44 protein-coding genes, 1 tRNA gene and 4 pseudogenes (1 of these 49 running past the window's edge) are annotated in these 57,671 nt (G+C 42.9%); 18 read left to right on the top strand and 31 right to left on the bottom strand.

Annotation, left to right across the window (positions count from 1 at the left end; all coding sequences use genetic code 11):
• Window positions 1-534 carry the 3' portion of an N-acetylmuramoyl-L-alanine amidase-like domain-containing protein gene (locus F6K64_RS14095; protein WP_008185013.1) on the top strand. It extends 492 nt beyond the left edge of the window, so the window shows 534 of its 1,026 coding nt (coding positions 493-1,026); the start codon falls outside the window, past its left edge; it ends in the stop codon at window positions 532-534.
• Between the two features lie 186 nt (window positions 535-720).
• Here the strand turns inward: F6K64_RS14095 and glyQ are convergent, their stop codons facing one another.
• Entirely contained in the window at window positions 721-1,599 is an 879-nt protein-coding gene (gene glyQ, locus F6K64_RS14090; protein ID WP_008185010.1) for a glycine--tRNA ligase subunit alpha, read from the bottom strand.
• A gap of 1,430 nt (window positions 1,600-3,029) precedes the next feature.
• On the opposite strand from glyQ, the gene F6K64_RS14085 reads away from it, so the two are divergent.
• Entirely contained in the window at window positions 3,030-4,334 is a 1,305-nt protein-coding gene (locus tag F6K64_RS14085) for an MFS transporter (protein ID WP_008187222.1), read from the top strand.
• A gap of 129 nt (window positions 4,335-4,463) precedes the next feature.
• Here F6K64_RS14085 and F6K64_RS14080 read toward each other — a convergent pair whose 3' ends face one another.
• From F6K64_RS14080 to F6K64_RS14070, 3 genes are all read right to left on the bottom strand, one after another.
• Window positions 4,464-5,969 (bottom strand): MBOAT family O-acyltransferase, encoded by a 1,506-nt coding sequence (locus F6K64_RS14080; RefSeq protein ID WP_008187219.1) that lies wholly within the window; start codon window positions 5,967-5,969, stop codon window positions 4,464-4,466.
• A 9-nt stretch (window positions 5,970-5,978) separates the two neighbouring features.
• Window positions 5,979-7,109 (bottom strand): hypothetical protein, encoded by a 1,131-nt coding sequence (locus F6K64_RS14075; RefSeq protein ID WP_008187217.1) that lies wholly within the window; start codon window positions 7,107-7,109, stop codon window positions 5,979-5,981.
• 807 nt (window positions 7,110-7,916) lie between these two features.
• Window positions 7,917-8,996 carry an LLM class flavin-dependent oxidoreductase gene (locus F6K64_RS14070; protein ID WP_287265649.1) on the bottom strand — a complete coding sequence of 360 codons (1,080 nt, stop codon included), beginning with the start codon at window positions 8,994-8,996 and terminating at the stop codon, window positions 7,917-7,919.
• Window positions 8,997-9,465: 469 nt separating this feature from the next.
• Between F6K64_RS14070 and F6K64_RS14065 the strand changes: the two genes are divergently transcribed.
• The 3 genes from F6K64_RS14065 (at window position 9,466) to F6K64_RS14055 (ending at window position 12,868) form a co-directional block, all read left to right on the top strand.
• On the top strand, window positions 9,466-10,461 hold the full coding sequence (locus F6K64_RS14065; RefSeq protein ID WP_287265648.1) for a glycosyltransferase: 996 nt from the start codon (window positions 9,466-9,468) through the stop codon (window positions 10,459-10,461).
• A gap of 202 nt (window positions 10,462-10,663) precedes the next feature.
• Entirely contained in the window at window positions 10,664-12,661 is a 1,998-nt protein-coding gene (locus F6K64_RS14060) for an ABC transporter ATP-binding protein (RefSeq protein ID WP_287265647.1), read from the top strand.
• A 36-nt stretch (window positions 12,662-12,697) separates the two neighbouring features.
• On the top strand, window positions 12,698-12,868 hold the full coding sequence (locus F6K64_RS14055) for a hypothetical protein (protein WP_287265646.1): 171 nt from the start codon (window positions 12,698-12,700) through the stop codon (window positions 12,866-12,868).
• A gap of 93 nt (window positions 12,869-12,961) precedes the next feature.
• Here F6K64_RS14055 and F6K64_RS14050 read toward each other — a convergent pair whose 3' ends face one another.
• Together F6K64_RS14050 and F6K64_RS14045 are read right to left on the bottom strand one after the other, a co-directional pair.
• Window positions 12,962-13,627 carry a sulfotransferase family 2 domain-containing protein gene (locus tag F6K64_RS14050; protein ID WP_287265645.1) on the bottom strand — a complete coding sequence of 222 codons (666 nt, stop codon included), beginning with the start codon at window positions 13,625-13,627 and terminating at the stop codon, window positions 12,962-12,964.
• A gap of 44 nt (window positions 13,628-13,671) precedes the next feature.
• Window positions 13,672-14,193: a class I SAM-dependent methyltransferase gene (locus F6K64_RS14045; RefSeq protein ID WP_287265644.1), complete on the bottom strand. Its 522-nt coding sequence runs from the start codon at window positions 14,191-14,193 to the stop codon at window positions 13,672-13,674.
• Between the two features lie 34 nt (window positions 14,194-14,227).
• On the opposite strand from F6K64_RS14045, the gene F6K64_RS14040 reads away from it, so the two are divergent.
• On the top strand, window positions 14,228-14,494 hold the full coding sequence (locus F6K64_RS14040) for a hypothetical protein (RefSeq protein ID WP_287265642.1): 267 nt from the start codon (window positions 14,228-14,230) through the stop codon (window positions 14,492-14,494).
• A gap of 82 nt (window positions 14,495-14,576) precedes the next feature.
• Here F6K64_RS14040 and F6K64_RS14035 read toward each other — a convergent pair whose 3' ends face one another.
• The 7 genes from F6K64_RS14035 to F6K64_RS14005 form a co-directional block, all read right to left on the bottom strand.
• Window positions 14,577-15,530, bottom strand: a complete 954-nt coding sequence (locus F6K64_RS14035; RefSeq protein ID WP_287265640.1) for an O-fucosyltransferase family protein — start codon at window positions 15,528-15,530, stop codon at window positions 14,577-14,579.
• Between the two features lie 41 nt (window positions 15,531-15,571).
• Window positions 15,572-16,300, bottom strand: a complete 729-nt coding sequence (locus F6K64_RS14030; RefSeq protein WP_287265639.1) for a hypothetical protein — start codon at window positions 16,298-16,300, stop codon at window positions 15,572-15,574.
• Window positions 16,301-17,048: 748 nt separating this feature from the next.
• Entirely contained in the window at window positions 17,049-19,973 is a 2,925-nt protein-coding gene (locus F6K64_RS14025) for a multicopper oxidase domain-containing protein (RefSeq protein WP_287265637.1), read from the bottom strand.
• A gap of 146 nt (window positions 19,974-20,119) precedes the next feature.
• The gene (locus tag F6K64_RS14020) at window positions 20,120-20,245 is read right to left on the bottom strand and encodes a hypothetical protein (RefSeq protein ID WP_287265635.1); all 126 of its coding nucleotides are present in this window, start codon (window positions 20,243-20,245) and stop codon (window positions 20,120-20,122) included.
• A gap of 132 nt (window positions 20,246-20,377) precedes the next feature.
• On the bottom strand, window positions 20,378-20,971 hold the full coding sequence (locus tag F6K64_RS14015) for an NADPH-dependent FMN reductase (RefSeq protein WP_287265634.1): 594 nt from the start codon (window positions 20,969-20,971) through the stop codon (window positions 20,378-20,380).
• A gap of 37 nt (window positions 20,972-21,008) precedes the next feature.
• Entirely contained in the window at window positions 21,009-21,413 is a 405-nt protein-coding gene (locus tag F6K64_RS14010; RefSeq protein ID WP_287265632.1) for a hypothetical protein, read from the bottom strand.
• Between the two features lie 98 nt (window positions 21,414-21,511).
• Window positions 21,512-21,925: a hypothetical protein gene (locus F6K64_RS14005; RefSeq protein ID WP_287265630.1), complete on the bottom strand. Its 414-nt coding sequence runs from the start codon at window positions 21,923-21,925 to the stop codon at window positions 21,512-21,514.
• 17 nt (window positions 21,926-21,942) lie between these two features.
• Here F6K64_RS14005 and F6K64_RS14000 point away from each other — a divergent pair, with 17 nt between their 5' ends.
• The gene (locus tag F6K64_RS14000) at window positions 21,943-22,158 is read left to right on the top strand and encodes a hypothetical protein (protein WP_287265629.1); all 216 of its coding nucleotides are present in this window, start codon (window positions 21,943-21,945) and stop codon (window positions 22,156-22,158) included.
• 113 nt (window positions 22,159-22,271) lie between these two features.
• Here F6K64_RS14000 and F6K64_RS13995 read toward each other — a convergent pair whose 3' ends face one another.
• The 8 genes from F6K64_RS13995 to F6K64_RS13960 form a co-directional block, all read right to left on the bottom strand.
• Window positions 22,272-23,057: an SDR family oxidoreductase gene (locus tag F6K64_RS13995; protein WP_008187183.1), complete on the bottom strand. Its 786-nt coding sequence runs from the start codon at window positions 23,055-23,057 to the stop codon at window positions 22,272-22,274.
• Between the two features lie 499 nt (window positions 23,058-23,556).
• A complete protein-coding gene (gene iscB / locus F6K64_RS13990; RefSeq protein ID WP_008187181.1) occupies window positions 23,557-24,678 on the bottom strand; it encodes an RNA-guided endonuclease IscB in 1,122 nt (373 codons plus the stop codon).
• Between the two features lie 220 nt (window positions 24,679-24,898).
• On the bottom strand, window positions 24,899-25,579 hold the full coding sequence (locus F6K64_RS13985) for a class I SAM-dependent methyltransferase (RefSeq protein ID WP_008187180.1): 681 nt from the start codon (window positions 25,577-25,579) through the stop codon (window positions 24,899-24,901).
• Between the two features lie 48 nt (window positions 25,580-25,627).
• Complete coding sequence (locus F6K64_RS13980) at window positions 25,628-26,452, bottom strand: phosphate ABC transporter ATP-binding protein (RefSeq protein WP_008187177.1); 825 nt, start codon at window positions 26,450-26,452, stop codon at window positions 25,628-25,630.
• Window positions 26,453-26,474: 22 nt separating this feature from the next.
• Window positions 26,475-27,413 carry a phosphate ABC transporter permease PstA gene (pstA, locus tag F6K64_RS13975; protein ID WP_008187175.1) on the bottom strand — a complete coding sequence of 313 codons (939 nt, stop codon included), beginning with the start codon at window positions 27,411-27,413 and terminating at the stop codon, window positions 26,475-26,477.
• A 59-nt stretch (window positions 27,414-27,472) separates the two neighbouring features.
• A complete protein-coding gene (gene pstC / locus F6K64_RS13970; RefSeq protein ID WP_287265628.1) occupies window positions 27,473-28,351 on the bottom strand; it encodes a phosphate ABC transporter permease subunit PstC in 879 nt (292 codons plus the stop codon).
• On the bottom strand, window positions 28,308-29,138 hold the full coding sequence (locus F6K64_RS13965) for a phosphate ABC transporter substrate-binding protein (protein WP_287265627.1): 831 nt from the start codon (window positions 29,136-29,138) through the stop codon (window positions 28,308-28,310). The genes pstC and F6K64_RS13965 overlap by 44 nt, the downstream gene beginning before the upstream one ends.
• Before the next feature lie 262 nt (window positions 29,139-29,400).
• Window positions 29,401-29,550, bottom strand: a complete 150-nt coding sequence (locus tag F6K64_RS13960; RefSeq protein WP_287265625.1) for a hypothetical protein — start codon at window positions 29,548-29,550, stop codon at window positions 29,401-29,403.
• A 199-nt stretch (window positions 29,551-29,749) separates the two neighbouring features.
• On the opposite strand from F6K64_RS13960, the gene F6K64_RS13955 reads away from it, so the two are divergent.
• Complete coding sequence (locus F6K64_RS13955) at window positions 29,750-29,926, top strand: hypothetical protein (RefSeq protein ID WP_165691889.1); 177 nt, start codon at window positions 29,750-29,752, stop codon at window positions 29,924-29,926.
• A 537-nt stretch (window positions 29,927-30,463) separates the two neighbouring features.
• Window positions 30,464-34,483, top strand: coding sequence for a HEAT repeat domain-containing protein (locus tag F6K64_RS13950; RefSeq protein WP_287265623.1), 4,020 nt, complete (start codon window positions 30,464-30,466; stop codon window positions 34,481-34,483).
• A gap of 131 nt (window positions 34,484-34,614) precedes the next feature.
• On the opposite strand, the gene F6K64_RS13945 is transcribed toward F6K64_RS13950, so the two are convergent.
• The 7 genes and pseudogenes from F6K64_RS13945 to F6K64_RS13915 form a co-directional block, all read right to left on the bottom strand.
• On the bottom strand, window positions 34,615-35,289 hold the full coding sequence (locus tag F6K64_RS13945) for a hypothetical protein (protein ID WP_229414621.1): 675 nt from the start codon (window positions 35,287-35,289) through the stop codon (window positions 34,615-34,617).
• Between the two features lie 319 nt (window positions 35,290-35,608).
• The gene (locus tag F6K64_RS13940) at window positions 35,609-35,749 is read right to left on the bottom strand and encodes a hypothetical protein (protein WP_008187160.1); all 141 of its coding nucleotides are present in this window, start codon (window positions 35,747-35,749) and stop codon (window positions 35,609-35,611) included.
• Between the two features lie 318 nt (window positions 35,750-36,067).
• Complete coding sequence (locus tag F6K64_RS13935; RefSeq protein ID WP_008187159.1) at window positions 36,068-37,972, bottom strand: DUF4114 domain-containing protein; 1,905 nt, start codon at window positions 37,970-37,972, stop codon at window positions 36,068-36,070.
• A gap of 850 nt (window positions 37,973-38,822) precedes the next feature.
• Window positions 38,823-39,058, bottom strand: a pseudogene (locus F6K64_RS38880) (hypothetical protein).
• A 599-nt stretch (window positions 39,059-39,657) separates the two neighbouring features.
• Window positions 39,658-41,268 carry an FG-GAP-like repeat-containing protein gene (locus F6K64_RS13925; protein ID WP_008187157.1) on the bottom strand — a complete coding sequence of 537 codons (1,611 nt, stop codon included), beginning with the start codon at window positions 41,266-41,268 and terminating at the stop codon, window positions 39,658-39,660.
• Window positions 41,269-42,179: 911 nt separating this feature from the next.
• Window positions 42,180-43,418: a DUF3747 domain-containing protein gene (locus F6K64_RS13920; RefSeq protein WP_008187156.1), complete on the bottom strand. Its 1,239-nt coding sequence runs from the start codon at window positions 43,416-43,418 to the stop codon at window positions 42,180-42,182.
• 19 nt (window positions 43,419-43,437) lie between these two features.
• Window positions 43,438-44,520, bottom strand: a complete 1,083-nt coding sequence (locus F6K64_RS13915; protein ID WP_008187154.1) for an RRXRR domain-containing protein — start codon at window positions 44,518-44,520, stop codon at window positions 43,438-43,440.
• Between the two features lie 524 nt (window positions 44,521-45,044).
• On the opposite strand from F6K64_RS13915, the gene F6K64_RS13910 reads away from it, so the two are divergent.
• Entirely contained in the window at window positions 45,045-45,815 is a 771-nt protein-coding gene (locus F6K64_RS13910; RefSeq protein ID WP_008187150.1) for a hypothetical protein, read from the top strand.
• A 59-nt stretch (window positions 45,816-45,874) separates the two neighbouring features.
• Here F6K64_RS13910 and tftA read toward each other — a convergent pair whose 3' ends face one another.
• Window positions 45,875-47,230, bottom strand: coding sequence for a hormogonium tapered terminus morphoprotein TftA (gene tftA, locus F6K64_RS13905; protein ID WP_008187147.1), 1,356 nt, complete (start codon window positions 47,228-47,230; stop codon window positions 45,875-45,877).
• Between the two features lie 356 nt (window positions 47,231-47,586).
• On the opposite strand from tftA, the gene F6K64_RS13900 reads away from it, so the two are divergent.
• On the top strand, window positions 47,587-48,249 hold the full coding sequence (locus F6K64_RS13900) for a class I SAM-dependent methyltransferase (protein WP_008187144.1): 663 nt from the start codon (window positions 47,587-47,589) through the stop codon (window positions 48,247-48,249).
• Between the two features lie 683 nt (window positions 48,250-48,932).
• Here F6K64_RS13900 and trhO read toward each other — a convergent pair.
• Window positions 48,933-49,766, bottom strand: a complete 834-nt coding sequence (gene trhO / locus F6K64_RS13895) for an oxygen-dependent tRNA uridine(34) hydroxylase TrhO (protein ID WP_287247710.1) — start codon at window positions 49,764-49,766, stop codon at window positions 48,933-48,935.
• 455 nt (window positions 49,767-50,221) lie between these two features.
• Between trhO and F6K64_RS13890 the strand changes: the two genes are divergently transcribed.
• A tRNA-Ala gene (locus F6K64_RS13890) sits at window positions 50,222-50,294 on the top strand.
• A 122-nt stretch (window positions 50,295-50,416) separates the two neighbouring features.
• On the opposite strand, the gene F6K64_RS13885 is transcribed toward F6K64_RS13890, so the two are convergent.
• Window positions 50,417-51,802 carry an AAA-like domain-containing protein gene (locus tag F6K64_RS13885; RefSeq protein WP_287265622.1) on the bottom strand — a complete coding sequence of 462 codons (1,386 nt, stop codon included), beginning with the start codon at window positions 51,800-51,802 and terminating at the stop codon, window positions 50,417-50,419.
• Window positions 51,803-52,034: 232 nt separating this feature from the next.
• Between F6K64_RS13885 and F6K64_RS13880 the strand changes: the two genes are divergently transcribed.
• The 6 genes and pseudogenes from F6K64_RS13880 to F6K64_RS13855 form a co-directional block, all read left to right on the top strand.
• On the top strand, window positions 52,035-52,541 hold the full coding sequence (locus F6K64_RS13880) for a hypothetical protein (RefSeq protein WP_287257081.1): 507 nt from the start codon (window positions 52,035-52,037) through the stop codon (window positions 52,539-52,541).
• Between the two features lie 487 nt (window positions 52,542-53,028).
• Window positions 53,029-54,438 (top strand): glycoside hydrolase 100 family protein, encoded by a 1,410-nt coding sequence (locus F6K64_RS13875; protein WP_287265621.1) that lies wholly within the window; start codon window positions 53,029-53,031, stop codon window positions 54,436-54,438.
• A gap of 157 nt (window positions 54,439-54,595) precedes the next feature.
• Complete coding sequence (locus F6K64_RS13870) at window positions 54,596-54,772, top strand: hypothetical protein (protein ID WP_154659862.1); 177 nt, start codon at window positions 54,596-54,598, stop codon at window positions 54,770-54,772.
• 390 nt (window positions 54,773-55,162) lie between these two features.
• Window positions 55,163-55,687 (top strand): annotated as a pseudogene (locus tag F6K64_RS13865) (glycogen debranching enzyme N-terminal domain-containing protein); the annotation flags it as partial.
• Between the two features lie 407 nt (window positions 55,688-56,094).
• Window positions 56,095-56,895: pseudogene (locus tag F6K64_RS13860) on the top strand (MGH1-like glycoside hydrolase domain-containing protein); the annotation flags it as partial.
• 106 nt (window positions 56,896-57,001) lie between these two features.
• A pseudogene (locus F6K64_RS13855) lies at window positions 57,002-57,532 on the top strand (EamA family transporter); the annotation flags it as partial.
• Between the last annotated feature and the right edge of the window lie 139 nt (window positions 57,533-57,671).

Raw genomic sequence — 57,671 nt, 5'->3', positions numbered from 1 at the left:
GACCAGCGTTATGGGGATGGTAATCTAAATGGCTATTGCAGCCGATTACACTATTTCTCTCAATGGATTGATGACAATCAGAGAAGGGGCACAGTTAAAAACATAGCGCTAGATTTAGGAGGAGTATCCCGCCAGAAAACCCTCAACTACATGAGTAAACACAGGGGTAAGTACCCATCTTTAGTAAGTGATGAGTCAAATTACCAGTGTATAGTAGCCATGGAAGCTAATCTGAAGCAGACAACTGTTAATTTCATTCCCCATGATCAGATTAGGAAAGCCTACAATCAACTGCAACCAGGGGATATTATTGGCATTGCTACTACTATTCCTGGTCTAGATGTCACCCACACTGGCTTAGTGTATCGTACTGCTGATGGGAATATCGGTTTTATTCATGCATCACCTGCCGGTAGAGTCACCATTGCCCGTGATTTACAACGGTATGCCAGACATGTTAGACATTCCCTTGGGATTGTAGTCGCTCGACCCGTTGATCCAGCAATTCCAAGCACTAGCAATATCCTCCAGTGACAGGGGTCAAGAGTGCCAGGACTTACCTAGTAAATCTAGATGTGGTGTGAGTTAATAAAGCACCCTACTACCTATAGGTTTCGATGCCCATTTTTGCGTAAGTCCTGGCGAATACACTCTCAGTCGTGATTACTGGTAGGAATGCCTTGCTGCTACCGATTGGGTCAAGCTCTTTGTGTTCTAGATTCAAGCTATGGTCTGTTTATTGAGCGGGAACCCTAACATCTCTCGTTGTTGCAAATAGAGTTGAGCCACTCGCCTTGCTAGATTGCGAATTCTACCGATATAACGAGTTCGCTCAGTCACTGAAATCACACCCCTAGCGTCCAGTAAGTTGAAAGTGTGAGAACACTTCAGAACGTAGTCTAGTGTAGGCATAACAAGTCCTCGCTGGGTTAGTTGTTCTGCCTCTTGCTCGTAAAGACCAAATAGCGTGAACAGTAAATCTGGGTTAGAGGATTCAAAATTATAAGTACATTGTTCAACTTCTCCCTGAAGGTGAACATCTCCATAGCTAATTTGGTCATTCCACTGGATTTTAGTAAAAGCCTCTACTTCCTGGAGATACATAGCTAATCGTTCCAAACCATAGGTGATCTCAATGGGTACAGGACGACAATCAATGCCACCACACTGTTGGAAGTAGGTAAATTGAGTAATTTCCATGCCATCTAACCAGACTTCCCAGCCAACTCCCCAAGCCCCTAGGGTAGGAGATTCCCAATTGTCTTCAACAAAGCGAATGTCATGGTCTTCAGGGCAAATACCTAAAGCTTTGAGGGAATCTAGGTAAATATCTTGAATATTATTCAGTGACGGCTTGATCAGTACTTGGTATTGGTAGTAGTGCTGGTAGCGATTCGGGTTTTCGCCGTAGCGTCCATCGGTAGGTCTTCGGCATGGTTCAACATAAGCAACTGACCAGGGTTCTGGACCAATAGCTCTCAAGAATGTATGAGGACTCATCGTCCCTGCTCCTTTCTCGGTATCGTAGGACTGGGCAATCAAGCAACCATGTTTTGCCCAGAATTGATTCAATGTTGCAATCACTGATTGAAAATTCACTGACACCTCCAGTGTTTGGTAACGGTAACTTATGGCCAAGACATTTCTTGATGCAAAGGGCGAGTGGGGAGGGGCTGTGTGGGTCACGCCGTGATTCTCCTTTCTCCTTTGGAGACGCTGCACGAACAGAGACACTAAGTAAACGCACCTTGTAAGCCCCGTGGAAACCAGGCCAGTTGCTAATGGGTTAAACCCTGTAATAAAGCCATTTTCTCCCCAAGACCACCCTGCATACCTATTTATTCTGGCGCAAATGCCTTGTCAGAGCTAGGTTAGTAAGTTGTTCAACAATGGATTTCATGGTGCCAGTGCAAAGGGCTCTTCACTAATCTTGCCTCTGATGAATCCTGGACAATTACCGTAAATCCAGGTGAATTTCCCATTTCACTCGCGAGCATCGCAGCAGTCCCAATCCGCACTTACAGGCAGGATCGACAGACACGCCCGTCACCAGGTATGTATCTAAGATATACAAGAATTCCCAAAATAATGCTGCCGACTCCCGACTCCCGAACCAAATCTAAAGAAGCTACCCCTGTGACCTGAGAGCTTCCCCCTCTTCCCCTGGTCAGACCTCCGAAATGGATTCAAAAAAAAATTTAAAAATTCTAAAACCCTTGCCATACCTATGCTTCAAGGATTTATCAAGAAAAAAGTTTCGGTTTTAGGTTGACAAACGCTTTTTTACCCTGTAAATTAGTAAATGGCGATGAGGAAAGCCAAGCGCACCGCACCGCCCCGAACCAAGAAAAATCTATAGTTTGAGAGCCAATATACGGTCGCTACTCGTCAAGAAATTTTCAGGTTAATCTGACCTAATTATAGGACAGATTGGCCAAAACTAAAACCTAAAATTCCGAACTGGTTCGAAGTTAACAGTTATTATTACTGTTTACTAAGAGTCAGGGAAAGAAAAAAAACAACTTGAGTACCATGGAGAGTTTGATCCTGGCTCAGGATGAACGCTGGCGGTATGCTTAACACATGCAAGTCGAACGCCCCTTCGGGGGAGTGGCGGACGGGTGAGTAACGCGTGAGAATCTGCCTTCGGGTGGTATGACAGCATGATTGAAAGATCTTGATCGGAAAAGTAGGACAGTTCCATATTGAGCTCACTTTGATAGTTTACGCGAGTTTCTGGCTGCCCTAATTTTCTCTGATCACAATGAATTAGCCCTGGGGCTAGGGCGTGTTTTCAAAGTTTTCCGCAAGATTTAGATCCCCCCCAGCCCCCCTTAAAAAAGGGGGGAGCCATACTCAAAGTCCCCCTTTTTTAAGGGGGATTTAGGGGGATCTCCGAGTTTGAAAACACGCCCTAGGGGGGCTAAACCATACCCAGAATCAGCAACGCCAAATAAGCTGACGGCTGACGGCTGACGGCTGAATGCTTACGTTTTGTTACACAAAAGATGACAATGGTGTATAACTAGATGATAATTTTTCTGATCATCTGGATTGGACAATTTCTCTCCCTAGTAGGTTCTCGCTTAACTCAGTTTGCCTTCAATGTCTGGTTGTTTCAAGAAACCGGCTCAGTTACCCAGTTCGGCTTACTGGTTTTGTGTGGTAGCTTGCCTAGTCTACTCATTTCCCCAATCGCAGGGGGATTTGTAGACCGCTGGAGCCGTCGCTGGACGATGATTATCGCTGATTTTTGTGCTGGTCTTTGCACCTTAAGCATAGCTTGGTTATTCATCACAGGAAACCTAGAAATTTGGCACTTGTACATCATCGAAGCTCTTAGTTCTTGCTTCAGCACTTTTCAGGCTAATGCTTATGCTGCTGCCACTACTCTGCTAGTACCAAAAGAAAACCTACCTCGTGCCAGTGGCTTAACCAGTTTGGGGCGGGGTGTATCTAAACTGATTGCACCAGTTTTAGCAGGTATATTGCTGCCCATTGTTCACATCCCAGGCATCATTGTCATTGACTTTGCGACTTTATTTTGTGCCATTGTTCCCTTGATGGTAGTTACATTTCAGGAATTAAATAATCTAGATGAACAGACAGGGAACAAATCTTTTTGGAAGGAGGTTATCTTTGGCTGGAATTTTCTAACTACCAAACCTGGATTGCTAGCATTATTAATTTTATTTGCTAGCAATAACTTATTTACAGGAATATTTAATGTCCTTACTACTCCCCTAGTTTTATCTCTCACCTCCCCTACTGGTCTTGGGATTGTTTTATCCATTGGCAGTTCTGGAATAGTATTAGGTAGCCTGATGATGAGTATCTGGAAAGCTCAGGAGCATTACATCAAAACTATATTTGGCTTTACCCTCCTAGCAGGTCTTTTCATATTTTTGGCAGGTTTACGCCCTTCCCTGTCTCTATTCACGGTTTCTGACTTTTGTTTGTTAGCTATATATCCGGTTATTAGCGGTTTAGTGCAAGTCATGTTTCAAAAGAAAGTACCTCCAGAGATACAGGGAAGGGTTTTTGGTTTGAAAGATCCCATTGCTACTGTGGGTTTAACCCTTGGTTATGGGATCGCTGGCCCTCTAGACGATCTGATTTTTGAACCTCTGATGGCTCCTGATAGTATTTTAGCAGGAAATCTAGGAAAAATAATTGGCGTTGGCCAAGGTCGTGGAATTGGTCTTCTAGACATTGTTATCGGTTTAGTAGTAGTTGTTGGAACCATTGCGGCTTATCAGTATCCTCGCCTCAGATTACTGGAAGAGGAATTGCCCGATAGCATTCCTGACCAACCTTTGCCGAGCAAAAACTAATCACCAAAGCACAAGTATGATTCCACTCAAAAGAAGAAGTGATTTATCAAAAATGGCAGAATGAAATAGAATCTATCCCGATTTTCGGGGTTGCTGAACCAAAGAATGAATTGTCTGTTACTTTTAAACTTAGAATTGGAAGTAGATGAAAGGTTGATAAGCAACTCTAACCAAAGGTAAAATAGCTGAAACACAAAGTCCATAAATAGCCGCAAAACTCCAATTGGGAATTATACGCCACCAGTTACTAAACCAGTTTTTGTATGCTGCCCAATGTAGTAATACTAAAGGAATAAAGATCCATGCAGCTTGAAGTTCTAAGTTTTCAGTACCAGGAGAATTAAACAAGACAAAAGATTTGACAATAGTTAAGCCACTAAAAAAATCTTCACTGCGAAAAAAGATTCCAGAAGCACAAAACCAGTAAAACGTTAAAGGGACACCTAGAGCATTTCTAACAGGTAGTAATTTCTTGTAGGGAGATAGCCGTGTTGACCATTCTTTATGTACAGCTAAAGCTATACCATGTAATCCTCCCCAAACAACAAAGTGCCAAGCTGCACCATGCCATAGTCCCGTTACCAGCATAGTATAGATAAGATTACTATAAGAGAATATACTGGTTCTATCTTTTTTTTCCCGTCTTCTCATCAAAGGAATATAAAGATAGTCTCGGAACCAAATAGACATAGTAATATGCCAGCGTTTCCACAGTTCTGTGATGTTACTGGCAAAGTAAGGAAAGTTGAAGTTTAAAGGTAATTTATAGCCTAGTAAACCAGCAGATGCGATCGCCATATCTGAATATCCAGAAAAGTCGCAGTAAACTTGGATGCTCAAAGAGATTACACTTATCCAAGCACTCGCTACTGTATAAATCTCTGGATTAGCAAAATACTCATCGACTATAAGAGAAAGATTATCTGCAATACAGGCTTTCTTAAAATATCCTACCAGAAACAGCATCAAACAACTCCTAACCTCAACTTGACTAAATGTTTTCGGTGTCAATAACTGAGGTAAAAAGATGGCAGCACGAACAATAGGCCCAGCAACCAATTGGGGAAAAAAGCTGACAAACAAGGCAAAATCCCAAAAGTTTTTAGTTGGTTTGAGTTTACCTCGGTAAATATCTAAAGAGTAGCTGAGGGTTTGAAAGGTATAAAAGCTAATTCCTACAGGTAGAATAATTTGTAGAATGGGAAAACTTATAGGTAAGCCAAGTAAATTGAGAAAATTAGCCGCTGAATCAGTAAAAAAGTTATAATACTTAAAAAATCCTAAGATACTAAGATTGCCTATTAAACTCAATACTAGCCATAGTTGGCGTTGTCGGAAGTCTATAGGTTTTGACGCAAGGTTGTTCCAATCAAAGTTTTTTGTCCTATCAGTTTCCTTAGTTTCCCAATCTGGATTAGCATCATCAATTATAGGTCTTGATATCATCAAACCAATGATATAATCAATGATTGTGGAAGCCAACATTAAAGATAAGAAGCGCCAATTCCAAGCGGCATAAAAAATATAGCTACAAATGAGTAACCAAATTTTACGATGCTGGTGTTCGCTTAATGTCCAATAGATACAGAAAACTGTAAGGAAAAAAAATAGGAAGCGAAATTCGGTAAAAATCATTTCTAATTTTTATAAAGGATAGATTCCTGATTTTTCTGTTTCAAGATATTTAGTAAATTGTTCTGCCATAGAACGAGTAAATTCCCTTGCACCTCTGTCATTTAAGTGCACAAAATCCCATCTGTTGTCAACTTGATATAAAGTAGGGAAAGCTTCCGGATTGTTTAAAGCAAAAACTACTGATGTATTGCGGCTTTTATACAATTCCATTGCTGTTGTTTCTTCATATCCCACAGTTGGAGATATAAAAACAATGGGCTTAATTCCCTGTTCTTCGATCAGATCGCACATATTTTTGATAACTTTTAAAGTATAAGGTTTAAAGAGATTAATTGATGCAGTGTTCCTTTGCTTAAACTTATATATTTCTTTATCTACATTTTGATAATAATCATCTAAATTATTTAAAAGCTTTCGTCTAACATTGTCCCATTTGCTAGTATATTTAGCTAACCGATCTAAGGAAATATATCCAGATTCTTCTATCAATAATTGTTGTTTTGCAATCTTTAATGGGTTGGAGTGTAATACTTTTTGTTGCCAAAAATTAGAAAATCTACCCATCGATAAAATTCTATATAAGAAACTTTTTAAGTTGCCATAAGCAATAATAAATTTTAATCGGAGGGGATGTTTTTTTTCCAACATTATACGTAAAGCTAAGATGGTTTGCTTAGGAGTATGCCAATATATACTTCTGGCAGAACCTGAATTACGTAGTTTCTCATCCATAGCATCGGGGTATTCTATAAATAACCAGTTTAAATTAGCCGGTTTTAAAGCAATTATATCTCTTAAATAAAAGTCTATCTCTGCTACTGTTGCTCCACCAATTGCCCCATTAAAAGATTTAATTTCTCTGTTTTGCTCTGCCATTAATTTATCGAATAAATTAGGTACTATACCGTGTTCAGTTGTACTAGGACCGATAAAAATAGCATTATATTCATCTTTGTGTTCGGCAAAGTATTTTAGCTTAAGATTAACATTATTAGGAGAATTAAGAATGTTAGGATAAGGAAATATTATATTGGCAAGAACAAAAAATATTGTTAACGTAATTGTGAAAATAATACTGTAAGCAGTTGCTGTAAACAAATTATGATATTTACAATTTTTCCAGATACTAAATTGTGTCATAAATCATCATTTATTCTAAATTTATATGAAGCCATTATTCTGTGGAACGGTTTCAATTTTTGTTCTAATTTCGCTAATTGGTAAACAATTTTGTGATATTTCCTAGATTGAAATTATCGGCTACTTTATCTAATTGATACTCTTCCCTTTTCATTTGCCTCTATTATCTTTTTTCTAACATCTAATGAATATACTCTCATCCTCTCTTTTTCCTTTTATTCTACTCTCCTACTTACTGTACATCAAAAACCAGGAAATTGCTAAGCAGGTGCACAAAATTAATTACACAATTCAAAAATCTCCGTAATCCTTACACTGTAAGGGTTACGGAGATTTGTAGTCTGGTTGACTGACAAAACATTTCAGATCGACTGCTCAATAAGGGTTTCCGCACTCTCCAAGCGAACCCGGCGAAGCCCTTTAGTGGCAAAAGGCTTGAAGGCAAATGATCAAGCTTAAAATCTGAAGCCCAAAACGATCAATCCATAAGTGCATTTGCTGTAAGCCCTAGAACCCTTGTATATAGAGAGTTTCAGGGCTTCGCTCGTAAACTTTTGTCAGTCAACCAGGTTCATCAGCTCTCATGTATTTAGTAAATTGCTTGACACTTTCCATCTTCTTGATTGTAATTTGTGTTTAATTTTAGCAGTTTCCGGTTAATTTCAATACAATTAAAAAAAACTGGTTGTGATAGAAGCATTCAGTTATCAGCTAATGCACTACAGTAACAGCTTTTGAATAAACAGGTAAACTATCCGTTTAGTCTCTGTTACGGCAGGCTGATGGCTGGCATGATGTACTTCACGACTATATCTTTTCCATCTCCCTAACCAGGGGTAAAATTTCCTTACCAAAGTAGGTCATTGTTTCCAGTTCAGGCCAACCAGAAAAAATGAACTGAGAGCAGCCCATCTTTTTATATTCCATGATTGCTTCAGCAATATCAATCGGGCTTCCGACAAGGGCCATAGAAGACGGTCCATGGGCAGGTACAGCACCCTTCCATAACCAAGGGGTAAGCCAATTACCATCAGCTTCTTCTTGATAAGCAAATTTTATCGATTGGAAATCAGAGTTCTTAACAAATACTTCCTCAATCCATTGTTTGTTGCCAGTATTAATCAAAGAGTAAGCAGCTTCTATGGCTTCTTCACGAGTAGGTCTAGCAATTATAGAACCACGTAGACCCACCTCTATTCCTTGGTCAATTATGGTTTTAACACGTGGTCGCAGTTTATCTGGGGTATCGAAAAGAAGTAACCAACAATTACCTTGCTTTACAGCGAGTTCCTGTGCCGCAGGCGAACCGCCACCGATGTAAATTTCTGGGGAATTTCTCTCTGGTGCCACGAAAGGCGTACCGACTTGCCCTTCTTCAATATGGTAGTAGGTGCCTTTAAAAGTAAACCCGCCATTTTTTTGCCAAAACCCTTGACAAATCTCTAAAAACTCCTCGGCTCGCTGATAACGTTGATCGTGTTCGAGAAAATCGCCATAGTAGCCTTGCTCTTTTTGGGAATGACCCATAATTACATTTAAGCTCACTCTGCCATTGCTTAAGGCAGAAAGCGTATTAATTTGTTGCACAAACAAGGTAGGTGAAATTGCTCCAGGTCGATAGGCAACCATGAATTTCATCGTTTCTGTTGCCATTGCTAAAGCAGTGGAAAGTAGAATTGGATCTGGTCTGTAATAGCCGAAGGCAGTCAACAGGGAATCAATACCAATTTCTTCGGCACGGCGGCAGAAGAAAAGATTATTCTCGATATCTGGTAAATTCACTTGTTGCTCAGGTGAATTACTTGCCTGGAGTTTAGCATCTTGTGATACAACTCCTAACCTATTTGCTTGTGCGGCTAATCGCCAGTGGAATCTCAATGAGTTCATCTTAAAAAAAATCGGTAGTTTGGAAACTATTCAGCTTTAGCTACGGTCGGACAAATGTCTCGGCGACTTCAGTTGCAGTTCCTTTACGAGGCAGGGGAGTAACTGTTCCGTAGTTAGCCCTGGACGCTACAACAATGAGTAAACTTTAGAATTATAGGATTGATTGTCTATTATTGTTCCAGTTGACAAGATTTACTGCCACGTTTGATCATAGCGGTTTTTCTTGGCCTGAATAAGTATACATCAGTATACATAATTTTTATGCTATTTATTTGACCAATGTGTGAGAGTTGAACCTCCTACTGGTCACTCTAGGACAGCCCGAACCTGGTTGACAACTTTTCTAGCAGTGCGGTAATATAAATGCTGCGATTGGCTCGACCGTGAATGCCTGTGGATGAGGTGTTGCTGACTAGGGGAGCCGTCGGATTGGCGACTTACTCAGTTGAACCAATAAGTAAACTTCAAAATGTCACAATTAGTGGCGCTTTGTATCAGTTTTATCAAGCAGAAAATGCGTATTTACCTATCGAGTAATCATCAATATCCAGCTAAATTGACTGGAACGGCATCTCAACATACCACGGACCTGCTGGCTAAAGGCTTGGGAGAACTAGGACATGATGTTTTCTACAATCTTGGAGAGAAGGAAATTCTAGAAGCTTTGCCAGAAACCGTTAATCAGGTCAGGGAACGAAGGTTTGATGTTGATATTCTACAGCCTCAAGATGTTTCCCCATATGCTTCCTTTGATTCCTGTGGTAAGCCTTGGGTAAGAACATTCCAGGCTCCTTTTGGGAATCATGATGTTTCAGGTTTGTCAAAAAAGAATTGGATTTTTGTTTCACGCTCCCATGCCCAAAGCTATGGTTGCGATCGCTATGTTCACAATAGCATCGATCCGGCTGAATTCATCTATTCTGAAACCAAATCTGATTATTTCATTTTTTTGGTATGCGGTTTAGAAAGAGCCGTGTTGAAAGGATTTGGTCTCGCCTTGCTCTTAGTCCAAGAACTAGGTATCAAGCTGGTTGTGGCAGGTTCCAGTAAAAATGAGTTTTATCAACGTCAATTTGCTGCCATGTGCCGGGAGCAAGGGGTTGAATTTGTTGGTGAAATACGGGGACAACAGAAAGCCGAATTAATCGCTGGTGCTAAAGCACTCCTTGCCCCAACCCTGATCCACGAACCTTTTGGCTTAGTTGTGCCTGAAGCCTTAATTTCCGGAACTCCAGTAATTTGTAGCGATCGCGGAGCTTTTCGGGAAATAGTTTCACCTGATGTTGGCTTCATTTGTCGCAAACAGAACGAATATATTGCTGCTGTGGAGAAACTTAAAGAGATTTCGCCTCAAGCTTGTCGGGAAAAAGCCATGAAAGACTTTCATTATCTAACAATGGCGGCTAATTACGTTAAGGAATATGAAAAAGAAATATTATTTACTGAAAGTAAAGCTGTCAATTAATTGCCCTAACAACGAGAAACACAATTCAATAAATTGTTGAAGGGGTATGCCAACTTTGGTCAGATGCTTCTTTAGGAGCAAGACTTGCTGATTCTGCCTACGAATTAGTAAAAGCAGAATACTCTTGGCAAGCGGTGGGAGATAAGGTGGAGTCAGCAATTCGGAAATTGTTTTGAAACAAGGTTAATTAGAAGGGAGCCTAATGAGTCAATCCAGCGAACAGATAACAGCTAATGACCAAAAGAATAATCAAGATAATTCTGAGGAAGCGACAACAGCTAGTGAAAACAATAATAATGAGGAAACGACTAATCAAGATAACGATGAAAAATTAATCGCTAAACTCAAGCAATCTATTACAATTTTTATCAAAAGTATTCGTTTTTCTCTAGTTTTATTGTGGGCAACTGCACCAAAAGCAACGGCATTTGTAGTTATCGTTTTGTTGTTGCAAAGTTTAATTCCTGCTATCACAGTAGGAATTCAAAAACAAGTGGTGGACACGGTGGCTTCCCTAGTTCCGGGAGGAGACTATGACTTCAAAATAATTGCCATTCTTGTGTTGCTTTGGGTGGCAGCACTGTTCTTAGATAATCTGATCAGCCCTTGGGTTAACATTGCCTTTATGAAACTCTCAGATCAGCTCATGGCTAGTCTCAACCTGAAATTAATAGAGAAAGCTAATAGCTTTGCTGATATTAATAATTTTGAGAATCCGGAGTTTTACGATGAATTAGAAATGCTTCAAGGACAAGTAGGTCAGGAGCCAATCAGCCTTTTAAGGGTTTTTTCAACCAGTTTAAAAATACTGGTCACCCTCACAACTATGTTTGCTTTATTGTTTACTGTAGACTGGTGGATTCCCCTATTAATTTTACTAACATACCTACCGCAAACTTATGCTTCTTTGAAACTTGAGTCAGGGATTTGGGCAGCAATTTTTCATAAAAGTCCTCAAGCTCGCCGCATGAAGTATTACTCTGGATTGATGCTAACAGATACCTATGCTAAAGAGGTACGTCTTTTCGGACTGAACTCTTTGTTTAGTCAGCGTTATTTAGAAGCTTTTGAAGATAGGCATCAGCTAATTCATAATCTGCAAAGTAAACAAGCTTTGATTTTAAGTGCCCTGGGAATATTAAGTGTTTTGGGCAATGGATTTTGCTTTTGTTGGGTGATTCTGCAAGCTTTAGCTGGTCAATTAACTCCAGGAAGTATCTTGTTGTTAATTCAATCCCTTGGTTATGTTCAAAGTAATATCAACCAATTGCTCATGCTTTCAAGGATGATGCAAAGATCGATGTTGTTTATGGAGCTATTTTTCAAATTTATGGATTCTCAATCTATTATGCCAATCTGTATTCCAGGGAAGCCCACACCTAAACCAATAAGCTCAGGTATTGTCTTTGATGATGTAGAGTTTGCTTATTCAGACGGCAGAATTGCTTTAAGCAACATTTCTTTGAGGTTAAATCCTGGTGAAACTGTCGCTATAGTGGGTGAAAATGGTGCTGGTAAAAGTACCTTAGTTAAGCTTTTAGCTCGCTTGTATGACCCAACTAAAGGAAATATTTTTGTAGATGAGGAAAATCTCAAAGATTTTAATATTGAACAATGGCGGCAGCAAATTGGTGTGGTATTTCAAGATTTTTGTCGCTATGCTCTCACCATTGGCGAAAATATTGCCTTGGGGGATACTTCAGCAATGGATGACTTAGAGAAATTAAAATGTGCCAGTGAAAAATCAGAAATTGCAGCTAAAGTGGAAAAGCTTCCAGAAGGATATGCAACGCTTTTAGGCAAGCAATTTAATGGTACTGAACTGTCTGGAGGAGAATGGCAAAAAATAGCGATCGCCCGCGCTTTTGTGCGGGAAAACGAAGCCCAAATTATGATCTTAGATGAGCCAACAGCAGCTCTAGACCCCCGCAGTGAATACGAAATATATAGTAGTTTTGCTGAATTAGTCAAGGGAAAGACTGCCATTCTAGTAACCCATAGACTAGCTTCTGTACGTCTAGCAGATCGAATTCTAGTGCTGAAAGCTGGCAAGTTAGTTGAGGTGGGTACTCACGAAGAACTGTTACGGCAAAATGGAGAATATGCTACCCTTTGGAACATGCAAGCAAAGCAATATAAAATCGAGATAGAGAGCAACAGAGTTGAAAATTTAAACTCAGCATTACTGCTTAACCAGTAACATGACATAAAGAGAGCTAGTGTAAGTATTCAGCTAATGCGCTACGCGCACGCTACGCGAACAGCTATCAGCTATCAGCTATCAGCTATCAGCTATCAGCTAATGCGCTACCTCCCAGCGTCGTTCGCACAGCGTGGCCATTCGCGTAGCGTGGCCAACGGCCAAGGCCAAAGCCTGTGCCACGCACGCTACTTGAGGTGCTTTTGAATAAAACAAGTAAGCATTGCTTTAATCTCTGTTACGTCAGCTGACGGCTGACGGCACCTCAAGCAGCGTGCGCGTAGCGCATATGCTTACGAGCTAGTCACTGTTAAAGCTGTAGCCTAAGTATTCAATATCTTCAGCATATAGTTCTCGAACAATTTCCACTGTTTCCTCGTCATAATAGTCACTATAGTGTTTTGGATCTTGACTATTGTTAACATGAGGTAGAGTTTTATTTTTTATACCTAGTAACTCACAAACTGCTGCAAAATCCTGCTTTAAATTTTCAAATCTGCCTATAAAATTACAATTATCTTTTGTTTTTCTCGGGATACCAAACAAATATTCCTGATTGTAGTCTAGGATGAACTCTACTTGTTTTTTTGAATGATAGTGGTCAAAACCACTTAGCTGTTTTGGCTCTCCCTCTCTAATTAACTTTGCGTATTCATTAAGGCTGAGATTTCTCTGAGGTCTGTGGAAGTAAGTATTTGGCCTATTATCGGTATGTTTTATTACTCTCTCGCTATGTTTCCATATAGATACAAATCTATCAAATGGATTTCTAATAAATGTCAAGGTAAAGTAATCAGGATATAGGTTGAGTATCTTAGCTAACCCATCCATCCTCATCGTGTATTCTAGTCCTTCTTCTTTTTGCCATCCCAATGCCTTTACTTCTTCTTTGAAGAAAACTTGCATAGACTTACCAGCACATTTTGGTATGTGTATGAAAATAAATTTATTATCGTGTGATATCATTACCTGCAACTTTCTTAGTTTGTTTAATTTATTGTTCTCTCAGATCAAGGAAAAGCTACTAGAACATCATTTTCTATTTTTCCATCTTCATAAATAAGCGAGTAATCACTATTTATTTTTTTAATTTTGTTGATGATGTTATCTTTAACAACTGATTTACCCCAACCATCTTGGGAAAATAGACGTAGATCGTCAATTAATATGCTGTGTGTTTTGATTGGATGATTAGCGATCGCGTCAAGTTCTTCATATAGAGGACAAGACTTTTCTCCCTCATAACCAAGTATAGTATGAGCATCTAGCCAAAAAGTAATATTATAATCTATGTTACTAATCACCTTTGGTAAACAATACAATGAGTCACCTAAAATTATTTCTACAGTTCCTCTATCGATTTCTGTCTTAAATCTTTCCACTGCATTATTATAAAACTCTTCGGCAACTTCAATACTATATATTTTTTGGAAACCTGATGCTAAAGCAAGAGCAATTCCGTCACCTTTATAGGTTCCTGTTTCAACAAATACAGGATTGATATACTTGGCTAAATCAAACTTAATTGGCATAATTTTAATCTCCTATAGGTTTTGTATTTGATTTGTGAACATAGGATTAATGGGAACAGGGAACAGGGAACAGCGGATCTGGGAACAGCGGATCTGGGAACAGCGGATCTGGGAACAGGGAACAGCGGATCTGGGAACAGCGGATCTGGGAACAGGGAACAGGGAACAGGGAACAGCGGATCTGGGAACAGCGGATCTGGGAACAGGGAAGATAGAAGAGGCAAGAGGCATGCATGCTACAGGGGCAATAAATTCTAAGTTTTATTGTCCAATAAAACAAGACCTCCTTTGTTTAATCTGAGTTACATCACAGCGTTGAAGCCTCTGCCACGGCTGAATGCTGACCGCTGACCGCTGACTGCTGACCGCTGACCGCTGAATACTTACGGATAAACTAAAGGAATATTTCCCAGAGCGGCAGCATATTCACTAAAGCTTGAATAATAAGAGCCGATAATTTTTTGGCATTTAGAAAGCAAATATAAATCTATCAGAGAATTTTCTACAGAAGTTTGGCGCTTTTGTGAATCATCGAAAGTTTGACAATAGCTAATTATTTGGTCTGGAAATTGCTCGGAGATTAACGTTTTTGTCCCTTCGTTATCTGTAGCTAAGAAAAAGTTAGAGCATCCATTAGCTATTTCTTTTTCTATAGCTCTGATAAACTTATCATCTGAAGAAAAGTGTGACTCTAATCCTCTAGACTTTAGGTGCTTCCAGAGGTCTGTGCGTCTAATATGTATCCCAATCATGTCGTTTTGCCAATACTTTTCCAGAAATTTTTCTATTTCCTGAAGCAAGTTATCTTTAAGTTTCATTTGCCTGACAAATTTTAAGTAATGTTTTCTAAATGTTTCATGATCTATACTATCCTGAAGATACCTCTGGTGAATTGAATGCCATTTGTGTTCAGTTACATACAAGATGTTGCAGGAATCTTCATTTCTCAACAATTTTAGGATTGACTGAGGAGATATAGTTTCACATACAGTTTCACAAATGTCCTCAAAATAACAGTTACAAGCTTCCTCTGGATGCCAGCACATCAGTAGGGGAATATCCCAAAAGTAGCTCAAACAAAGGTAGGCGCATAAAGCACGCAAGCGGTTGCAAAGACCGCCTATTGCTGCATAGAAAATAATTTTTTTATAGGGCGGTTGATTAATTGTGGCAATAGAGGCAGCTTGATAGACCGCTTCTCTAATATACTTAGCAGCATCTAATGTACTAACATTAGATGTCAAATCAATGCTTTTTTGGTAAGCCTGTAATGCCTCTGCTATTTTACCTTGCTCTTTTAATCGATCGCCTTGTTCAAAATAAAAATTATTTGTCATTTTTTTCGATTCAATTATCATAGCAAAGTAAATTATAGGTATTATAAATAGTCCAAGGCAGAGAGGATATGGCCAAACTTTTGGTTTAGATTATCTATAGTTTCAGGTTTAAGATTATTTTTGAAATCTCCAGAAATCATTTTACGTCTGTGAGTATTGGGGTCTGCATTTTGGGGATTTACTTCATCAGATAATTGCTTAGACAAGCCGCTTATATCTTGTGAGGAAAGTTGAAAAGGTTGAACGAACAAGGTTAACCAACTCTCAAAATTATATACCATATCTTCATACTTGAGTAGGTTAACATTAGGATGACCAATAAAGTGATTTAGATATTTTTCATATCTGTCAAGGTACTCATCACTGAATGAAATAACAAACTTATCTATTCCCCAAGAAAGCCACTCGTCTCGCTTCGATTGATCGAACCCTTTGTGAATTTTTGTCCAAGAAAAAAACATTGAATTCAGACCATCTCTGGGGTCTCGTAGGTGTAGGTTTACAAAACAGCTATCTAAGTCTATCTCTAGGGGATAACGCATAGGGCCAATACACCCTGTATCTATAGAATTAAACTTAGCAAGAGCTTCCTGGCAAAAATTTTCCCTAGGTGGTCGAAAATAGAATAAACTATCACTTAACTGTTTATTATTGGGAGAATAGTAATTAATTTTAGCCAAAGCACTGGCTTCTATAGTTATTTGGTGCAAGAACATTGAAGCGGCTTTATGTACTGTAAAAACAGCTATTTTTGTGATTGGTTTAATCATTTAGACGATAATTTAACTGCTTATGAAAAGTGATAAACCCCTTTAATTTAAATCTTTTAAATTATTGATTAAATCATAATCCAGGCTAGAATTTGTCTTGATTTCTTTTTTTATAAACTCCTCCACACTATCTGAAGCCGATGGCCATTAATTGGGATATGGGTTTGGTAGTCCAGAAGAGGGCGCTGACACTCCACTGGACTGGGCTGGAAACACTTAGCTGCTCCATAAAATTGGTTCCTAAAAAAGATGATACATCAAAATTGGAAAGTTTCAAGTCAAGACTCATCCACAAAAAAATTCCCCGGCTTCTAGGCACCGGGTACATCTCACTGTCCTGGGGGGGCGACAATCTGGCCTGTAGACTAGGTGGGAAGAGGGATTGAGATAAATGACAAAAAAAGATAGGTTGAAGACTGAGGGGGTGACATGAGCCCCAAAAAGCTTACTCTATAAGGCTTTGATGCCAATAGGCTGATGGAAGATACAGTCCCAAATTAACCCTCAAGTCATTTTCTGGAAGCTCAAACCCTTATAACTACGTCCAAAGTCAGCCCAAAACAGAATGTATATTTTAGGTGCGACCCGTGGGGAATTAAATTCCCCACGGGTCGCACCTGAAGTAAATTATGGGCTAAAATTATTATCCAGTAAGGATTTCAGCTTATATCTCACAGCCCCACCTCGGTAGTGGTAAAGATGTAGTGATTTGGCTACAGTGTAGTCAAAGTTTCGGGGGTTAAAATCACTAATTTTTTACCTCCACATGCACATCTATACCAAGAAAGTCTATTATTCCTTTGGAAATACCTTTCAATCGTTTCAGGTTTAATTCGCTAAATGCTTTTGGATTGATCACTTTCAGATTATGCATCATGCCTCGATCTTCATGTGCTAGTATATGGCAGTGATAGACAAATACACCTGTAATGAAGGGATTTACGAAGGGAATACGAACTGTTGTTACGCTGTGTGGAGGTAAGTTAATTACATCTCGATATCCTTGGGGTTTTAGGTTACATTCTTGTCCCTTAGGTACTTCTTTGGTAGAATCACCACCTTGATCGGGATCAAAATCAGGATGATTATTACGATAAGGAAGAGTCACCTCACTATCATCACAAGATCCTTTATCTACCTGGTAATTATTGTATGTCTCGGGAACAGCCTCCGACGAAGGAACAGGAAAAGTAGCCTTAGTCACTACGAAATCAAGCTGGTGTATGTGGAAAACGTGGGGATTATCATCTGTATTGACCAAATGCCACTCTTCTATATCTCCCACGTTAGAAATTTTATCGATCCGATTTCCATCAAATACTTCTTTGATTTTTTCATTATCAATTAGATTGTCTGGATTTTGTACCAAATGTGCTTCTGCTTGCGTTTCAAATCCTTTTAGAAAAAACTTACCATCGCCTGAGCTGAAATAGAAGTAACGTTTCTGGGTACGTGGATCTGTATACGCATTTGATGGAGTTATGCAAGCTTTATAGAGCACCTTTTCCTCCAATTCTTGATCAGGAACTCCCTCAATTTTCAGATATTTTCTCAGATATTCTTTCAATGCCTCCTTCTGAATACCTGTTAGCTCATGTAATTTATCACATGAGGGCAATCCAGCTACTTTATCAGGATCTGGCAGTATCTTGTCTATTTTAGATGGTGCCTGATTTCTGATGAAGTAATCTAAGTCTGTATTTCCTTTTGTAGTTCCGCCGATGCAAGTGTGTTTAAATGGATTTACATTACCGTCACATACAGACACAGTCAATTGATCATTTGTATCTTTTTTATAGGTGTAGGTTTCTATGGGGTCAGTATCTTCTACCTTAACAGTTGCTAGCAAGTAGCTTTTTTGATTTCCTAGGTTAACCCACTGTTGCTGCTTTGTGGTCAAGTCGGTGTCAAGGTCAGAAACTAGATTATATGTGCTACCTTTTGGACCTCCTACTACAAGAAGCTCTACTCGGGCAGCAGGTGGTAATAGAACTGAGTTAGTTGCTACTGGATTTGCAACAACATCACCATCACGGGCCAAGATATAAAAGTTTGAGTTACCCCAGGGTTGAGTAAATTTGGGTATTGCATAATCTTGTATGTCTGAGATGTTAGTTATTTTACCAATAAAACTTCCTTCTTTTAATTGAACATTTTCGGCTGGGGAACCTGATAAAGAAGCTGTTATTTTAGCTTTTTTTATTTTACCGCTTATACTTCCGTCTGCCTTTATTACTATTTCATTCAAATCTGCACTTGTTATTTGAACATCTGTAATATTTGAATTATCAATTACAGTTACATTAGTAGCATTGATACCTTCTAAACTGCCTTGATTCGATGCAGACAAGTTGATCTTATTAAACGAGATAGTACCATTTATATTACCATTTTGCTCATCCACTTCTATGGAAGCATCTGTTATATTCAATTCGGTAGTATTTAGTGTATTACTCCAACCTGGATCTTTGATACTTTCTAGGGCAATATTCATGTACCGATCCGCCCCTATATTGGCAATGCGCCATAACTGAATCTCTCCAGGCTTTATTGTTATTTTTGGGTTGACTTGACTATTGAGAACGAAACAATCCTCCTTCCCTGTGCCTAAAACATCATTAAAGTCCTTAAACGTCATCACCTGTTGAGCTATTTGTGGCTCAAGGCTGTTTGCTTCAAATTCAGCCTCTAGTGGAACATTTATCTGTGCTTGGAGTGCTGCTACAGGTTTGGCAAATTGTTCGTAATATTCATCATTCCCCTTGATAATAATGCCACCTGAGAGACCACCCCGAACCTGATTATCGCTCATTGAGTGGGCGTGGGAATGATACCAAAATAGTCCAGACTGATGGATGTCTGGAATCAGGAACCCCATATTGTAATCAGCTATCGAACCATATGTAGAATTTGAAGGATTATCACCCGGATAATAACCACCAGGAAGGTTTGCGCTTGTGCCAGTGGTTGAATCAGGTGTTGTCTGACCAAGTGGGGTAACAGGTATCAAATCATAAGTTTGAGTATTCCCTGTAGGAGCAAGCGTTACCTGGTTGCTATGATCATTATCTATTATTACTAGAGGGTTTCCCTCTGGTAGCGGGATTTCTTCTGGTTTCGGTGTCACGTTAGAGTGAACTTCCACCAAAACATCATCAGCACCCAGTAAAGGTGATACGTTGAAGCCATGATAATGAAGGTTAGTGTATTGAGATACACTCTCTAAATTTTCTTTTGTTTGTGGTAATTTCCCTGCCAATTGAACATTTACTGGTAAGTCATTGATGAGGTCTACGTTTAAGTTGTTATCAACTATTATATTTTTTCCTCCTACTTCCCTCTCCTGACTAGGAGACACCTCGATCACAGGTGGCGTATAGCTTAGCGGCTGCTCATCATTTAGTACTGTCCCATCCCTCTTAGTGTATTTAGCTCCGTAGAGGTAGCCTTGGTAAGTTTGTTCTCCTTTTCCATTTCCCTCTAACGTGAAATCGGCCTGAGTTGCACGTAAAGTAACTGGACCGTTATCCGCATCTGCAAATGGCGGATTTTTAAAATCTGGCTGATCTTCGCTTGGGTCTGGACGCCTAAGTGTACATACATTGACAAAAGGTCGTACAGTATCACCCTCACCCACAGCGACAGCTTTCCCTGTAAAGGTACTGACAGCCATAAGCGTGCTCACTAAGAACACAATCACTACCCTGCGTAGGAACAGGTATAAATGGTTCATAAATTCATTACCGAAAGAATAGTTCACAAAAGTGAGTATGACAGCCTGTCAGTATTGAAATCAAGTTTTTGTTATAAAAGTTTATATTAGCCTTCGTCGGGACTCGGGAATCGGGAATCGGGAGTCGGGAGTCGGGAGTCGGGAGTCGGGAGTCGGGAATCGGGAGTCGGGAATCGGGAATCGGGATATTTAGCCCAATCGCGCTGATACAACCAAAAAAATGACTGCTGTCAGCTATTATCTTCTTTTATCTTATTTTATCTCTTATTATCTTCTATTATCTCCTATTATCTTCCCACGCCACCCACACTCCCCGCGCCCCCGCCCCACACTCCCCTTCTTTTTTACAAAGAAACGTAGCGCTTTTGATTAACCATCGCCTCGGTATACCAAGCCAGTTCATTCATAAAAGATTCCAGCCTGGCTTTAAATCTCAAGTCATACAAATTACCATTGTCATCAAATAATTCCTTCACATTGGCAACAGGCAATTTATCTGGAATTGGTAACCCACCTAAAGCCAGACAGACTAATCGTAACTGCGCCAAACAATCAAGTCCGCCAAATCTCCCAGAAGACACGGTACATATACCAATAGGTTTATACTTTAAAGCCTGGGGTTCCAGATAATCCAGGGCATTTTTTAATACTCCAGGATAGCCATTTTTGTATTCAGGAGTAACCAGTAATATCCCATCTGATTGACCCAGCTTGGAGCAAAACTGTAGGACATTATCAGGAGGATTTGAGCTATCCTGTAATCGCTCTTCTAACATGGGTAACTTATACTCACCCAGGTCAATCAGTTCAGTGTCTATTCGGTCTTGCTTAACAAGCTCTGTTAAAATAAATTTCGCTACTTTGAGACTTTCCCGACCAATGCGGCAACTCCCTAAAACAATAGGAATTTTTAGCTTGATTTTGCTTAATTCTTCCATTTTAAATTAGGGAGTATACTCCCATTATAAAATTTACCTATTCATCTAAGCTTTTTATACTAAAGTAAAACTCGCGACTGAGAAAATTAGGGCGTTCGCCATTCTTAAACTTGAGAAAAGTAGCAATAATGCACAAACCTTTATTAGTATTAGATGCTAATAATGCTTCCACTCCATCAAGATTATATTGGGCACTGAAGCCTGTTTGACCGAGATTGTCTACATAGGTTGTTACCTCAACTTTGCCCCAATATTCTGGGGAATTACCACCATAAGCATCGATAAACACCTGCTCGCCCTGCTGAGTTATAGTAAATTTTTTAATCCACTCGGTTTGTTGATTAGAATTGATCCATGTACCGAGTATGGTACTTAAGTCAATTTGAGCATTGCTATCAGGTTGAGAATTCTGAGTTTCACCGTAAACTTCCTGGGATTTCATCCTATTCACATCTCCTAAGATTGTTTTTGTCTATTGTTTGTGGCGTTGACACCAGAAGACTATTACATTTTTTAAATCTAAAGACTACTTACGGTAGACTACTTACGGTGGAAAAATTCACGACCAAAGTGCTTAGGACGACCGCTACCATCTAAGTAGCGAGTATAGGATTGAATCACGATTATACCTAGTTTGTGATTGGAGACCAGAAGACTTTCTATTCCGTCGAGACTATAAAGGGCATGGAATCCTGCTGCTATCAGGGGTGATTTACCAGCTCCGTAGGGTATAGCTTCCGCTTCTCCCCAATCAATTAACCCCCCATCACTAGCTCCATAAGCATTGATGATTAAACTACCATTGCGATCGCTCAAGATTACTTTCTTGATATAGTTAGTATCCCGTTTGGTATTAAACCATTCTCCCAACAAAGATGAAAGATCTATAGAGTCATCCACAGATGGCCGTTCATCGGCTTTCATATATTTGGCAAATTGCTTGGTACTTTCCATAGTATTAATTGTGATTTGTGTTTAACAGCGGATCTGGGAAAAGGGAGCAGGGAGCAGGGAGCAGGGAGCAGGGAGCAGGGAGCAGGGAGCAGGGAACAGGGAACAGGGAACAGGGAACAGGGAACAGGGAAGATAGAAGAGGCAAGAGGCAAGAGGCAAGAGGCAAGAGGCAAGAGGCAATAAATCCTAAGTTTTATTGGACAATAAAACCAGACCTCCTTTGTTTAATCTGAGTTACATCACAGCGTTGAAGCCTCTGCCACGGCTGAATGCTGACCGCTGACCGCTGACCGCTGACCGCTGACCGCTGACTGCTGACCGCTGACCGCTGAATGCTTACCCTTATCTAAAACAAACTTTTCACAAATCCCCCATCAACTTGAATACAGGTTCCTGTGATATAACTCGCTTTTTCCGAAGCCAGAAATACTGCTAAATTAGCGACTTCTTCTGCGGAAGCTGGGCGACGGAGGGGAACACTTTTCATCCATTGCTGGATCACTTGTTCCCGAGAACTACCCTGTCTTTTCGCCACTTCATCAGCTACTTCATAGAACTTATCCGTAACCGCAAAGGAAGGGCAGATACTATTAACCAGAATGTTATGCTGCCCCAATTCATTAGCAAGGGTTTTAGCATAAGCGACAACACTTGCTCGTTGGGAATGGGCAATCAGCATCCCTGGCTGTTTGGCTGCTACTGAAGTCACAAAAATTATCCTACCCCAAGACTGTTTTTTCATCAAAGGCAGCAACGCTTCAGCTATAGTCACCTGACTCATAAAGGTCAGATCGAATGATTGCTGCCAATCCTCCTGGTTTAGTTCATAGTGGCGCTTGTAGGGCATCCCACCCACGTTATTGACGACAATATCAATGGTGGAAAATTGATTGGTAATGCCCGTTAGCAATTGGGAGATACTCTCTTTTTGCTCAAGATCCACTGGGATAGGTGTAATGACTTGTCCCGTCTTGGCTTCTATGTCCTGGGCAGCCTTGAGTAAATTATCCTTATCTCTACTGCAAATTATCACTTGACACCCTTCAGCGGCCAAGCCCTCTGCGATCGCTCTACCCATGCCTCGACTCGATGCCGTTACTAAAGCGATTTTGCCTTTTAGTCCTAAATCCATAACTGAACTAATCCAGCATAATTACACCACTACGCAGCCCCCTAAATCCCCCAAGCGAGCAATCCCTCGCTCGGGGGGCTAGGGCGTGTTTTATTGCCTCGGAGATCCCCCGTTTCCCTTAAAAAAGGGGGACTTTGAGTATGGCTCCCCCCTTATTAAGGGGGGCTGGGGGGGATCATAATCTTGCGGAAAACTTTGAAAACACGCCCTAGGGGGGCAAAATTCAGTATCAAAAAACTTGGGAGATATCCTCTTAGTCATAGCTTACTTTTGACTTCTGACTTCTAACTTCTGTATGTAATAGGAGGACTATTTCCAGGTAATTCTTGGTATTTATCGGCAAAACCCATAAGTATAACCATCCTTTCTGTGAACTCTGAGTAAATTCTTGACGTGCAAGCTTATCGCCTTTTTTCCGGGAACCGTGTAATTAAAGGAGTTGCTTTTGCTTCTGGGATTAACCCTCCCAAACTCCCCCGTCAAAAGGTTTTTAGCTATATCACCACGCTTTCCAACCTTTGATGGGTTTCAATGGGTTATGTCTAATGGGGTAGCCATATTTATTGAGCGCAGCTTTTTGCCTGCCTCCCTGTCCTTTGCAGGTAACTAGTAGCGGTTGAGAGGTTCTCAACACCAAAGCTTCAACGTCTCCAACACAAGCTGCATCAATCCAATGCTGCTTGGGTAGTCCCAACTTAGTCCGGTTGTATTTGGTCTGAGCACCCGTGCCAGTAACCACAGGTTTTATTTCCTTGAGTACCTTTACTACTTTGTTCCGAGTTGTATTGACCGCTGCTGCATCTCTCAATGGCGAAAGCGCCTTGTTTTTGATTTTTTGTAGCAAGCCTGGTTTCTTTTTTAGGAATTCTTCAATAGGTCTATTGCCTTTTCGTTGATTACATTTTTCACAAGCTAGACAAAGATTGCTGACCCGTTCGCGTAGCGTCGGCTTTGCCGAATCACTCCCTCCTTTGGATTTTGGGTGAATGTGCTCAATCTGTAGGGGAATATTTGGCTTGCCACAATAGGCGCACTCCCTCCCCCACTTCTCAAGTAAATATTCCCTCACCTCATACCCGGCTAGTTCACCTTGTTGGTATTCCACCCCATTGATTTCAGGATCCTGCATTTTTTGAGTGTCAAACTTGACTATTTCAATCCAAATCTCATTGACTGGACAAAACTTAGTTAGTCGTCTTACCCAGGTTTCAATAGTCAAAACCCTGTGTTCTAGGCTGGGAGCAATCCAACCCTCTGGACGCTTACGATTAAGAAATCTTGGCTTCCTGTAACGGGTATTGCGATTACGCCTCCCACCCCTAACGGCACTTCTAGATTCTAGTTTTTTCTTGATCAATCCTCCTCTGTGTTCTAGCTCCATTCCCCAAATAACTTGGTCGTCCTGGACTAGAGCAAACCCAGTCACCTTACTGCCTGGATCTATTTTGATTTGACAAGGGGAGATAGTCGGATTTGCGATTGCAGCCTTGAGGATAATCGTGAATGGATACATCCTAAAAACCGCAGCTTTTCCTTTATCTAACAATCGACGCGCTTTCTTGGGGGATATGGGGTTTAATGGTTGTTTGTCTGTGTCAATAACTAATACATAATTCTGCATTTTTAGTGCGTCTCAAATCGGTAATGTTTTCCTCGACCATGTTGTAATGGCTTGTCGTGTCAACCACACATTTTGCCTTCACCTTAATGGTTGACGATAGAGCTGGGAGCTGGAGTTCACTCCCAGGTATCATGACCAAAACAACGTAGGAAATTAATCCTTGGTCTGCAACCTAGTTAGGTAAATTTCCGAGTCTTGCCGGAAATTACCAAGGCTTTTACTAGGTGACTTGCGCTTCTAAAATCAACCGTTCTTTGTCTCCTGTCAGGGGACGGTGATAGATAAAACTTTCGTTCTCAACGGCTTCAAAACCAGCGCTAAGTAACTCCGAACGCAAATAATCTGCCGAAAACCAATAAAAGTCTTTGACCCTTGGGTGAGGATGTACAGGAGCGTTGATCACCGCTGCATCATTAGAAATCAGCAGAATACCCTGGTTAGACACTAACCAATCTCGTAAACGACTGAAGAGCTTGGTTAAACCCACTCCTGGTTTATATAAGTGTCCAACTACCCCATCACAGTAAATTAAATCAAAATTTTTGTGTTCCGGTTCCCACTGATTTATATCAGCAAAAACCACGGTCAATCCTTTGTTTCGCGCAATTTCAATGGCATCTTCATTGACATCATTGGCTATGACGTTATACCCTTTTTTATGTAAATCACTTTCCACAAAAGCGTTACCCGTGCCAATACTCAAGATATTGCTTGTGAGTTTGTAGTTAACCAAAGATTCAATTTTTTTGGTAATGAATTCTCGGTAGTTGGTGTCGTAAATTGTTGGTGTGATCGAGTCTTTATAGGCGTTTCCTTCTTCCCAGATAGTGTAAATACTTTTACCTTGCTCCCGGAGCTGGGAATAGTAATTGTCTGTGGATAGCTGTAAATTTTGGTTCATCTTCTTTACAATTAGCCTTTGGGATTCTTAGTGTGTGGCAGGATTCCCTTATCCACGCTGACCATTGATGTATTCTGCTGTAATGGGATGTTGGGGATTCTGGAAGATTTGCTGAGCTGGGCCAAATTCAATTAAGCGTCCACAGCCAGACTGAACCCAAAATAACCCCACATAGTCTGCAATCCGTCGAGCTTGAGCCAGGTTGTGGGTGACAATCACCACAGTGTATTTCCCCCGCAAACTAGCAATCAAGTCTTCGACAACCCCACTAGAAATGGGGTCTAGGGCACTACAAGGCTCATCCATCAAAATAATTTCTGGAGCCAAGGCGAGGGTACGGGCAATGCAAAGACGTTGTTTTTGGCCTCCAGAGAGGCGCAATGCCGAGGCTGTAAGCCTATCCTTGACTTCGTCCCAGAGCTTAACATTTGTGAGCACCCTCTCAACAATTCCATTAATTTTCCGACGCTCTATAATACCATGCTCTTTCAACGGAAAAGCAATATTTTTCCAGATTGAGAATGGGAAAGGATTTGGTTTCTGCAAAACCATACCAATCCGACGGCGGAGAGCGATAGTATCAGTTTTAGGGTGAAGAATATTTGAATCACCCAACCAAACATTACCATAAACTAGGCACTTGGGGATGAGATCGGTTAAGCGATTAAGACAATACAAAAAGCTGGTCTTGCCACAACCAGATGGGCCAATCAAGGCAGTGATAGAACCCTGGGGAATTGACAAAGTGATATCGTCTAGGGCCTGTTTAGAGCCATAGAATAAATTGAGCCGATCCGTGCATAGGGTAGGAAAGCCCCAGTTGTCCATAGGAGGAGAGATGACTGGTTTTGCCTGGGATGAAAACTGACTCATTAATGTTAGTTACGATACATTTTTACTCCTGAAGACTGCGATCATGCCATTGCTTCCCTAGGTAAATCGCTGTGGTATTGATCAACAGGATAACTATAACTAATATCACAGCCGAGGCATAGGCATTATCATCCCCGCCAGGGACATTCATGGATAGCTCATAAATATGCAACGACAAAGCCCTTCCAGAATCAAATAAAGAGGTAGGTGTGCGATCGACATAGCCACTGGTGTAAATCAACGCCGCTGTTTCAGCGATTACCCTCCCAATTCCCAAAATTAAGCCTGCTACTAAACTGGGAACAGCAGCAGGTAACAACAGATTTGTGAGGGTGCTAGTGCGTGAGATTCCCAAGGATGCAGCCCCCAAACGGTATTCTTCAGGAACAGCCCGCAGCCCTTCTTCAATAGAACGAATCAAGATCGGCAGCACCATACAGGCTAAGGTCAATCCTCCAGACAGGATAGAGAAGCCAAGACCAAGGGTAACACAGAAGAAGGCATTGCCAAACAAACCAAAGACAATCGAAGGAACTCCTGCCAACATATCCAAACTGCGTCGCACCAACCGACTAAATAAGTTATTGGTGGCGGTAAATTCAGCTAACAGGATGGCAGTTCCCAACCCCAGGGGCAGGGCTACTGCCAGGCAAACCCCTAAAATCAATGCCGTTGAAACCAATATGGAGGCAATACCTCCTTCGCGACCAGCATTTTCAGGGTCTGTGGTCAGGAATTCCCAAGATAAATGGCTAGATCCATACCAAACCAAATGCCCCAGAATTATCGCTAAACTAGCGGCGACGGACAAAGCAACGAACCAGACAATGATGCTCAACACTCGGTCTCGATAAGCAATCTTGCTCCGATGCCGATGATTGCGAGAGTCACTCAAAAATTTCCGTTTTTTAGAGCCTTTAGAAGGATGTGTTGCATGAGAGTGAGAAGAAAAGAGAGCCATGGAAGCTGACACTGCAATAACTCTGTAGTGGATGGTTACCCAACTCAGGGGCAATTATACTAGTAAATGTGTTTTTCTTCTGCGATCGCTTCTGCCAACAGCGCCAGAAACAGACTAACTGCCAGCAACAACAATCCAGTTACAAACAGGGATGAACGATGATTGCCCAGGGCAAAAGCCATTTCCAAAGCAATGTTAGCGGGTAAGGTGCGAATCGGAGCGAACAGTGTATCTGGAATCTGAGGCACATTACCACAGACCATTAACACCAGCATCGTTTCCCCAAGGGCTCGTCCAATGCCTAGGATAATCCCAGTAAATACCCCCAGTCGCGCAGCGGGTAGCATGATTCCCAAAATCGTGCCCCAACGGGACAATCCTAGGGAAGCGGCTCCCTGCCAATAAACTTGGTTCATCTCTGCTAACGTCGCGTCCACGGTCAGGGCAATAGTAGGAATAATCAGTAGAGCTAACATTAGTACTCCTGCTAGTAAACTGGTTCCTGGTGGATGGAGGCGATTAATCAGTGGCACTAACACGACCAGTCCCCATAGTCCATAAATTACTCCCGGAAATCCCGCCATTAACTCCAGTAAGCGGCGGTAGAAACTAGCGAGGAAAGGAGGAGCGTAATAGTGGCAGAACAAAGCCGACAAAATCCCAACGGGAGCCGCTAGCACTACTGCTCCTGTTACCACCAATAGGGTACCCACCAACATTGGGGTGAGGTTATAGAATCCTTGAGCGGGACTCCAGCTAGCATCGGTCAAAAAGGCTAATATCCCGATTTCATCAAAAATCGGTAAGGATTCAATGATCAAGAACCCTGTAATAATCACAACGAGTATACCTACCACAGAGGCAATTCCTCGTACAGTCCACCCTAAAAACCGATCAATTTTTCGGGGGCACAAATTTTTGTAGCCGAACGATATCATAATTTTCTTCACCCTGAACAAATGTGATGAACTGCTTTGCTAGTCCACTGGGGTTTCCTTTAGTCACCAGAGTTAATTGCCGAAGCAAGGGAAAACTGCCATTAGCAACTGCTTCACTGGTTGCTTCAACCCCATCCAGTGCCAGAAGCTTGATGGATATACCCTCCTGCATACTATATTCCGCAGCACCAATGGAGACGTAACCAATAGCATTGGGATTACCTGCAACAGTTTTTATGCCTTGTTGATTATCCCCAATTACTACATCCGCCTTCACCTCTGAATTATTCACTCCAAAGTATTCCAGAAATTTCTTTAGTGTTGAGTGTCCTTCTGCTCTGTGGACAAAGGTGATCGGGGCATCATTTTTATTTAAGCTTTGCCAATTTTTGATTTGACCAGTGCTGATGGCCTTAACCTGTTTCCTAGTGATTTCTGTTAAGGGGTTATCACCATGAACAATGATGCTAATTCCATCCCGTCCAAGCACAAAAACTTCCATCCCAACGGCTTCATCTTCTGTCAAAGTCCGAGAAACCATACCAATATCAGAAAGTCCTTGTTGCACATCTGCTAGTCCACGAGACGAACCACCCGTTTGTACATCAATACGAATCCCTGGATTTTGCGCTTCAAATCGTTTACCCAACGCTGAAACTAAAGGAGCCACAGTACTTGCTCCCGTTAAGATTAGCTTTTGTTGCCCAGAACCGACTTCAGGAGATTGAGTACAACTCTGCAAATATAGGCACAGAAGCAGGATAAACGAAGCTAGTCTAAATTTCATCAATGTGTTATTGAGTAGCAAGGTCTCAGACCAAGTAAATCATCATAAATTATAAGTTTACATCGGTGGTGGGGTAGCACCCAATATATCCCTGTCGGTGGGCAGTGCCGATTCAACCGATCAAAAGCGTTGGAATTGCTGTTATGCACTGCCCAGCCTAGGATAATTTACGATTAATTTTCTCGATAATATATCCCTGTCGGTGGGCAGTGCCGATTCAACCGATTAAAAGCGTTGGAATTGCTCTTAGGAACTGCCCACCCTACGATAATTTACTGTATTGATTATGCGATCGCGCTTTCCCACAGCGATCGCTAATTTCCCAGCTAAACCCCAACTGGAGATCCCCCCTAACCCCCCTTAACAAGGGGGGGACACTCACCACACTTTCCACACTCCCCACACTCCCCACACTTCCTGCTCCCTGCTCCCTACTCCCTGCTCCCTCAAAAAGAATTTGTTACAAAATTTTTCAAAATATGCTATAATATGCAAATTTTTGTGCTACACTTAAAGTGTGGACAAGAAAATCCACGGGAAGAGCCAGCCTAAGAGTTTTCGCAGGCTGCAGGCTGGCTCTGGGTTCCCCTTACAGGAGATAACTTAATAATATGTCCCATCGACGCTTATACCCATGGGTAATGGTGCGCTTATTGCCACCGATGCCACCAGTGGTTTTCGCTCGGTTCGACAGCCCTGCTGATGCGAAGAGCTATGTGCAGGTGCTGAAACTGCTCATGCCTGGTGCCAAGTTTCTACTTTTTTTGGATTACCGAGTAATTCTGTAGGGTGTGTTAGGGGCGGGCTTGCCATCATGTTCAACCTCATAGCAAGTGTTGGGAAAGCCCGCGCCGTAACGCACCACCCAAGGTTTCACCCTCATTTTCGCGGTAGCCATGGTTGGGACAGCTCGTCCTAAAATAGTGATCACAGGCAAGATGCCTGTTCTACAAAGATCTCAAGTCCACCCATTGGGTCAAAAAGTTGAGGATCCCCCCTAACCCCCCTTAACAAGGGGGGAACTGTTACCACGCTTACCACATTCCCGATTCCCGACTCCCGATTCCCTGTGGTATATAATATTATCCAGGATTGCTATAATAAAAATCGATTAATCATTGGGAAGCATCTAACTGTCAAAGGTTTGCTGGGCTTAGGGTCTAGCACCAACATCAGCATAATTATAGTTACAGCGTTTTTCATAACTATGGGGTACACAGGATTGTTTACCAGATCCGCTGTTCCCTATTCTGTGCTCTTTTCCCCCCTGATTAAGGTTAGGGGGGATCCCTATTAGCTGACTAACTCCTTGGGAAACTACCACCATGCCCCATAGAGGCCATGCCGACTGCCCAAAGCTTTTCCCTACCTTTAAGACCAGTGTTACCCAGTCCCTCTGTTTTCTGTTAGCACTGCTAGTAGCGGTACTTTTGATTGTCAACGGGAGTCACGCTGAAGAAAAGAAGCCTGAGCTAGAATCCTGGCAGCTCAAGGGGATTGTGGCAGCACTGGATGACCATGATCCCTTGGTATGGGTTGAAGCTTTGAACAAATTGTCTACCTATGAATTGGAGCAACTCAAGCACCCCATTGAGATTCCTAAACAGACAATTGACAAGATTGCAGACTTATTGGCCTATAAACATGAGAGTGATGAGACCGAGAATGAGAGAAAGTCGGTTCAGTCCAAAGTCCATGCTAGTGCAGTAAAAGCTCTTGGTGAGATAGAACCAGCGGCCTATAAGTATGCTCCCCAAATTGCTGAACATTTAACCCACTCAGAGAGTTATGTCCGTGCTAGGGCGGCATACGCTTTGGGGAACATGGGAGCAACCGCCTCTGAGTACATTCCCAAAATTGCCAAACTTTTAATCGACTCAGATGGTAATGTCCGTTCTAGTGCGGCATATACTCTTGGGCAGATGGGAGTAGCTAAGGACTACGCTCTCCAAATCGCCAAACTTTTAACCGACTCAGATAGTAATGTCTATTCTAGTGCGGCATTGGCTCTGAGTGAGATGGGAGCAGCGGCCTCTGAGTACGCTCCCCAAATTGCCAAACTTTTAACCGACTCAGATAGTAATGTCTATTCTAGTGATGCCTATTCTAGTCTGGCAAAAGCTCTGAGGAAGATGGGAGCAGCTAAAGACTACGCTCCCCAAATTGCCAAACTTTTAACTGACTCAGATCCCTCGGTCCGTGCTAGTGCGGCAGAAGCTCTGGGTCAGATGGGAGCAGCTAAAGACTACGCTCCCCAAATCTTGACACTTTTAACCGACTCAGATTGGATTGTCCCTTATATAGCGGCATTAGTTCTGGGTCAGATGGGAGCAGCAGCATCTGAGTATGCTCCCCAAATCGTGACACTTTTAACCCACTCAGATCCTGATGTTCGTCGTAATGCAGCATCGGTTCTGGGTGAGATGGGAGCAGCAGCATCTGAGTATGCTCCCCAAATCGTGACACTTTTAACCCACTCAGATCCTGATGTTCGTCGTAATACAGCATCGGTTCTAGGTCAGATGGGAGCAGCAGCATCTGAGTATGCTCTCCAAATCGTGACACTTTTAACCGACTCAGATCGTGATGTCCGTGGTAGGGCGGCATATGCTCTGGGGCAGATGGGAGCAGCAGCATCTGAGTACGCTCCCCAAATTGCCAAACTTTTAACCCACTCAGAGGATTATGTCCGTGCTAGTGCGGCAGAAGCTCTGGGTCAGATGGGAACTGCTGCCTCTGAGTACGCTCCCCAAATCCTACCACTTTTCACCGACTCAGATAGTGATGTCCGTGCTAATGCAGTAGAAGTTCTGGGTGAGATGGGAACTGCTGCCTCTGAGTACGCTCCCCAAATTGCCAAACTTTTAACCGACTCAAATGATTATGTCCGTATTAGTGCGGCAGAAGCTTTGGGGAACATGGGAGCAGCCGCCTATGAGTACGCTCCCCAAATCGCCAAACTTTTAACCGACTCAGATAGCTCGGTCCGTATTAGTGCAGCAAAAGCTCTAGAGCAGATGGGACCATTAGAGGTAAAAGACTTACTTTATGTATTGAATGAAGTTTACCGGTATGAGCCAGAAGAACCAAGGCTCCGTTTTCTGGCCTATTTCCTCAGTGGCGGGGAAAAAGACTCACTCCACTTAATCCACTGGCTGGGCTCACCTGAGAAATATCCCCATGAAATTCGGGACCTCAATTACCAAGAAGGGTTAGAAGTTCTCAAGCTATTTGCCCAAATCTGGGAACCTAGTCAAGCTTTGCCTAAACTGCGCAAAGACTTAGAAAGGCAGATTGCCGAAGTTGTTAATCACGTCAGCTGGGAACAAAAAGATATGAAGCTGCTCAAGCAGCACTACCATAATCTTAAGCAAGCTGAGTCTAGACTTGCTGCGGATGTCAAAGCCAAAATTATCGCCTTAGAACGACAGCACTTAATTCTGATTGTGTTTAAGATTTGGCGAATCCATGTCAGTGGCTGGTTGTTTGTGATCATCATTTATCCCCGTTCTTCCCAAGTCCAAGCTCTAATCTGGGACCGGAAATTCCGCACTATTGTGGGCTTAGGCTATATCAGCGTGGCTCTAACCTGGATTCCCTGGTTGCGCTACCGATTACTGGCTCCCTTCCGTGAAGTGCTGGTGGCCGATGCTAGCTTAGATAGCTTCGATCCCCAGGCTTACTTTCCCAACTCTTACGTTAAAATTAGACGAGCCACCCATACCCAACCGATTCAAACCGCCATTGGCCAACTCCAGTCTCCCATCGTTCTGGAAGGGGAATCGGGATTGGGCAAATCGATGTTTCTGCGGAATTTAGTCAAAACCTCCGGGCGGCTGTCGGTGTACCTGCCAGCCAGCCAATGTGCCGGTGGTGTGGTGGAAGGGATTCAAGCTAAATTGCCCATCGCTGCCCATGACCCATTATTCCTACAAAGCCTGATTAACTACAATACCCTAGATATCTGCATTGACGGACTCAATGAAGTCAGCCCAGACACCAGGGCTACTATTAATACCTTTGTGGAGCATCACGTCCAGGGGCATATTATCCTCACCACCCAACCCTTGGAATGGACACCCCCAGCGACGGCCAAAACCTACGTGCTGCAACCCCTGAAGCGCCAGCAAATAGCCGAGTTCCTCACCTCTCGTCAAGGGATTTTGCCGGAGGATGCCCCGGTATCCGGTGTGGAGTACGAGCAAGCCTGTGACGACTATCTGGCCAGCCAACTCCACCAAAACCAATCCAAACAGGAGTTAACCGCAGTACATCGGTTTCTGTCCAATCCCATGGATTTGACCTTGGTGGCGCAACTGTTGGCCCAGGGCAAACACCCGGATTTGCTCAACTTGCAACAGCAGCAGTATGAGATCATGGCAGAGGACTATCAACAGATTCACCTTTATCCGTTTCCCCTGGCTGAATTTGCTGAAACCGTTTACCAGATGCGCCTCCATGATCAAATTACCATCCCAGAAAACCACTGCTTGGATGAGTTGCAGTGCATGGAACGCTATAAAATGGTATTGACTCGTCAGCAGAAGGATGGGTTTGGTCGTACCCATCGAGAATGGTACTTTCGCCACGATAAAATCCAGGAATACTTTATCGTCCAGACCTTCCTCAAAACCGAGAATCGAGAACGTCAGCACGAGCATCTGAGTGACCCCCGATTTCGCGGTGTTTACCTGCTGCTGGCCACCCTGTTGGAGGTTAACCAAGCTCTGGTATTACGGGAAGTCCTGATTCAATCTGCTGCGGAAACCAAAGACCATGCCGTCAGTGACCAGTTCATCCAGCGGTTTAATTCTCGGCAAGAGCTCACCCAAACCACCAACAAGGATGGCGTGCTTGCCCTTTACCAGAAGCATTACCAAGACCTGATCGAAATTGCTAGACTACAAGCAAGCCGACTTATCACTGTTGAAAACAACGCCATGAGTGAATCAACGTCAGACTCCAATCACTCCAATTATCACTCCAAGTATCAGTTTCAATACGATCAATCTCAGTCTCAAAATAGCTTTGTCGATACCGCTCAAAGTGGCAGTCAACAAGAATTTAAACCGATTCAAAATAATAATTATGCCCCGGAGCAAAAGCAAACTCTAAGTGAAGCCGCAGCCGAAATTCAACAATTATTAAAACAGTTAGAGCAAAGTAATCCCAACGCCACGGATTTAGAAAAGACAGCGTTTGTGAATATTGCGATTCCAGCAACTACTAAACAACGGTTGCTTAGTGCCTTAGAAAGTGGTGGTAAAGAAGCCCTTAGGGAATTATTAGATAATCCCTATGTGAATGTGGGCATGGCGATTGTGGAAGGATGGCAGAATCCATAGTAGGGAGTAGGGAATATGTAAGCATTCAGCAGTGAGCGGTCAGCGGTCAGCTTATTTTATTCAAAAGCTGAATGCTGAATGCTGAATGCTGATAGCTGAATGCTGATAGCTGATAGCTAATAGCTGAATGCTTACAAATAGTCTAATGCCGAGAGGATATGGCCAAACTTTTGATTTAGAGTATCTATAGTTTCAGGTTTAAGATTATTTCTGAAATCTCCAGGAGTGATTTTACGTATGTGAGTATTGGGCTTGGCATTTTTGGGATCTACTTGATCAGATAATTGCTTAGACAAGCCGTTTATATCTTCTGAAGAAAGTTGAAACGGTTGAACAAACGAGGTGAACCAACTATCAAAGTTATCTACCATATCTTCATACTTGAGTAGATTAACACCAGGATGACCAATGAAGTGATTTAGATATTTTTCATATCTCTCAAAGTAATCATCACTGAAGGAAATCACAAACTTGTCTATTCCCCAAGAAAGCCACTCGTCTCGAATCGATTTCTTTATGCCTCCGTGAGTTTTTGTCCAAGAAAAGAACATTGAATTCAGACCATCTCTGGGATCTCGTAGGTGTAGGTTTACAAAACAGCTATCTAAGTCTATCTCTAGGGGACGACGTATAGGGCCAATACACCCTGTATCTATATAATTAAACTCAGCAAGAGCTGACTGGCAACAATTTACTTTAAAGTCTTGAAAATATAATAAACTATCACTTAACTCTTTATTATTGGGAGAATAGTATTTCAGTTGAGCCAAAGCACAAGCTTCTAAAGTTATTCTGTGCAATAACATTGAACCTGCTTTATGTACTGTAAAAACAGCTATTTTGGTGACTGGTTTCATAATATAATTTAAGTATAGCGGTTTTTAATTAGGTGAGGTACATTTTTTTATGGAACAGGGAATCGGGAATCGGGAATCGGGAATCGGGAATCGGGAATCGGGAAGAAGGTAAAAATTTTTTGTACCTCATTAGGCTAAAAACCGCTAGATTAATTAAATCATAATCTCGGCTATATATTGCATAATTCTGGATGTTGTAGACTGCCAACACCATTGTGGGTGCATCTCAATGCATCCACAAACACTCTTCGGCAATAGAAGTATAATATCATGTTATGACATTACCCTTAATATAGCGGTTTTCAATTAGGTGAGGTACAAATTCTTGGGTTTTAGGGAGCAGGTAAGAGGCAAGAGGCAATAGGCAATAGGCAATAGTCCCCATCTCCCCATCTCCCCATCTCCCCATCTCCCCCTCATAAGGGTAGGTTTTTTACAAAGACCTCAGGTGTGGGGTGTGGGGGATAAGACAATGTACTTAATTTGTCGTTCAAAATCATCGCTTCTTCAGGTGCGACCCGTGGCGAATTTAATTCGCCAAGGTCAAGCGCACCTAAGTTGTTTTCCTTTTCCTCTCCCTCTGGGTCGCCCCATGTTTTACCCTAATGTAAAAAACCTACCCCTGTGAGCCACCCTCCCCACCCTCCCCACACTTCCCACACTTCCCACACTTCCCACCCTCCCGACTCCCTACTCCCGATTCCCTACTCCCCACTCCCAATCAAACTCAGAAGATAACCTCCACTACCAAGTCGTCATAGTCTAAGTCACCACCACCAAAGGTATCCTCGAAGCTAAACTGATTGTCCCCTAGTAGGCGGACGTGATCAAATTGATCAGGGTTAGCAGGTAAGAAACTAAAGTAGGCATTGAGACCGGAACCCTGCTGATTCGTGGGATTCTGAGTCAAGAACTCTTCAACAGTACCATTAGCAATTAGGAACGGAGCTAACAGTACCCCACCGGATAACCCACTGGCTAAATCTACCTGGTTGGAAACTGCAAGCTCTGCATAACCGGCATCACCGGGGTTGAGATTACCAATTTTACCACTAGCATCATCAACCTGATAAAAGCCAAAGCTATTCTCAAACACTGCTTGACTACTAACCACAAACTCAGGTGTTACTGTTCCGGTCACATCGGTTAAATCCAACAGCTCCACTTGCCCTTGAATCTGGGGACTCCCTATCCCTACAGTAGGAGTTAAAGCCGAAGCGTCTTGAACCGTTACCACTAAATCATCAAAGTCTTGGTCATCAGCATCTTCAAAGTTTAACGTCAAGACACCGTCGCTATTGGTCTCGGTTTGGATATGGTCTAAACCATCGCTATTGAAAGCAGCATCACCGAAAAATACAGAAACATTTTCTCCTGCTAGCACTGCCTCTCTGGTGCTATTTTGTACTAGGTAAAATCCTAATTGATCCCCTACATCAAAATTATTAATTAGACGACTAGTTTGACCACTATCTTCCGGATTTAGCAGCACAGAGAAAATAGTCTGAGCATTAGATAGAGCCGCTTCCACATAGCCTTCCTGACCAGGAGCAATACCATTAACTGTACCTTGGTCATTATCCGTGACAAACACCCCAATTTCATTGACATTAGTAGCGTTTCGACTAATAAAGGTGAATAGGAGTTGAGCGTTGCCAGTGGTGTCACTAGTGATAGTAAAAGTATTGTTAGGGTTCTGAGTCAGAGTCGAAGGAACAAAGGTAGGGATCGAGTTAACAGTAATATCAACAGTCGCTGTATCAAGGCCGCCGTTGCCATCAGATACCTGATCGATCAAGCTATCATTCCCACTGAAATCTGGATCAGGAGTATCAGTAATAACGTCATCATTAGTATTATCCAAGGTACCGTTATTGTTAACCACAGCAGTACCATCTGGTGCATCATTTACAGGAGTAACAGTAATGTTAACGGTAGCGGTGTCAGCAGGGTTAACCCCATCGTTTAACTGATAAGTAAAACTATCCGGTCCATTGTAGTCGGGATTCGGAGTGTAAGTAATAACGTCATCGGTTAGATCATCAGGAGTACCATTGTCATCTACTACTGCACTACCATTACTGGGATCACTAATAACCGTTAGAGTGCTATCTCCCTCAGTATCGGTGTCATTATCTAAGACGTTAATGTTAACGGTTGTATCTTCAGTAGTCGTGGCCGTATCATCTACAGCTATCGGGAGTTCGTTGGTCAGGTTGAATTCAATATAGTCAAATCGGATGAATTCATCACCATCAGCGGTACCTTTAACCTCGATCAGGTCTCCATTACGGATAAACGTGCTAGAGCTAATCTGCAAAGGGACGAAAGTGGAGGCTTCGGGGATACCGCTAGCAGTAGAGGCAGGATTATTAAGAGTGATTGTGGGAAAGACGGTACTGCCAATCCTGACATCGATTGTGCTTTCTCCATCTATTTCGTCAAAGATGCCAATGATTACTTCATAGCTACCAGTGGGCTGATTAAAGCTTGTGCTAGCAGTACCAGGGGGGAAAGCAGTATTATTAACAGCATCAAATAGACTGATTAGTGCGCCCCCGGAGGCATCAGGATTAGGAGTAGTTACAAAGTTAGTTATACTAGATAAATTTTCGGCTTCAATTCTCGTCATAGTGTTGTAGTCTCCAACCTTTATCTGTGTTTCAAGCTCTGGTAATTTTATTTGGTAATTTTATTTTGGCAGCAAGTAATACCCTAGCAAGTTTATATCCACTCAATCCCCAGGATATGGATACCCTTTACAGAAGACATCTCCAAAAATTAACCTCAAACCCTTGCAATGCCTGGGTCAAAACCGAGTTTCTGGAGATGTCTAGAGTCATGGGAAAGAGTATAATACTATGCTAAACCTTCACAAAAGCACCGATTATTACAGCTAATCAAAAATCTGATAAATCGGCCGCTGTATTAGTTACATGGTTTTGATTTTCCGTGTTTCAAAACCTATCTAAATTCCGTAGATGCTCCACCAAAATTCTTTTGCTGACATAGTCTCATAACTATACTATAGTCTTCCCCCAAGAGCTTGAGTTTTTGCGGTCAAACAATTCCTTTATTCATTCATGACATGAATTGGATATTATGTCACCATGGAATGTAGTAATTTTATCAAAACTTTATCCTATTGTTACGGATATGAGAATTGGTCAATATTTTCGATGACTAGAGAATAATTAATGCGATCGCTCTTAGCGGAAGCTTCGCTTCATCGCGCTGCAGGTAGGGAATAGGAAACAGGGAATAGGGAACTTCTGATCAGGGAAAGAGAGGGAGGTGTGGGAAGTGTGGGGAGATGGGGAGATGGGGAGATGGGGAGATGGGGAGATGGGGATTGATATCAGCAACTGGCTGCCCAAAACGGCGCTGCATTCTTTCGTCCCTTGAATTTGTAAACACCATTACACGCATTTTTAATAATTATACGGGTATAAACAATACCCAAAATCTACTTTATATATACTTTATATAACTATTATGATTTTTTTTATAGCGTTTCTCATAGTCATGATGTACAGAGTTTTTTTCCTATTCCCTATTCCCGATTCCCTATTCCCTATTACCTATTACCTATTCCCGATTCCCTATTCCCTATTCCCGATTCCCTATTACCTATTCCCGATTCCCGATTCCCGATTCCCGATTCCCGATTCCCGATTCCCGATTCCCTATTCCCAGAGCCGCTGTTACCTATTCCCAGAGCCGCTGTTACCTGTTACCGAAAATCCCAAAATTATGTACCTCACCTAATTAAAAAATGCTAGATATCACAACATACATATAACTATCCATAAAATAACTAATATAAAAATATTGAGTTTATCTTTCATCGAAAACTAATCCATTAGGTAATCGAACCATAGGTTTTATTATAAACATGGCTTAGGCAGTAATTATACTGGTAAGGTGCCTTAATAACGTAACCTACTACTTATGGCATTTGGAGTGATAGCCTTTAGAGTGATAGGGTTTCGAGTCCAGTTTTGGGTAAGTCCTAAGCAAAAATGATTATTTTATAAATCTTGAACTTTTATAAATCTTGAAAATTGATAGCTATATAGCCTTTATATTTGAGTTGTGAACATACTCCCAAAGGCCAAGAGGCAAGAGGCAAGAGGCATCCATGCTAGAGGGGAAACAGCTCCGGAGTTTTATTGTCCAATAAAAAAAAGACCATACAGGTTTACATCTCATTTGTAAACGCTATATAACGTCTCTACATGTAAGCAATCAGCTAACGCACCAAGGGCTTTAGCTGATTGCCCTTGGCTAAATACTTAGGTAATTGAAATTACGTATTTAAACATAACTTTGCCAACTGGGATCAGTTACTGGCTCAAGCCTCTCCAGGCGATCGAACCCATTAGCATTCATCAGCCAGACACTATTTTGTCCATCGTCGAGATTGCGCCAGAGGATATCATCGACACCATTATCATCGATGTCGAGGGTACCATGGATTACCTCCTGACCACTACTGATTGGTGAGGAGATCAACACTGATTCAATGTACTGAGTCCCTTCCATCCTCCAATAGTAAATAGTTTGCTCTTGAGTATTGCGCCAGATAATATCCCCATCACCATCTCCATCCAAGTCTCCCGCTGCCCTCATTTCCCAAATACTAGTGACTGGTTCCGATTGAATGAACACCTCCTGAGCCACAGTAGTGCCATTCATGAGCCAGACTTTATTTTCCCCAGTGGAAGTATTGCGCCAGAGAATATCCTCTTGATTATCACTGTTAAAATCTTCGGTGCCACGAATTTCCCAGTCCAGGTCTGGAGTTGGGGTGATGGACACTGCATTCTGAAACACCGATCCTGCCATCAACCAGATGCCAGTTTCACCAGTAGAGGTATTACGCCAGAGAAGATCCTGTTGTTGATCAGCGTTGAAATCCCCTGCACCCTGCATTTGCCAAGGACTGTCCGCTGCTTCTGTTGGTGAATGAATTGTTACGGCTTGAGCTAAGTCGAGACCATCCATCAGCCAAGCACCATTGACTCCGGTCTCGTCATTACGCCAGAAAATAGTCACACTCTCGCTGATAGTGGATTGGTCATTGTCGGTAATGGTGAAAGTGGCACTGGGAGTCTCACCTAATTGATAGTCGGGACTATTCTCAAGGGTAATAATGACAGTTTCTTCCCCTTCTGCTATACCATCGGCAATTGGGGTAAGCTTGAGATCTACTGACTCCTGACCTTCTGGAATAGTAACGGTACCAGTTAGGATGGGCTTGTAATCTGAGGGGCTAGCGGTGCCACTGACCGTGTAAGTTACCTCTAGGCTTTGACTAATGTCTCCGGTACGGGTGATGGTAATACCACCACTTTTTGGCACAGTTTCGGCTAATGTGCCATCAGTAGGGGTAATGGTAAGTTCAGGAAAAGTAATAACTGGGCCAGCTTCCACTGCTGGTGTTATTTCAATAACGTCGATCCGCGCTAGTTCATCGGTTTGATTCCCCAAACTATCCGCCACGGCAGAGATTTCAATCTGATCCCCTGGAGTCAGTGCTACGTCTTCAAAGATGGGATTAGGATTGGATAAACCATCAAATATAGAACCAGTCAACCCGATATAATTACCAGAATTGGGTGTGTCTATGGGTGGATTGCCCTTTTCTCCTGGGTTTTTATTGAAAATATATCTACTAATTGGGATACTGTTGACACGAAGTGTCAGGGTAGCTCTGCCATCTGATTCATCAAAATGGGCAATATTAAAATTATAGTTACCAGCAGGACCGTCAGCTTCTGTCCAGGTTAAACGAATGAATGCTGGTTCACTAGTATTGGTTTTGGGAATCTCGATAGCTTGGCCACCGGAAGCAATGTCACTATCAAAAACTATGTAGTTCTCTAGACTCAGCCTAGTTGTGTCTTCTGCCTCAAATGTTGGCATAATTACTATTATCCTCTCCTTTTTAGGGAATAGGGAACAGGGAATAGGGAATAGTAGGAAAGAGCTCCGAGTAGTTTTTGGTGTTATGATAAATCCCTATTGGAGTACATGAAATATTTTCAAAAGTTATATAATAACGATTGCTAGATTGGATATGAAACTTTTTTAAATCGAAATATTTTTAACTTTTACTTAACTAAATAATGGCTGATTATTGGATAATAGCTAAAAGTATGTATTCCTACTCGCTATAGTATAGCAAGGGAAGTATAGTTTAGGACATCGTCTTTTAGTTGAAAGGGACTTCGGAGCAGGGAGCAGAAGATGTCTTAAGCTTTACTTCGACTGCTATAATGGGAATTTTTTTATCAATTACCATTACTATAGATGACATAATTATGATTCGATGTCACTAAAAAATCACTTACTTCATCAAATCTTTACAGTTTTTTTTCCGGATTAATTTCTAGTCTTCACGTTTATACAGCGGTTTGCAATTCAAGGTACAAACTTCTCGGTTTTTAGGGACTTCGGAGCAGGGAGCAGGGACTGAGGCCGTGGGCCACGCGGGGCGCGTTCGGAAGAGGGAAGAGGGAAGAGGGAAGAGGGAAGAGGGGAAAAAATCCTGTGTACCTGATAGTTATGCAAACCGCCGTATCTCTGGTTTACATCTCTATTTGTTGGTGAGAAGCGACGGAAAACGGCCAACAGACAGAGTTCAGGGAGGGAGGAATAAAATAGAGACTTTGGGGCAGTATTCAATCGGGTTTGTGATCAATCCCAGGGTACCGGAATTGATATCATCAGGTGATGTAAGCTATCAGCTGATACGCGACACGCTGATAGCTGAGGTTGTTTACTTGAGGTCTGATCAACAGACGTTTGTTGTGGGCTTCTTAAAGGATAATGTGCTACTTCTGAGTAATGGGCTGCTGGACACAGTTGAGCATACGCAGAGTAGCAGCAGCGGCATAGTTCCGGCGTGCTTGAGAATCGGGCAAGAAAGCGTTACCCCTTTCGTTGAGGGGAGATGCCACTTGGCAGTAGGCAGACATTTCAGAAATCAGAGCAACAGCCCAGTGACCTTCGGTGTCGGAAAATTGTGTGACTGACTCAGTAGAAACGAGTACCCCTGGCTGCCCTTGCAGGCTTTTGGCAAATTCAGCAGCTTTTTTTTGTACTGCCATCAATTCGGCGCGAGTTACGGACTTATTTGGTCGGAAGGTGCCATCAGGATAGCCACTAACAATGTTGTTGTCCCTCGCCCATTGAATTTTGGCAGCACTCCAGCGCCCAGCCTCAACATCCCGATAGGGCCGTCCTGATGCTTGAGTGGGGACAGTAATAGTAGCACCTGGCAGTTTACCTAAGCCTTCAATCACCATAGACACGAGTTGTTCTCTGGTGAGAAACCCTTGGGGTCTGAAGGTATTGTCCTGAAATCCAGCAATAAATCCCATTGCTACAGCTTTTTCAATTTCTGAGCCATAGACATCATTAGCAATATCCCGAAATTTAGAGGTTTCCCGTGGCGGAAGTGGGGGAAGCTTGGATGGATCAGTACTTCCTGTGTTACCTAGGGGTGTATTAGTAGCAAGGTAGACGTGACCTAGCTCTTTGCCATTGAACATTCTCTTGGCAAATTCCCAACCGGGCTGGAGAAAAATTTTCATAAAGCCCTGGCTAATACCACCAGTTCTGCCGATGATTACTTCAGGAGCTTTACGATCAAGGCGGTGCTTACCCACTAGCAACAGTTCACCATTACGCTCAACAATGCTGAGGATGTAATCGAGTCCTAAGTCTTCACCCGCCATGCGCATGGAATAGCCATTGCTATCAGTACTACGTCCGCAAATGCCAGTAAAGTCAAAGTTCAACAGCAGTGGGTCTACGATCACTGGGTTAGTACCACTCTCGCTCCAACAGGCTCGCTTGTTGGATTTTTGCTCTATGATCAGCAGTTGATGGGAATTTGCACCAAAGGGTTGAGCTACAGCAATAAACTTGCCTTGTTCAACTTGTTTTTGCTCGAAGGTAGCGGCGGAGGTCTGGTTGCCAAGACTGATTGTTGAGAAGGCAGTGGCTAGGGCAACGGTGGCGAAGGTGGCTAGTTTTTGTGGTAATTTTTGTCTTAAAGAATTTTTCATCGAATTTTCGCGCCTCCTTTTAGTAGTTGACAAGTAAGCCCGTGGAGCGTTTGAGTAATCGGACTTTCCGGGCTGAGAATTGTCCGATTCTTTTCCAGTTGCTATTGCTCACTGAAACTTGTGTTGCCGTATCGCCACTGATCCACCCTCGGTAGGTCTGACCCGCTTTTACAGCTTCCACGTAGTCGCCTTTACGGAAACCGTGGCGAGTGGTGGTTCCTCCGTACTTTCGGCGTTTACCGCCCTTGGAAAATTGGAGTAGGTGGAGTTGACGACGGCTAATTGGCGGTCGGGAAACCACGGCGAAAGGTGCAAGGGTGACCACAGCCACGGTGGGGGTCACGACTTTACCGTTGCGGTAGTACTGGGTCTTGACCTTTCGGAAGGGGAAGGATGCCAAGGCTATACCGTCGTTGGCGTGAGTCTCAGCCGTCTGACGACTCTTATCGGTCTTGTCTTTGGTTAACCCCAACCCTTTTCGTGCCATTGAGGTCTCCCATCCCATCTTTTGGGTGACGGGGACCGTGAATGTTGCCTCAAGGCGTTGGATGGATTGGTATTGCCCCACCATCACTGGAGAGAAAGCTTTTGTCCCTTTGGCTTTGACCACTTCATAGACGATCTGGCTAATGGGATAAAGCTCGAATAACTCACTGACCACACGAAACTCTAAATCACGGTTGGCTTTGATGGATGGGGGAAGCTTTTTGGCTAGCCGATTCTCAAAGCGCTTCTGTCTGTGAGCGCGTTGGTCGTAGGGAATTTTGTGGTTAATCCGACGGCTACGGCGAGTTCGCCGCATCATGCCTCGGGTATCGATCCGGTCTCTGACCTTGGGATAGGGTAGTACCAGATGACCCGTCCAGAGGGTGGCTTGGGCTGACTGGACAGCCAAGCCAGTGAACATTTTGCCGGGGTCAATCCCCACAGCAATCGACTGAGTTTCCTCCCCTGATGGTTCAGCTACTAGTTGAATCGCAAAGATGTCGAGGGCGTTAGGGTAGATGATGGCTTTACCTTCTTTAACCCAACGTCTCGCTCTAGAGGCTTTTGTCGGCATTAAGGGTTGTCCATTTGGTGAAATTACTGGGACTCGTAACATGGAGATAATCCTCACGAGTAAAGTGTTTGGGGGTTACCCGTCCCTTCGGTCACCTCATTCAAGATGTCCTTTCAGCAAGCGACTGACAACACAGTCTTACAGTGGTACGGACTGGGGAAGTATCCGTACGTGCGTACCAGAATGAGGCTCGATGACCTAGTCAAACCTGGGAGAGTTAGTTGTCTCTCCAAGCCCCAACCTGGCCGTAGGCCACGCTACGCGAACAACGCAGTAGGTTGGGGTTATTGACACTACTTACCTGTGTATTTCAGCATCTGTACTGAGCTTTTAGGATTTGTCAATTTTAAGACAACTGCTTCAAGCTATAATGATTAACTTTCAGATTAAATGTTTCTGGTTCTAATGGTTTAAGTTTTATTTTTGATTAATAAAATTTGAGCAAAAGTAGCTAAGGACACTAATATCAGTGTGAAGCTGGCGAAACTATCACAAGGTTTTCGAGCCTGAGGGTTATCTCTAAGCATGATGGGATCAAGGCTGAAAATCCGTCGGAGGTCGCTAGAATGTTATTTAATATTGCTGGTGTAGGGACTGGGTTAGGAATTCTAACCCTATTGGTATTTGGGCTGTTGCAATGGTTGCACATCAGTACTGGTCATTTCCTGGATTGGGTGATTGGTGTGGCTAGCTTTTGGTGGCTGTTGGTGATTGTGACAGTGCCATGGAATGTCCACTTGGAAGCTAGGGAAGTTTTAGCAGAGGGGTCGGCTTCCAGGGAAAATGAGATTGCGGTTGACCCGAAGCAATTAGACTATGTGAAAATGATAGCTAAGCGATCGCTAACCGTAGCAATCGCCCTTCACGTGTTATCTGCTGTGGGTCTTTACATGCTTGCTGCTACTGGGATTAGTGCTGTGGGCTACGTCAGTTCGGGAGCAGCTTTGCTTTTAACTGCTTTGCGTCCAGCGGTACGTTTTTACCAGTATTTAGCAGCTCGATTAAGGATGATCCGGCAAGAGTTTACCTATCCTCGCCGAGATGTAATGGAACTACAGAATCGTTTTGAAGCTCTCGAAAGAAGTGTCAAAGGTCTACAAGAGCAACTAGACCCACAAGAACCTTACTCTTGGGTGGCAACCCATCAGCGTTACTGGGAAGAGACTCGTAAAGGCTTAGCCCAACTTGAAGCATCCATGGCACAACTGGAAGCTAATAACAATGCGGAACACCAACGTTTAGCTCGGGATTCTGAAAATGCGATCGCACAATTAACTACAGATAGTCAATTTCTGGATAATGTCCGAGAAATTATTCGGTTTTTCAAGACAGCTTAGCAGTTATAGCGCTACGGGCAGGGAATCGGGAATCGGGAATCGGTAATCGGGAATCGGGATTAAACCAAGTTAGATGCTTCATATAAACGCCTGACAACGGCGATAATTCGCTTACCGTAATCTAAATCAGCTGACCAGCGTCCACTGAGCTGCCCAACTAAGGGAGCAATCCCTCGGGTAACGAAGCGAAACCGGGGATCGACCAAGGGTTGGACTAGGGGTTCCTGACTGGCGTAGGCTTTCAAGTGTTGGATATGGGCACGTACTCCAATTCTAGCGCTAGGAAAAGTCGCTTCTTCATCACTAGTCACTGCTCCCAAACCACCAAAATTATTCTGCTCAGGTCTAAGGCGATCGCTAAAGCGTAGGAAGTTAGTTTCTACACAAGCTTGGGAAAAGGCAATGTCATAGTTGACTCCCTCTACGGAGGCTTCTTCTCGATAGAGCCTAGGTAGGTCAGGAAACTCAGTCAGGGCGTTCTGATTATTGTTTTTAAGAAATATCTGTAACTGGACTTCGGAGGTGCTACCATGACCCATGATCCGGTCAATCAGACCTGGACAGATTTTCTGGGAAATTGAGCGCAAAATCACAGTGCGGGTGGCAGTATCCCAACCGACAAAGATGTCATAATCCCTTAGTTCAATGGCCTTAACATAAACGACTCCCCGATATTGCACACGACGGACATTCTCGGCGGTGGTCAAATCCACTCCTAGGCGATCGGCTAGGTCAATGGGAATGTAAGAATTGCTATTGATTAGAACACCTCGATCATCGTAAGTCTGATTATTGATTTTAATATCAATGATGGGATAAACGGGATTGAATTCATCGGGTGGTTGTTCACCAGAAATCAAACTACTCCATTGGGCAAGTCCATCAGCTATGCCTCTGGCCATGTCACGACGTCGATTCTGGAGCAGAGCACGGTCTTGGGGATTAGTCAAAAAGCCAACTTCGAGCAGTAGGGAGGGAAGGATAACATCACGGCAAAAGGCAAGACGGCCAACACCTGAGTCCGTATCAGGCTTTGCTCCTCGATTCGGCAGTTCAGGAAGGCGTGTGATCAAATAGCGCAGCATTAGTTCAGCATGCTTCTTGCGCTCAGTGTTATTGAAAATGTAGAAGGCAGAGGCACCTCGGATGTTAGGATTGGAAAAGGCGTCAGCATGAATCTCTAACGCTACATCACCAAAACGAGCACGGTCATTAATCCATTGAATTGTCTGCTTTAAACTCAATTCATCAGGAACAGATAATACTTCAAACCGACGCGATCGCAATTCTGGCACCACCAGATCTCGCAGCCGAATCATTTCTTCGGCTTCCGTTGTCCCACCGGCAATCGCCCCTGGGTCACGACCACCACGTTCCATGCCACCGTGACCTGCTGAAATAAATATACGTCCCATGTCTTGCTTTTTGCCCTTAGCCCTTAATTGAGCACTTGCTCTCTCCAGGATAAGGATTTAGTTTCCCTATGGCTAGGGGAAGTTGGACTGGACAAATCATCCCACCAATAGGCAATAGCAAGCAATAACCACAGCAAAATGGATGGATGAATAATAGTAAGCATTCAGGCATCAGCGTGTCGCGTATCAGCTATTAGCCAAAAGCCTGTGGGCACAGTGATTGATGCTTTTGAATAAAATAAGCTGACGGCTGACAGCTGACGGCTGAGTGCTTACGAATAATAAACAATGAATAGTATGATTGCTTAGCTTGAGCAACACCCGGAAAATCATAGCTTTTAGCAAACTATATATCAATGGCGAATCAAACCTTTGGACTAGACAACCAGCTTTACGACTACTTGAAATGTGTTTCTGTAAGAGAGCCAGAAGTTTTGACCCAGCTTAGGCTGGAAACAGCACAGCATTCTATGGCTAGGATGCAAATAGCTCCTGAACAGGGGCAGTTTATGGCCTTACTCGTGCAGTTGATGGGAGCCAAGAAAACTCTAGAGGTGGGGGTATTTACAGGCTATAGTGCTTTAGCTGTAGCCTTAGCTTTGCCACCAGAGGGCCTGGTGGTTGCTTGTGATATCAGTGAGGAGTATACTGCGATCGCACGTCGCTACTGGCAACAAGCTGGAGTAGCTGACAAAATTGACCTGCGAATTGCGCCAGCACTGGACACTCTGGATAGGTTGCTGAAAGAGGGACAGGCAGGTACATTTGATTTTGCCTTCATTGATGCCGATAAACGGAACTACGAAAACTATTACGAGCAGGCACTGAAACTGGTGCGTAATGGTGGACTAATTGCTGTGGATAATGTTTTATGGTCGGGGCGAGTAGCGGATCCTGAGGTAGTCGATAACATAACTAAGGCAATTCGAGCATTTAATCAAAAGCTCTATCAAGACCAACGGGTAAACCTTAGTTTGGTACCAATTGCTGATGGATTGACCCTAGCACTAAAGAATTGACACTCCCCGTCCTGTAAGAACGGGGATTCTTGGATCAACGACTCGTCTTGCGTGGGCCAGGTCGTAACCAGGAACAGTAGAGGACAAATCTCCCCGAGCGTTTAGATCATTTCATATCCAGGTTCCGGTGTGCCGGAGACGAAACCTTAGAAGAGTGGAGCCTTAATCATAAAGTTTTAACCCTTTTATGCATAGCCGACTAACCTTAAAGGCTCCACTCTTCTTACGGTAACTTCTAACCCCACCGTACCTTTTTTTTATATTAGATAGATAGGTACTTTTTTTATCTAAATTTTTCATAGACGTTTAAGTCGTTAGACCAAATTACGCAATATGTATCTGATACATATTTTTTACGTTGTCTACTTATTGTTAGATAGTATCTATCTAGTCTTCTACTTTATTGTTTATATTTTTATTATAGCACACCTATCACAAATTGTCAAGATAAAGTTTAAAGAAAAGCCGTCCTATAAGGACGGGGCTTTAAACCCAAAATTTTTGGTAAGAAGCTATCAGCGTGTCGCGTATCAGCTATCAGTTATCAGTTATCAGCGTGTCGCGTATCAGCTAATGCGCTAGGCGCAGGCTAGTTGAGGTGCTTTTTAATCAAACAGGTAAGCATTGGTTTAATCTTAGTTACTTCAGCTGACCGCTGACCGCTGACCGCTGACCGCTGATGCTTAAGCTTCCTTGATGAAATCATCAAAACAGTGAGGGCAACAAATACCTTTGATATATTTAGGGGAATTGAGATCAGCTTGGGAAATTGGATTTCCACAACCGTAGCACATATGGTGGGTTCCAGCTTCCAAGCTGTGCTTGAGAGCAATCCGTTGATCGAAGACAAAGCACTCCCCCTCCCATAAACTTTCGTCTTCTGGGACTTGTTCTAAATACTTGAGAATGCCACCTTTGAGATGATAGACCTGTTTAAAACCCTGACTCAACATAAAGGATGAGGCTTTTTCACAGCGAATACCCCCTGTACAAAACAGGGCTACTTTTTTGTCTTTGGTGGAATCGAGGTGGTGGCGAACATAATCAGGGAATTGTCGGAATGAGTCAGTATGGGGATTTTGGGCACCTTTGAAGGTTCCGATATTTACTTCATAGGTATTGCGAGTGTCAATCAGGACTACGTCTGGATCTGAAATTAGAGCATTCCAGTCTTGGGGATTAACATAAGTACCTACCTTCTGATTGGGGTCAACCTCTGGCAAACCGATGGTGACAATTTCTTTCTTTAACCGGACTTTGAGGCGGTTGAATGGGGGGGAGTCAGTGTAGGATTCTTTATGCTCTAGGTCGGCCAGACGGGGATCGGAACGGAGAAAGGCTAGGACTGAATCAATGGCTTGACGGGAGCCTGCGATTGTGCTATTTATGCCTTCTGCTGCGAGGAGAATCGTTCCTGTGATGCCTTGAGCTTGACAATGGGCTAGTAAGGAGGGTCGTTTATCGGCAAAGTCTGGCAATCTGACAAATTTGTAAAATGTTGCAACTACCTGGGTCATGATCCGGTTAAGGGGTGAAAAGAGTGCTGAGTTTTGAGTCCTGAGTCGTAAAGTGCCTCACTATTTACTATATTGGCGTATGGTAAGACCCCGCACTAACCTGCTATGGTCAGATTACTGTTGTGGTTTACTGTTGCGGTCACTGGTGATAGCCCATCACCCGATTACTCTATGACCTGATTACCTGAACTGACAGTTGTAAATGGTGCTTTGATCTGAATGGATGGCAGAAATGCTCGATTGCGATTGCGCTACGCCCACGCTACGCGATCGCTAAATCTAAAATCTTGATTGGATCAGGGTTTTAGCCATTACCCCCCTGACAATCATGCCAGATAAATCGTGCTATGGGAAAATTTTTTGGCTATCTTGCTTGACTTTCCACTTGGATGTTGTATAATAACAAAAGTGCGATTGATAAACTAAGCTTGATTTAGCTTAAGTTGTATTTACCTGGGGGTATAGCTCAGTTGGTAGAGCGCCTGCTTTGCAAGCAGGATGTCAGCGGTTCGAGTCCGCTTACCTCCACTAAATGTATCTATTGGTAGATTGGTGGCTAGGGTAGGCTTTAGAGTAGAAACAAAATAAAGGCTAATGGCTGATAGCTGATAGCTGATAGCTGATAGCTTAATGCTTACCATAACTAATCACTAATTACCACTAACTCTGATTCCATTGAGAAATTGATTTCTAAAAAATAGACGATATAGTTCGCAACTAGCTGTGGCTCGATTCCCGCGAATTTTGATCAAACCCAAGCTTTCCAATTTATAGGCAGTGAGCGCTTCTAATTCCACACTTTCTGTCGCCATGACTACTTCCTTAAAGGCAGCGACTAGGTCAGGATGGGGTAACAAAGCGGCTAGATAGTAACGCAAATAGTTACTATAAATTCCAGTTTGAGTTGGGGCTTCCTCTAGTAATTGTTCTAAGCTAACATCCTGTTTGGTGAGATGATACAGGGCAAGACGAATTAAACTAGGACAACGACCTACCATAGTCACTAAAGGATCAAGACGTTTCACAGCTTCGTCACCTTTTGCCCAATCCAAACCATGACGCTGGGCTAACTCTAGCACTTGCTCATTGGTAAATTCTGGGAGTTTAATGGCTAGGCCAACATTAAAGGGAGACTGATTAAGTTTTAGTGGCACATATACATCTGTAGCATGAGCTATCACCCATCTTACGTTTTGCCAAATTTCCAGTTCCCTAGCATCCTCATACCAAGAGCGTAGCAAAGACAGAAAATCCCTAGAAAGTTCTGGATACTCAAAAATTTGATTGACTTCATCTAAAGCAATAACGATTGGCCTATCGACTTGCTCTAGCAAATAGTCTTCAAAGTAAGTGGTGCAACTGACCTTAGAGCCAATCTCAGAATCCCAATAGTGATCGAGTTGGAGGGATAAACCCAATTGCCGACTGACGTTGGCACAAAACCAACGTAAGAACTTATCTAGGTTGGTGAAAACTTGGGAATCAGCTCGGTGTAAACTTAAAGTAACAGTACGAAAGCCCTGTTTTTTAGCATAAGCTACAATCCTTCGCACTAGGGAAGTCTTTCCTTTCTGTCTGGGGCCTTTAATATGAATCAGGCTACCTGGTTTCCTAACTTCTGCGTAGGTGAGTGCTTCAATAGGAGGACGTTCGATGTATAAATTGGAGTTTAGTGGTACCGGACCACTGGGAAAGTCTAGCTCTGGTACCAGAGCAGGGTATAGGGAATTCCCGAAGCTGGTTTTGATCCTGTCGTGATAGCTATAAATCCCTAGAGAGGATAGCTGAGCTCGGGAGTACCGCCTCAAAACTGAGCGGACATTACTTTTGGTAACTTTTTGTTTGAGAGCCACAGAGAGACGTTGCCAAAGTTTGAATCCTACATCTCTAATGTAACTATGCTCATACCCGCAGCTTTCCGCAATCTCAGCGTAAGTCTTCCCTTCCCAAACTTCACAGAAGACGGTCTCTTGAAGGTTACTGAAGGAGTAATCGGGCAAAATTGTGTCCAAAACAGCTAGGGCTTCGTCTGCCATCATTGACTAGGTTGAAAGCCAACACACCAAACACTAGCTTTACTTTGACATAGAATTGCCAAAATTTCCGTGCATAATAGCAATTTTTTGCAATTTTTTACGAGTATTACCAGCAGATGGCGCACTCCAATCTAGGTCAAATTCCCGATTTTTTCAGGCAGACAATTTCGATAGGTCTTCTTTAAAATCAACTCAACGTTCTTTAAGTCTGGTATCCCAAGACGATTGAGTGATGAAAAAACAAGTTTTCGGAGCAGTTTCAGCCCTAGCATTCGCCGCATCTGTGCTGCCTATGGCCATTCCTAGTCTGGTACCAGTGGCTCAGGCTCAAGCCGGTTTTGTGCCGAATGCTCCCTATGTTGCCAGCGCTGGAATTGCTGGAGCTGCAGGGGATAGGCATTTTATTACCGTTGGTGTGGCTGTGTTTCCAATAAATGCTGTTGTGATTGAATGTACCAATCTCGCTGGTGTTCGTAAAGCAACGGTTACTAATCAGTTTGGTGAGAGAGTGGCAGCAACCACAGCAGTTTCTAAGAGTCCTGAAGGTGGTACCGCTCTGACGGTTACCTTGAATGAACCTGTTAAACCAGGCAATGTGCTGCGCATTGTGATGGATGGGGTAGAACAAAATCGAGAAGGGGGAGCGATGCTTTATCGAGTGTCTGCTCTGACCGAAAATATATCCTATCCCTTTCCTGTGGGTACGGCAATGTTGCTGGAGCCGGTCTTGAATGACTAGAGTCAATAGGGTTGTTCGCGTAGCGTGGCCAATAGGCCAAGGTTGAATGTTGTTTGGTTGAAGGTGGTTTGGTTGAAGGTTGAAGGTGGTTTGGTTAAAGGTTGAATGTTGTTTGGTTAAAGGTTGAAGGTGGTTTGGTTGAAGGTTGAAGGTGGTTTGGTTAAAGGTTGAATGTTGTTTGGTTGAAGGTTGAAGGTGGTTTGGTTGAAGGTTAAATGTTTTTTGGTTGAAGGTTGAATGTTGTTTGGTTGAAGGTTGAAGGTTGTTTGGTTGAAGGTTGTTTGGTTAGACCTTGCAATATTCAGATTTTTATGATATTGCTTGCGTCAATTATTCTGACCTATTCCCTGTTCCTTGATCCGAAGTTCCTTGATCGGAAGTTCCCGAAGTTCTGTGTCTTTCGATATCCGACCCAAGTACTCCAGGATGTTGTCAAAGGAGTTAAGCTAGCATCAACCACATGGACAACTTAAAGGAGAACTTTTATATGGTAAGCGAAGGTAATCTGATCGATGCAGCTTGGCAAGCGCTGGAAGATTCGATTATCTATTATAAAGGTAATCCCGTGGGCACAGTGGCGTCGAAAGATTCGGAGGTGGAAGCCCTGAATTATGACCAGTGTTTTACGCGGGATTTCGCGGTGTCGGCTATGGCATTGCTGATGAGGGGCAAGGGAGAAATTGTGCGCAATTTCCTGATCGAAACCCTAGGGCTTCAAAGCCGTGAAAAGCATATGGATTGCTTTAAGGCGGGTCTTGGATTGATGCCAGCTAGCTTTAAAGTGATACATAAGAAGGAACAGGAGTATTTAGGGGCGGATTTTGGGGAACATGCGATCGCACGAGTTGCTCCAGTAGATTCTGGCTTGTGGTGGCTGCTGGTGTTAAGGGCTTATGTCAAGGCAACTGGTGATCAAGCCCTTGCCCACCAGACAAGGTTCCAACGGGGAATCAAATTAGTTCTAGATCTGTGTCTGACTAAGCGATTTGATCTGTTTCCCACGATGTTGGTTCCCGATGGTGCCTTCATGATTGACCGACGCATGGGAGTTGATGGCTATCCGTTGGATATTCAAGCCCTATTCTACACTGCCTTGCAGGCGGCCAGTGAGTTGTTGTTGCCAGAGGATGATTATGTTCCTGTGGTCAAGGAGCGCTTGGGTCATCTAACTTATCATATTCGGAATTACTATTGGTTGAATTTAGACCGCCTCAAGGAAATCTATCGCTACAATGTGGAAGAGTTCGGTGAATCGGCAATCAATAAGTTTAATATCTATGCTGATACTATTCCTGATTGGCTAATGCAATGGTTGCCAGATTCAGGGGGATATTTTGTTGGTAACCTTGGACCAGGACGGATGGATTTTCGCTTTTTTGCCCAAGGTAATTTAATGGCAATTATTACGTCCCTAGCTACTGAAGAACAATCCCAAGCCATTATGAACTTGATCGAGCAACAGTGGCAGGATTTAGTGGGAGAAATGCCCATGAAAGTTTGTTTTCCGGCTTTGGAAGGTCGCGATTGGCAGATTATCACAGGTTGTGATCCCAAAAATACTCCTTGGTCTTACCATAATGGGGGGAGTTGGCCCTTCTTGTTGTGGGAATTGGCAGCAGCAGCACAAAAAACTGGGAAATCTGAACTGGCCCGTCAAGCATTAACAATTGCTTCCCAATGCCTGCTTCAGGATAACTGGCCAGAGTACTATGATGGTAAAGATGGTCGCCTGATTGGCAAGAAAGCTAGGAAATTTCAAACCTGGACAATTGCTGGCTTTTTAGCAGCACAACAGTTGATAGATAATCCGGATCATCTTAACTTAGTCAGTTTTGAGGACACTGCTGTGATGATTTGCTCTATGGATATTGCGGAAATTGTTGCCATGAACAAATAACTTGAAATTAATTTAAACTAATTTAAATTCACTTAAACTAAGTTAAAATTGGTACTTACCAAGTACCAATTTTAACTTAGAGGTTGTCTGAGAAGTCTCATTTGCTACATCCAAGCCCCCGTTGGTCCCCCAATTTTGGGGGACTTTTAGAAGCAAATTGACTCTTGTTCCCCCCAAAGTTGGGGGGCTAGGGGGGCAAAATTCAGTATCAAAAAACTTGGGAGATATCCTCTTAACAATTCCCAAAATTACCAAGGTAAGCATTCAGCGGTCAGCGGTCAGCGGTCAGCCTTGGCCAAAAGGCCACGCTACGCGAATGGTTCACGCTACTTGAGGGTAAGCATTCAGCCGTCAGCGGTCAGCCGTGGGCTTTTGGCCCACGCTGCGCGAACAGCTTTCCGTAAAAGAGATTAAGCGAATGCTTACCAGTTGTCTTGATGCAATAGCGAGTGGGGTTTTCCCCGAAGACCTTGGTGCATCACTTATTCAAAAGTTCCGTAGCTTGCCCATAGCCCATAAGCTGATACGCGACACGCTGATAGCTGAATGCTTACACTTGAGGTGCCGTCAGCTTATTTTATTCAAAATCACCATTAGTAGCGTACGCTATGGGCATAAACTTTTCCCGTAGCGTGGCCACAAGCCTTTACTTCTAGCTGATAGCTGATACGCGACACGCTGATAGCTGATAGCTTACTTACCAAGTACCAATGACCAATGACTAATGAGTAATGACTTGGGACGAGAAATTTGCGGTAATCTACCCACAGGAGAATCACGGGAATGGCTAGTTACCAATGGAATTGGAGGCTACGCATCAGGGACGATAGCTGGTCTAGTCACCCGCCGTTATCATGGATTGCTGATTGCTGCTCTCAAGCTCCCCTTGAATCGTAATCGTGGATTAAGCGATCGCGAAGATCATCTCCATGTCGCAACCTTTGAGACCCAACTTAAAGTTGGGGAATCCCTGACTCTGGTGGTCAGCACTGAAGAACATCCTGAACTTGATGGCAACACAGCCTTAGACGCTCATTATCAATACCAGCAGCAGTTAATCAACCGTTGGGATGCTGCCCACAATCTCAAAACTACCCCCAGTTGGATCCGGCAATTAGTATGGGCGGCTGACCAATTTATTGTCAACCGCCCGTTAGCAGATGCACCTGATGATAAAACGATTATGGCAGGCTACCCTTGGTTTGGGGATTGGGGGCCAGATACCATGATTAGTTTGCCAGGATTGACCAAAAAAGTTTCAAGCCCCGTCCTTCCTTCGACGGCTTTTAAGTAGAGTGTGATAGAATAAACATGTAGCCTAGTACAGGCAGGAAAAGTCGGTACTGCCAATTTAAAAACAACGAGCGTTTTGCGATACTAGTACACGAGGAGCGAAAAACCTCGCCAAAACCCATGGGTCTTAACAGACACCGAAAACCAGTAAAGTACAAATTCAAAGTATATAACGTACCGTGGGGCACACGGGAACGGGCAATCCCAACGCTTAGGGAGACAAGCCCACTGGGGTTAGTTAAATTAGGCTCAATATTTGGTTCTTCTGGACGAATATTTGGCTTAAGTAAGGCATTTCAGGATAACTAATTTTAAGGCATGTCGTAGAACTAAGAATCCCCGCTCTTATAGGGCGGGGAGTGTCAAAAGAATGCTGTCAATCCTAGCAAAGTCGGTACAAAAGTGGCTCCCCATTACCAATTTACTATTGGTGCTGGGGAGACTCGGGTGATTAAGCTGTGGCTGAGTGATGCTCCCAATATCCCCCAACCCTTTGGCAGTGAGTTTTCACGGATTATTGCCACCCGTCGCTCAGAAGCGGATCAGTTTTACCATGCGATCGCACCACCCGGAATTAATGATGATCAGCGTAATATTCAGCGTCAAGCCTTCGCAGGACTGTTGTGGAGTAAACAGTATTATTACTACAACGTAGAAACCTGGCTCAAGGGTGACCCCAATCAACCGCCACCTCCACCAGAACGTCTCAAAGTCAGGAATCAGCAATGGAATCATCTCAACAATGCAGATATTATTTCGATGCCCGATAAATGGGAATATCCCTGGTTTGCAGCCTGGGATTTGGCATTCCACTGCATCCCCTTAGCAATGATTGATCCAGATTTTGCTAAGAATCAACTTGACTTAATGACGCGGGAGTGGTATATGCATCCCAATGGGCAAATTCCCGCCTATGAATGGAACTTTTCAGATGTTAATCCTCCCGTGCATGGGTGGGCAACCTGGCAAGTTTATAAGCTGGAAAAACAGTTCCATGGCACAGGCGATCGCCAGTTTTTAGAACGGGTCTTTCAAAAACTTCTGCTGAACTTTACTTGGTGGGTTAACCGCAAAGATTTCGACGGCAACAATGTATTTGAAGGGGTATTTTTAGGCTTAGACAATATTGGAGTATTTGACCGTAGTTCAGATCTTCCAAACGGCTGAATGCTTACCTATTACCTATTACCCAAAAAACCTTCGACTATAAAACTACCGCGCACCACTGGACATGATATGATTCATTGAAACTTTGCTATTGTCAACGTCTATGTCAAGTTTCATTGCTAAAACAACAGATTGGTTGAATCGGATTCCAGGGCGTGGTTACTTATTGATCGCTATCCTGATTTTTGCAGCAGCGAATTCGGTCATTCGTAAGCTCACTGACCTGGGTGCAGATAATTTAATTGATGGTAGAAATCCTATTTCCTTCTGTAATGTGTTGTTTGTTGGCAATCTCTGCGCGTTGCTAGCGTTGATTGCTATTTATGGACGACAGTGGAATTTTCGAGCCCTCAGACAACTCTCTGGAACAGATTGGTTAGGGTTACTAGGTGTTGCAGTTTTGTCAGGAGCACTGGCACCATCTCTGATATTTATCGCTCTTGAGCGCACTGCTGTTAATAATGTAGTGCTGATTGGACGCATTGAGCCTCCTCTTGCTTTGGCTTTGTCGGTTTTACTTCTCAAAGAACGGGTAAATCGTTGGGTGATAGCTGGTGCGATTATTTCATTTATTGGTGTAATCCTGACTATTGTGCTTCAGCCTCCCCAGGAAAACATGATTAATATGGGTGGAGGCTTTAGGATTAGACCTCTCCAAAAACTTGAAACTTTCTCAGGCACTGCTTTTCAGCGATCAAATTGACCAAGTCAATTTTACGTTGAATTAACGCTATAATAAGCTTAAGAAGCTATTGATGTTAATTTAGCACTAA

The sequence above is a fragment of the Moorena sp. SIO3A2 genome, from assembly GCF_010672265.1.
Taxonomy (GTDB): domain Bacteria; phylum Cyanobacteriota; class Cyanobacteriia; order Cyanobacteriales; family Coleofasciculaceae; genus Moorena; species Moorena producens.
Note: the sequence above shows the minus strand (reverse complement) of the source record. Positions and strands in the feature narration are given on the sequence as shown.

What these genes read in the sequence shown, in the direction of transcription:
- F6K64_RS14085 (WP_008187222.1), top strand. Translation starts at nt 3,030, where the DNA reads ATGATAATTTTTCTGATCATCTGGATTGGACAATTTCTCTCCCTAGTA.
- F6K64_RS13985 (WP_008187180.1), bottom strand. Translation starts at nt 25,579, where the DNA reads ATGAACCAAAATTTACAGCTATCCACAGACAATTACTATTCCCAGCTC.
- F6K64_RS14050 (WP_287265645.1), bottom strand. Translation starts at nt 13,627, where the DNA reads ATGATATCACACGATAATAAATTTATTTTCATACACATACCAAAATGT.
- F6K64_RS13935 (WP_008187159.1), bottom strand. Translation starts at nt 37,972, where the DNA reads ATGACGAGAATTGAAGCCGAAAATTTATCTAGTATAACTAACTTTGTA.
- pstC (WP_287265628.1), bottom strand. Translation starts at nt 28,351, where the DNA reads ATGATATCGTTCGGCTACAAAAATTTGTGCCCCCGAAAAATTGATCGG.
- F6K64_RS14025 (WP_287265637.1), bottom strand. Translation starts at nt 19,973, where the DNA reads ATGGCTGTCAGTACCTTTACAGGGAAAGCTGTCGCTGTGGGTGAGGGT.
- F6K64_RS13945 (WP_229414621.1), bottom strand. Translation starts at nt 35,289, where the DNA reads ATGTTATTGCACAGAATAACTTTAGAAGCTTGTGCTTTGGCTCAACTG.
- iscB (WP_008187181.1), bottom strand. Translation starts at nt 24,678, where the DNA reads ATGCAGAATTATGTATTAGTTATTGACACAGACAAACAACCATTAAAC.
- F6K64_RS14035 (WP_287265640.1), bottom strand. Translation starts at nt 15,530, where the DNA reads ATGACAAATAATTTTTATTTTGAACAAGGCGATCGATTAAAAGAGCAA.
- F6K64_RS14070 (WP_287265649.1), bottom strand. Translation starts at nt 8,996, where the DNA reads ATGAACTCATTGAGATTCCACTGGCGATTAGCCGCACAAGCAAATAGG.
- F6K64_RS14080 (WP_008187219.1), bottom strand. Translation starts at nt 5,969, where the DNA reads ATGATTTTTACCGAATTTCGCTTCCTATTTTTTTTCCTTACAGTTTTC.
- F6K64_RS14075 (WP_008187217.1), bottom strand. Translation starts at nt 7,109, where the DNA reads ATGACACAATTTAGTATCTGGAAAAATTGTAAATATCATAATTTGTTT.
- F6K64_RS14060 (WP_287265647.1), top strand. Translation starts at nt 10,664, where the DNA reads ATGAGTCAATCCAGCGAACAGATAACAGCTAATGACCAAAAGAATAAT.
- F6K64_RS14005 (WP_287265630.1), bottom strand. Translation starts at nt 21,925, where the DNA reads ATGGAAAGTACCAAGCAATTTGCCAAATATATGAAAGCCGATGAACGG.
- F6K64_RS13995 (WP_008187183.1), bottom strand. Translation starts at nt 23,057, where the DNA reads ATGGATTTAGGACTAAAAGGCAAAATCGCTTTAGTAACGGCATCGAGT.
- F6K64_RS13950 (WP_287265623.1), top strand. Translation starts at nt 30,464, where the DNA reads ATGCCCCATAGAGGCCATGCCGACTGCCCAAAGCTTTTCCCTACCTTT.
- trhO (WP_287247710.1), bottom strand. Translation starts at nt 49,766, where the DNA reads ATGACCCAGGTAGTTGCAACATTTTACAAATTTGTCAGATTGCCAGAC.
- F6K64_RS13915 (WP_008187154.1), bottom strand. Translation starts at nt 44,520, where the DNA reads ATGTTACGAGTCCCAGTAATTTCACCAAATGGACAACCCTTAATGCCG.
- F6K64_RS14010 (WP_287265632.1), bottom strand. Translation starts at nt 21,413, where the DNA reads ATGAAATCCCAGGAAGTTTACGGTGAAACTCAGAATTCTCAACCTGAT.
- F6K64_RS13965 (WP_287265627.1), bottom strand. Translation starts at nt 29,138, where the DNA reads ATGAAATTTAGACTAGCTTCGTTTATCCTGCTTCTGTGCCTATATTTG.
- F6K64_RS14055 (WP_287265646.1), top strand. Translation starts at nt 12,698, where the DNA reads ATGCGCTACGCGCACGCTACGCGAACAGCTATCAGCTATCAGCTATCA.
- tftA (WP_008187147.1), bottom strand. Translation starts at nt 47,230, where the DNA reads ATGGGACGTATATTTATTTCAGCAGGTCACGGTGGCATGGAACGTGGT.
- F6K64_RS13940 (WP_008187160.1), bottom strand. Translation starts at nt 35,749, where the DNA reads ATGGGGAGATGGGGAGATGGGGAGATGGGGACTATTGCCTATTGCCTA.
- F6K64_RS14045 (WP_287265644.1), bottom strand. Translation starts at nt 14,193, where the DNA reads ATGCCAATTAAGTTTGATTTAGCCAAGTATATCAATCCTGTATTTGTT.
- F6K64_RS13955 (WP_165691889.1), top strand. Translation starts at nt 29,750, where the DNA reads ATGTCCCATCGACGCTTATACCCATGGGTAATGGTGCGCTTATTGCCA.
- F6K64_RS13900 (WP_008187144.1), top strand. Translation starts at nt 47,587, where the DNA reads ATGGCGAATCAAACCTTTGGACTAGACAACCAGCTTTACGACTACTTG.
- F6K64_RS14030 (WP_287265639.1), bottom strand. Translation starts at nt 16,300, where the DNA reads ATGATTAAACCAATCACAAAAATAGCTGTTTTTACAGTACATAAAGCC.
- F6K64_RS13910 (WP_008187150.1), top strand. Translation starts at nt 45,045, where the DNA reads ATGTTATTTAATATTGCTGGTGTAGGGACTGGGTTAGGAATTCTAACC.
- F6K64_RS13920 (WP_008187156.1), bottom strand. Translation starts at nt 43,418, where the DNA reads ATGAAAAATTCTTTAAGACAAAAATTACCACAAAAACTAGCCACCTTC.
- F6K64_RS13880 (WP_287257081.1), top strand. Translation starts at nt 52,035, where the DNA reads ATGAAAAAACAAGTTTTCGGAGCAGTTTCAGCCCTAGCATTCGCCGCA.
- pstA (WP_008187175.1), bottom strand. Translation starts at nt 27,413, where the DNA reads ATGGCTCTCTTTTCTTCTCACTCTCATGCAACACATCCTTCTAAAGGC.
- F6K64_RS13885 (WP_287265622.1), bottom strand. Translation starts at nt 51,802, where the DNA reads ATGGCAGACGAAGCCCTAGCTGTTTTGGACACAATTTTGCCCGATTAC.
- F6K64_RS14015 (WP_287265634.1), bottom strand. Translation starts at nt 20,971, where the DNA reads ATGGAAGAATTAAGCAAAATCAAGCTAAAAATTCCTATTGTTTTAGGG.
- F6K64_RS13875 (WP_287265621.1), top strand. Translation starts at nt 53,029, where the DNA reads ATGGTAAGCGAAGGTAATCTGATCGATGCAGCTTGGCAAGCGCTGGAA.
- F6K64_RS13925 (WP_008187157.1), bottom strand. Translation starts at nt 41,268, where the DNA reads ATGCCAACATTTGAGGCAGAAGACACAACTAGGCTGAGTCTAGAGAAC.
- F6K64_RS13980 (WP_008187177.1), bottom strand. Translation starts at nt 26,452, where the DNA reads ATGAGTCAGTTTTCATCCCAGGCAAAACCAGTCATCTCTCCTCCTATG.
- F6K64_RS14065 (WP_287265648.1), top strand. Translation starts at nt 9,466, where the DNA reads ATGTCACAATTAGTGGCGCTTTGTATCAGTTTTATCAAGCAGAAAATG.